The 56,869-nt window shown below is 67.7% G+C and carries 54 protein-coding genes and 1 pseudogene (2 of these 55 cut by a window edge); 25 read left to right on the top strand and 30 right to left on the bottom strand.

Going from position 1 to position 56,869, the window contains the following annotated elements; translation table 11 throughout:
• The 5 genes from urtB to ABQE44_RS18590 all read right to left on the bottom strand — a co-directional run.
• Window positions 1-481, bottom strand: partial view of an urea ABC transporter permease subunit UrtB gene (urtB, locus tag ABQE44_RS18610; protein ID WP_448393969.1) — the 5' portion only. 404 nt of this gene lie to the left of the window's left edge; 481 of the gene's 885 nt are visible here — the first part of the coding sequence; the start codon lies at window positions 479-481; its stop codon lies off the left edge, out of view.
• Window positions 482-488: 7 nt separating this feature from the next.
• Entirely contained in the window at window positions 489-1,739 is a 1,251-nt protein-coding gene (gene urtA / locus ABQE44_RS18605; RefSeq protein ID WP_448431245.1) for an urea ABC transporter substrate-binding protein, read from the bottom strand.
• A 186-nt stretch (window positions 1,740-1,925) separates the two neighbouring features.
• Window positions 1,926-3,299, bottom strand: coding sequence for a type II NADH:quinone oxidoreductase Ndh (locus ABQE44_RS18600; RefSeq protein WP_448393967.1), 1,374 nt, complete (start codon window positions 3,297-3,299; stop codon window positions 1,926-1,928).
• Window positions 3,300-3,411: 112 nt separating this feature from the next.
• Entirely contained in the window at window positions 3,412-4,341 is a 930-nt protein-coding gene (locus ABQE44_RS18595; protein ID WP_448431243.1) for an LLM class F420-dependent oxidoreductase, read from the bottom strand.
• Window positions 4,342-4,370: 29 nt separating this feature from the next.
• Window positions 4,371-5,042 (bottom strand): SDR family oxidoreductase, encoded by a 672-nt coding sequence (locus ABQE44_RS18590; RefSeq protein WP_448394082.1) that lies wholly within the window; start codon window positions 5,040-5,042, stop codon window positions 4,371-4,373.
• A 168-nt stretch (window positions 5,043-5,210) separates the two neighbouring features.
• Between ABQE44_RS18590 and ABQE44_RS18585 the strand changes: the two genes are divergently transcribed.
• The 3 genes from ABQE44_RS18585 (at window position 5,211) to ABQE44_RS18575 (ending at window position 8,389) form a co-directional block, all read left to right on the top strand.
• Window positions 5,211-6,005, top strand: a complete 795-nt coding sequence (locus ABQE44_RS18585) for an ABC transporter permease (RefSeq protein WP_448393965.1) — start codon at window positions 5,211-5,213, stop codon at window positions 6,003-6,005.
• Window positions 6,006-6,011: 6 nt separating this feature from the next.
• The gene (locus tag ABQE44_RS18580; protein ID WP_448393964.1) at window positions 6,012-7,064 is read left to right on the top strand and encodes a sulfate/molybdate ABC transporter ATP-binding protein; all 1,053 of its coding nucleotides are present in this window, start codon (window positions 6,012-6,014) and stop codon (window positions 7,062-7,064) included.
• A 188-nt stretch (window positions 7,065-7,252) separates the two neighbouring features.
• A complete protein-coding gene (locus ABQE44_RS18575) occupies window positions 7,253-8,389 on the top strand; it encodes an alanine and proline-rich secreted protein Apa (RefSeq protein WP_448393963.1) in 1,137 nt (378 codons plus the stop codon).
• Between the two features lie 28 nt (window positions 8,390-8,417).
• On the opposite strand, the gene ABQE44_RS18570 is transcribed toward ABQE44_RS18575, so the two are convergent.
• Window positions 8,418-8,663 (bottom strand): CDGP domain-containing protein, encoded by a 246-nt coding sequence (locus tag ABQE44_RS18570; protein WP_448393962.1) that lies wholly within the window; start codon window positions 8,661-8,663, stop codon window positions 8,418-8,420.
• A 135-nt stretch (window positions 8,664-8,798) separates the two neighbouring features.
• On the opposite strand from ABQE44_RS18570, the gene ABQE44_RS18565 reads away from it, so the two are divergent.
• Window positions 8,799-9,818 carry a zinc-binding alcohol dehydrogenase family protein gene (locus tag ABQE44_RS18565; protein ID WP_448393961.1) on the top strand — a complete coding sequence of 340 codons (1,020 nt, stop codon included), beginning with the start codon at window positions 8,799-8,801 and terminating at the stop codon, window positions 9,816-9,818.
• On the opposite strand, the gene ABQE44_RS18560 is transcribed toward ABQE44_RS18565, so the two are convergent.
• Window positions 9,815-10,282 (bottom strand): hypothetical protein, encoded by a 468-nt coding sequence (locus ABQE44_RS18560; protein WP_448393960.1) that lies wholly within the window; start codon window positions 10,280-10,282, stop codon window positions 9,815-9,817. The genes ABQE44_RS18565 and ABQE44_RS18560 overlap by 4 nt on opposite strands.
• A 110-nt stretch (window positions 10,283-10,392) precedes the next feature.
• On the opposite strand from ABQE44_RS18560, the gene ABQE44_RS18555 reads away from it, so the two are divergent.
• Window positions 10,393-11,025, top strand: a complete 633-nt coding sequence (locus ABQE44_RS18555) for a CGNR zinc finger domain-containing protein (RefSeq protein WP_448393959.1) — start codon at window positions 10,393-10,395, stop codon at window positions 11,023-11,025.
• Here ABQE44_RS18555 and ABQE44_RS18550 read toward each other — a convergent pair.
• Both ABQE44_RS18550 and ABQE44_RS18545 read right to left on the bottom strand, forming a co-directional pair.
• On the bottom strand, window positions 10,969-11,724 hold the full coding sequence (locus ABQE44_RS18550; RefSeq protein WP_448393958.1) for a CPBP family intramembrane glutamic endopeptidase: 756 nt from the start codon (window positions 11,722-11,724) through the stop codon (window positions 10,969-10,971). The genes ABQE44_RS18555 and ABQE44_RS18550 overlap by 57 nt on opposite strands.
• 11 nt (window positions 11,725-11,735) lie before the next feature.
• The gene (locus ABQE44_RS18545) at window positions 11,736-14,153 is read right to left on the bottom strand and encodes a phosphoketolase family protein (RefSeq protein WP_448431241.1); all 2,418 of its coding nucleotides are present in this window, start codon (window positions 14,151-14,153) and stop codon (window positions 11,736-11,738) included.
• Window positions 14,154-14,222: 69 nt separating this feature from the next.
• On the opposite strand from ABQE44_RS18545, the gene ABQE44_RS18540 reads away from it, so the two are divergent.
• Together ABQE44_RS18540 and ABQE44_RS18535 are read left to right on the top strand one after the other, a co-directional pair.
• The gene (locus tag ABQE44_RS18540; protein WP_448431253.1) at window positions 14,223-16,544 is read left to right on the top strand and encodes a CaiB/BaiF CoA-transferase family protein; all 2,322 of its coding nucleotides are present in this window, start codon (window positions 14,223-14,225) and stop codon (window positions 16,542-16,544) included.
• Window positions 16,544-18,013, top strand: coding sequence for an acetyl-CoA acetyltransferase (locus tag ABQE44_RS18535; protein WP_448393956.1), 1,470 nt, complete (start codon window positions 16,544-16,546; stop codon window positions 18,011-18,013). The genes ABQE44_RS18540 and ABQE44_RS18535 overlap by 1 nt, the downstream gene beginning before the upstream one ends.
• Window positions 18,014-18,016: 3 nt before the next feature.
• On the opposite strand, the gene ABQE44_RS18530 is transcribed toward ABQE44_RS18535, so the two are convergent.
• From ABQE44_RS18530 to ABQE44_RS18485, 10 genes and pseudogenes are all read right to left on the bottom strand, one after another.
• Window positions 18,017-18,634 carry a hypothetical protein gene (locus tag ABQE44_RS18530; protein WP_448431239.1) on the bottom strand — a complete coding sequence of 206 codons (618 nt, stop codon included), beginning with the start codon at window positions 18,632-18,634 and terminating at the stop codon, window positions 18,017-18,019.
• 4 nt (window positions 18,635-18,638) lie between these two features.
• Complete coding sequence (locus tag ABQE44_RS18525) at window positions 18,639-19,844, bottom strand: NAD(P)/FAD-dependent oxidoreductase (protein ID WP_448393954.1); 1,206 nt, start codon at window positions 19,842-19,844, stop codon at window positions 18,639-18,641.
• Window positions 19,845-19,855: 11 nt separating this feature from the next.
• On the bottom strand, window positions 19,856-20,626 hold the full coding sequence (locus tag ABQE44_RS18520; protein WP_448431237.1) for a DUF72 domain-containing protein: 771 nt from the start codon (window positions 20,624-20,626) through the stop codon (window positions 19,856-19,858).
• Window positions 20,623-21,270 carry an endonuclease gene (locus ABQE44_RS18515; protein ID WP_448431235.1) on the bottom strand — a complete coding sequence of 216 codons (648 nt, stop codon included), beginning with the start codon at window positions 21,268-21,270 and terminating at the stop codon, window positions 20,623-20,625. Before ABQE44_RS18515 ends, ABQE44_RS18520 begins: the two co-directional genes overlap by 4 nt.
• 56 nt (window positions 21,271-21,326) lie before the next feature.
• Window positions 21,327-23,675, bottom strand: coding sequence for an endopeptidase La (gene lon / locus ABQE44_RS18510; protein ID WP_448431233.1), 2,349 nt, complete (start codon window positions 23,673-23,675; stop codon window positions 21,327-21,329).
• Between the two features lie 208 nt (window positions 23,676-23,883).
• A complete protein-coding gene (locus ABQE44_RS18505; protein ID WP_448393950.1) occupies window positions 23,884-24,888 on the bottom strand; it encodes an esterase family protein in 1,005 nt (334 codons plus the stop codon).
• 192 nt (window positions 24,889-25,080) lie between these two features.
• Window positions 25,081-26,331, bottom strand: coding sequence for an alpha-hydroxy acid oxidase (locus ABQE44_RS18500; RefSeq protein ID WP_448431231.1), 1,251 nt, complete (start codon window positions 26,329-26,331; stop codon window positions 25,081-25,083).
• Window positions 26,328-27,608, bottom strand: coding sequence for an alpha-amylase family protein (locus ABQE44_RS18495; RefSeq protein ID WP_448431229.1), 1,281 nt, complete (start codon window positions 27,606-27,608; stop codon window positions 26,328-26,330). Before ABQE44_RS18495 ends, ABQE44_RS18500 begins: the two co-directional genes overlap by 4 nt.
• The gene (locus tag ABQE44_RS18490) at window positions 27,605-28,084 is read right to left on the bottom strand and encodes a nucleoside deaminase (protein ID WP_448393947.1); all 480 of its coding nucleotides are present in this window, start codon (window positions 28,082-28,084) and stop codon (window positions 27,605-27,607) included. Before ABQE44_RS18490 ends, ABQE44_RS18495 begins: the two co-directional genes overlap by 4 nt.
• 10 nt (window positions 28,085-28,094) lie before the next feature.
• Window positions 28,095-29,764: pseudogene (locus tag ABQE44_RS18485) on the bottom strand (tetratricopeptide repeat protein).
• Window positions 29,765-29,840: 76 nt separating this feature from the next.
• Here ABQE44_RS18485 and ABQE44_RS18480 point away from each other — a divergent pair.
• Window positions 29,841-30,470 carry a PaaI family thioesterase gene (locus ABQE44_RS18480; RefSeq protein ID WP_448393945.1) on the top strand — a complete coding sequence of 210 codons (630 nt, stop codon included), beginning with the start codon at window positions 29,841-29,843 and terminating at the stop codon, window positions 30,468-30,470.
• Here the strand turns inward: ABQE44_RS18480 and ABQE44_RS18475 are convergent.
• Complete coding sequence (locus tag ABQE44_RS18475; protein ID WP_448393944.1) at window positions 30,442-32,427, bottom strand: FUSC family protein; 1,986 nt, start codon at window positions 32,425-32,427, stop codon at window positions 30,442-30,444. The genes ABQE44_RS18480 and ABQE44_RS18475 overlap by 29 nt on opposite strands.
• A gap of 243 nt (window positions 32,428-32,670) precedes the next feature.
• Between ABQE44_RS18475 and ABQE44_RS18470 the strand changes: the two genes are divergently transcribed.
• The 6 genes from ABQE44_RS18470 to ABQE44_RS18445 are packed head-to-tail and all read left to right on the top strand — an operon-like array spanning window position 32,671 to window position 37,216.
• Window positions 32,671-33,510: an SH3-like domain-containing protein gene (locus ABQE44_RS18470; protein ID WP_448431227.1), complete on the top strand. Its 840-nt coding sequence runs from the start codon at window positions 32,671-32,673 to the stop codon at window positions 33,508-33,510.
• Between the two features lie 15 nt (window positions 33,511-33,525).
• Window positions 33,526-34,245 carry a thiocyanate hydrolase subunit gamma gene (gene scnC, locus ABQE44_RS18465; RefSeq protein WP_448431225.1) on the top strand — a complete coding sequence of 240 codons (720 nt, stop codon included), beginning with the start codon at window positions 33,526-33,528 and terminating at the stop codon, window positions 34,243-34,245.
• The gene (locus ABQE44_RS18460) at window positions 34,242-34,598 is read left to right on the top strand and encodes a thiocyanate hydrolase (RefSeq protein ID WP_448393941.1); all 357 of its coding nucleotides are present in this window, start codon (window positions 34,242-34,244) and stop codon (window positions 34,596-34,598) included. Before scnC ends, ABQE44_RS18460 begins: the two co-directional genes overlap by 4 nt.
• Before the next feature lie 45 nt (window positions 34,599-34,643).
• Window positions 34,644-35,372 (top strand): EthD domain-containing protein, encoded by a 729-nt coding sequence (locus ABQE44_RS18455; RefSeq protein WP_448393940.1) that lies wholly within the window; start codon window positions 34,644-34,646, stop codon window positions 35,370-35,372.
• Entirely contained in the window at window positions 35,369-36,148 is a 780-nt protein-coding gene (locus tag ABQE44_RS18450; RefSeq protein ID WP_448393939.1) for an enoyl-CoA hydratase/isomerase family protein, read from the top strand. Before ABQE44_RS18455 ends, ABQE44_RS18450 begins: the two co-directional genes overlap by 4 nt.
• A gap of 6 nt (window positions 36,149-36,154) precedes the next feature.
• Window positions 36,155-37,216, top strand: a complete 1,062-nt coding sequence (locus tag ABQE44_RS18445; protein WP_448393938.1) for a class I SAM-dependent methyltransferase — start codon at window positions 36,155-36,157, stop codon at window positions 37,214-37,216.
• 21 nt (window positions 37,217-37,237) lie between these two features.
• Here ABQE44_RS18445 and ABQE44_RS18440 read toward each other — a convergent pair whose 3' ends face one another.
• Window positions 37,238-37,432 (bottom strand): (2Fe-2S)-binding protein, encoded by a 195-nt coding sequence (locus ABQE44_RS18440; protein WP_448393937.1) that lies wholly within the window; start codon window positions 37,430-37,432, stop codon window positions 37,238-37,240.
• A gap of 8 nt (window positions 37,433-37,440) precedes the next feature.
• Complete coding sequence (locus tag ABQE44_RS18435) at window positions 37,441-38,076, bottom strand: fatty-acid--CoA ligase (protein WP_448393936.1); 636 nt, start codon at window positions 38,074-38,076, stop codon at window positions 37,441-37,443.
• A gap of 242 nt (window positions 38,077-38,318) precedes the next feature.
• On the opposite strand from ABQE44_RS18435, the gene bfr reads away from it, so the two are divergent.
• The 4 genes from bfr (at window position 38,319) to ABQE44_RS18415 (ending at window position 42,913) form a co-directional block, all read left to right on the top strand.
• Window positions 38,319-38,804 (top strand): bacterioferritin, encoded by a 486-nt coding sequence (gene bfr, locus ABQE44_RS18430; RefSeq protein WP_448393935.1) that lies wholly within the window; start codon window positions 38,319-38,321, stop codon window positions 38,802-38,804.
• Window positions 38,805-38,914: 110 nt separating this feature from the next.
• Window positions 38,915-40,966, top strand: a complete 2,052-nt coding sequence (locus ABQE44_RS18425) for an MDR family MFS transporter (protein WP_448393934.1) — start codon at window positions 38,915-38,917, stop codon at window positions 40,964-40,966.
• A 67-nt stretch (window positions 40,967-41,033) separates the two neighbouring features.
• The gene (locus ABQE44_RS18420; protein ID WP_448431223.1) at window positions 41,034-41,516 is read left to right on the top strand and encodes a carboxymuconolactone decarboxylase family protein; all 483 of its coding nucleotides are present in this window, start codon (window positions 41,034-41,036) and stop codon (window positions 41,514-41,516) included.
• Window positions 41,517-41,545: 29 nt separating this feature from the next.
• The gene (locus ABQE44_RS18415) at window positions 41,546-42,913 is read left to right on the top strand and encodes a type I glutamate--ammonia ligase (protein WP_448431221.1); all 1,368 of its coding nucleotides are present in this window, start codon (window positions 41,546-41,548) and stop codon (window positions 42,911-42,913) included.
• Between the two features lie 2 nt (window positions 42,914-42,915).
• Here the strand turns inward: ABQE44_RS18415 and ABQE44_RS18410 are convergent, their stop codons facing one another.
• The 3 genes from ABQE44_RS18410 to ABQE44_RS18400 all read right to left on the bottom strand — a co-directional run bounded on the left by ABQE44_RS18410 (window position 42,916) and on the right by ABQE44_RS18400 (window position 46,417).
• On the bottom strand, window positions 42,916-44,115 hold the full coding sequence (locus ABQE44_RS18410) for an FUSC family protein (protein WP_448393932.1): 1,200 nt from the start codon (window positions 44,113-44,115) through the stop codon (window positions 42,916-42,918).
• Between the two features lie 78 nt (window positions 44,116-44,193).
• Window positions 44,194-44,610 (bottom strand): nuclear transport factor 2 family protein, encoded by a 417-nt coding sequence (locus ABQE44_RS18405; RefSeq protein WP_448393931.1) that lies wholly within the window; start codon window positions 44,608-44,610, stop codon window positions 44,194-44,196.
• 16 nt (window positions 44,611-44,626) lie between these two features.
• Window positions 44,627-46,417, bottom strand: coding sequence for an N-acyl-D-amino-acid deacylase family protein (locus tag ABQE44_RS18400; RefSeq protein WP_448431219.1), 1,791 nt, complete (start codon window positions 46,415-46,417; stop codon window positions 44,627-44,629).
• Between the two features lie 118 nt (window positions 46,418-46,535).
• Between ABQE44_RS18400 and ABQE44_RS18395 the strand changes: the two genes are divergently transcribed.
• From ABQE44_RS18395 to ABQE44_RS18375, 5 genes are all read left to right on the top strand, one after another.
• Window positions 46,536-47,441 (top strand): dienelactone hydrolase family protein, encoded by a 906-nt coding sequence (locus ABQE44_RS18395; RefSeq protein WP_448393929.1) that lies wholly within the window; start codon window positions 46,536-46,538, stop codon window positions 47,439-47,441.
• 97 nt (window positions 47,442-47,538) lie between these two features.
• Window positions 47,539-47,937 (top strand): hypothetical protein, encoded by a 399-nt coding sequence (locus ABQE44_RS18390; protein WP_448393928.1) that lies wholly within the window; start codon window positions 47,539-47,541, stop codon window positions 47,935-47,937.
• Between the two features lie 57 nt (window positions 47,938-47,994).
• Window positions 47,995-48,378, top strand: a complete 384-nt coding sequence (locus ABQE44_RS18385) for a cupredoxin domain-containing protein (RefSeq protein WP_448431217.1) — start codon at window positions 47,995-47,997, stop codon at window positions 48,376-48,378.
• Between the two features lie 112 nt (window positions 48,379-48,490).
• Window positions 48,491-48,859 carry a hypothetical protein gene (locus tag ABQE44_RS18380; RefSeq protein WP_448393926.1) on the top strand — a complete coding sequence of 123 codons (369 nt, stop codon included), beginning with the start codon at window positions 48,491-48,493 and terminating at the stop codon, window positions 48,857-48,859.
• A complete protein-coding gene (locus ABQE44_RS18375) occupies window positions 48,849-49,547 on the top strand; it encodes an HAD family hydrolase (RefSeq protein ID WP_448393925.1) in 699 nt (232 codons plus the stop codon). The genes ABQE44_RS18380 and ABQE44_RS18375 overlap by 11 nt, the downstream gene beginning before the upstream one ends.
• Window position 49,548: 1 nt before the next feature.
• On the opposite strand, the gene ABQE44_RS18370 is transcribed toward ABQE44_RS18375, so the two are convergent.
• Together ABQE44_RS18370 and ABQE44_RS18365 are read right to left on the bottom strand one after the other, a co-directional pair.
• Window positions 49,549-50,646 (bottom strand): Rv2629 family ribosome hibernation factor, encoded by a 1,098-nt coding sequence (locus ABQE44_RS18370; RefSeq protein WP_448431215.1) that lies wholly within the window; start codon window positions 50,644-50,646, stop codon window positions 49,549-49,551.
• A gap of 52 nt (window positions 50,647-50,698) precedes the next feature.
• Window positions 50,699-51,982 (bottom strand): cytochrome P450, encoded by a 1,284-nt coding sequence (locus tag ABQE44_RS18365; protein WP_448393923.1) that lies wholly within the window; start codon window positions 51,980-51,982, stop codon window positions 50,699-50,701.
• Window positions 51,983-52,080: 98 nt separating this feature from the next.
• Here ABQE44_RS18365 and ABQE44_RS18360 point away from each other — a divergent pair, with 98 nt between their 5' ends.
• Complete coding sequence (locus ABQE44_RS18360) at window positions 52,081-54,006, top strand: flavin-containing monooxygenase (RefSeq protein WP_448431213.1); 1,926 nt, start codon at window positions 52,081-52,083, stop codon at window positions 54,004-54,006.
• Window positions 54,007-54,019: 13 nt separating this feature from the next.
• Here the strand turns inward: ABQE44_RS18360 and ABQE44_RS18355 are convergent, their stop codons facing one another.
• The 3 genes from ABQE44_RS18355 to ABQE44_RS18345 form a co-directional block, all read right to left on the bottom strand.
• Entirely contained in the window at window positions 54,020-55,480 is a 1,461-nt protein-coding gene (locus tag ABQE44_RS18355; RefSeq protein WP_448431211.1) for an ArnT family glycosyltransferase, read from the bottom strand.
• A 135-nt stretch (window positions 55,481-55,615) separates the two neighbouring features.
• On the bottom strand, window positions 55,616-56,080 hold the full coding sequence (locus tag ABQE44_RS18350) for an SRPBCC family protein (protein ID WP_448431209.1): 465 nt from the start codon (window positions 56,078-56,080) through the stop codon (window positions 55,616-55,618).
• Window positions 56,081-56,104: 24 nt separating this feature from the next.
• Window positions 56,105-56,596, bottom strand: a complete 492-nt coding sequence (locus ABQE44_RS18345; protein ID WP_448431207.1) for a hypothetical protein — start codon at window positions 56,594-56,596, stop codon at window positions 56,105-56,107.
• 234 nt (window positions 56,597-56,830) lie between these two features.
• Here ABQE44_RS18345 and ABQE44_RS18340 point away from each other — a divergent pair, with 234 nt between their 5' ends.
• Window positions 56,831-56,869 carry the 5' end (the start) of a cyclopropane mycolic acid synthase family methyltransferase gene (locus tag ABQE44_RS18340; RefSeq protein ID WP_448393918.1) on the top strand. The gene runs 846 nt beyond the window's last position, so only the first 39 of its 885 coding nucleotides appear in the window; its start codon is at window positions 56,831-56,833; its stop codon lies beyond the right edge, outside the window.

Below are 56,869 nucleotides of genomic sequence, written 5' to 3'. Positions count from 1 at the left end.
CGGCCGCCAGCGCCGCGACACACGCGACGGCCAGCACCAGGATGAAGATCCGGGTCTTGGGCACCACCGCGCCGAACATCTCCACCCCGCCGGACAACCAAGCCGGCGCGACCACGTTGACGGCGGGCGCGCCGAAGATGTCGCGCGCGACCTGTTGTAGCACGAGCCCGACGCCGAACGTCACCAGCAGCGTGTCGAGGGGGCGGTGGTACATCCGCCGGATCAGCGTGGTCTCCAGTAGTGCACCGAGCGCACCGCCGATGAGGAAACCGACCAGCAGTGAGATCAGCAGCGACGCACCGGCGTTGGAGACGATCTGCTGCACGACGTAGGCGGTGTAGCAGCCGGCCATGATGAACTCGCCGTGCGCCATGTTGATGACGCCCATCTGGCCGAACGTCAGCGACAAGCCCAGCGCGGCCAGCAACAGGATCGAGCCGAGGCTCAATCCCGTTGCCAGCTGCCCGATCAGGACATCCATAAGGTGCTCAGCTGGACAGGCCGGCCGCCCACGGGTAGCCCTCGAGGTAGGGGTCCGGCTCGATCGGGCCGGGCGACTCCCAGATCGTGTAGATCAGCCCGTCGGGGCGGATCTCTCCGATGCGGGCGGTCTTGGTGATGTGGTTGTTGTCACCGTCGATCTGCACCAGGCCCTCCGGGGCGTCGAACTGGACCCCGCCGGCAGCTTGCTGCACGTCAGGAACCGCGAACGAGTTCGCCTTCTCGACCGTGTTCTTCCACAGGTAGACCGAGACGTAGGCCGCCTCCATCGGGTCCGATGTCGGCTTGTCGGCGCCGTACTTGTCCTTGTAGGCCTTGACGAACGCATTGTTGACCGGGCTGTCGATGGTCTGGTAATAGTCCCAGGCGGTCAGCTGACCGGTGATGTTCTGCACGCCGATACCGCCGATCTCTTCCTCGGCGATCGATACCGACACGACGGGCATGTCCTGCGGCGTCAGGCCGACGTTTCGGTACTCGCGGAAGAACGCCACGTTGGAGTCACCGTTGAGGGTGTTGAACACCGCGTCGGCGTCGGCGGTGCGAACCTTGTTGACGATCGTGGAGAAGTCCGTCGAGCCCAGCGGCGTGTAGTCCTCGCCCTTGATCTCGATGCCGTTGGCTACGGCGTACGCCTTGATGATCCGGTTGGCGGTCTGCGGGAAGACGTAGTCGCTGCCGACCAGGTACAAGGAGGTGACGCCCTGCTCCTTGAGATAGTCCAGCGCGGGCACGATCTGCTGGTTGGTGGTGGCCCCGGTGTAGAAGATGTTGTCGGAGGCCTCCAGGCCCTCGTACTGCACCGGGTAGTAGAGCAGCGCGTTTGCGCTTTCGAACACCGGCAGCATCGCCTTGCGCGACGAGGACGTCCAGCCGCCGAAGACCGCTGCAACACAGTCGCTGCTGATCAGCTTCTCCGCCTTCTCGGCGAACACCGTCGGTTCGGAGGCCCCGTCCTCACCGACCAGCTCGATCTGCTTGCCCATGACGCCGCCGGCGGCGTTGATCTGCTCGACCGCCAGATCGATGGCGTTTCGCACGGTCACCTCTGAGATGGCCATGGTGCCCGAAAGTGAGTTCAGCGCTCCGACTTTGACACTGGGCCCCGAGGTGTCGACACAAGACTCGGCGCTGGCCGAACCTGATTCACCTGCCTTGCTTCCGCAGCCTGCCAGTACCAGGCCCGTTGCGGCGGCGAGGCTTCCGGCCACCAGCACTGAGCGTCGTAGAAGTCGCATGAACAGCCTTTCCCTATATGTCCCGCAGACAACGTGCGGTTGTTCGCTTGGGGACGTTAGAGCGGCTGTGTTTCTGCCAAATGTCTGTATGTGACGAACAAATTAACCTGTGGTGTGTGCAGGCAGATTCAACGCGAACACCCGCGCACGCGAGTACCTTGACGGCACAAGGTCATTGAACGGTGGTCAGACCGCGGCTTTCTGCGTGTCCTGCACCGATGCCGCGATCTCCTCGAGCTCTTCGATCCTGGTGCGGGCGTAGGCCTGCTGCTCGGTGATCGTGAGGTTGCCGCGCTGGGTGGACAGGAAGGTCACGGTCCAGGACACCAGCGTGGTGAGCTTGCGGCGGAAGCCGACCAGGTAGACCAGGTGCAGCACCAGCCAGGCCAGCCAGGCAATGAACCCGCCGAACTCCAGCGGCCCGATCTTGGCGACCGCGGAGAAGCGGGACACCGTGGCCATCGAGCCCTTGTCGAAGTACTGGAACGGCTCGCGCTGCGCCGGGTCGGCGCCCTTGATATGGCCCTTGATGGCGTCGGCGGCGTACCTGCCGCCCTGGATGGCGCCCTGCGCCTGCCCTGGCACCCCTTCGACGTAGGCCATATCGCCGACCACGAAGACGTTGGGGTGTCCGGGGATGGACAGGTCCGGTAACACCACGACGCGGCCGGCCTTGTCGATCTCCACGCCGGACTGCTCGGCGAGGTCGCGGCCCAGCGGACTGGCCGACACTCCGGCCGACCACACCTTGGTCGCCGATTCGATACGCCGGATGGTGCCGTCGGCGTCTTTGACGGTGATGCCGTTGCGGTCGACGTCGGTGACCATCGCGCTGAGCTGGATGTCGACGCCCATCTTCTCCAGCCGCGCCTTGGCCTTGTTGCCGAGCTTCTCACCCATCGGCGGCAGCACGGCAGGTGCGGCGTCGAGCAGGATCACCCGCGCGGTGGTCGAATCAATGTGGCGGAACGCACCTTTGAGGGTGTGATCGGCCAATTCAGCGATCTGCCCGGCCATTTCGACGCCGGTCGGTCCCGCGCCGACGACGGTGAACGTGAGCAGCTTCTCCCGGCGGGCGGGGTCGCTGGACCGTTCGGCCTGTTCGAACGCGGTCAGGATGCGGCCCCGCAACTCGAGCGCGTCGTCGATCGACTTCATCCCGGGCGCCCATTCGGCGAAGTGGTCGTTGCCGAAATAAGACTGCCCGGCGCCGGCGGCGACGATCAGCGAATCGAACGGCGTGACGTAGGTGTGGCCGAGCAACTCCGAGGTGACGGTCTGCTTGGTGAGGTCGATGTTGGTGACATCGCCGAGCAGCACCTGACAGTTCTTGTGCTTGCGCAGGATCATCCGGGTCGGCGGGGCGATCTCGCCCGACGGGATGATGCCGGTCGCGACCTGGTACAGCAGGGGCTGGAACAGGTGGTGGCTGGTCTTGGCGATTAGTTTGACGTCGACGTCGGCACGCTTGAGCCGCTTGGCAGCGGTCAACCCGCCGAACCCTGATCCGATGATGACGACTTTGTGCCGATCAGATGCAGTGGCTCCGGGATGGCTCATGATTGGGCTCCTCGAAGGTGCTTCACGTGCAGTTCTACCCACCACGGTAGTGGCCTGAACCTCGGATCGACGATTCCGTCAGCTGTGGCATATCCCACGTCAGGCGTTCAGGTTAGCCTTCCAGAATCGGCTTGAGAAGCTCGCCGACCGCGGTGACCCCACCGGGTTGATATCCGTTGAGGTTCGTCACCGGGCTCAAGATCACGCCGTCGACGCCCGCGTCGAACACTCTGGTCTTCAGCTGCTCGACCACCTGCTCGGGGCTGCCGTAGACGGCCTGCTGTTTGTAGTCGTCGGGAATCACGTCGCCCGTGACGTTTTCGTCGATGATCGCGACGACGAGCATGCTGGTCTCCAGTGTGGCTGGGTCGCGGCCGATCTCGGCGCAGCGGTCCTTGACCACCTGCAGCTTGCGGGGCAGTTCGTCGAAACCGGCGATGATGTTGAGGTGGTCGAAGTGCCGGGCAGCCAGCGGAATGGTCTTCTTCTCGCCGCTGCCGCCGATCATCAGCGGGATGTGGTCGCGCAGCCGCGGCTCGGCCATCGCCTCCTCGGTGCGGTAGTACTTGCCCGAAACGGTGGGCCGCTCACCGGCGATCATCGGCAGGATGATCTGCAGCGCCTCGTCGAGCTTGTTGAACCGGTCGGTGAAGGTGCCGAACTCGTAGCCGAGGCTGTTGTGTTCGAGCTCGTACCAGCCGGTGCCGATACCCAGCACCGCGCGGCCCTGGCTGATCACGTCGAGCGTCGTGATGGCCTTGGCCAGCAGGGTCGGGTTGCGGTAGGTGTTGCCGGTTACCAGCGTGCCCAGCTGCACGCGTTCGGTGGCGGTGGCCAGCCCGCCCAGCGCGGTGTACGCCTCGAGCATCGGCGCATCCGGGGTGCCGAGCCCGGGTAGTTGGTAGAAGTGGTCCATCACGAAGACCGAGTCGAAGCCGGCCGCCTCTGCTTCCTGCGCCTGCTCGATCACAGTGGGGAAGATCTGCGCGACGCCGGTGCCGTAGGAGAAGTTGGGTATCTGAAGTCCGAGTCGAATGCTCACGCAGTAGTTCTACCGCGCCGCGGCCGGATTCATTCCCAGCTGGCCGCGGCGCCCTGGCTGACGTGCAGCGTCTGCCCGGTGATGTGGCGGGCGGCCGGGGTGGTGAGGAATAGCGCCAGCCGGGTGATCTCCTCGGCGACCGTCGGCGTCGTGCGGGACAGGCCGTCGTAGCCCGGTTCGGCGCTGCGGCCTGCGGCTATCGCGTTGACGGTGATACCACGGGTGCCGAAATGGCCGGTCTGGCCGGACGTCCAGTCCGCCACCGCGGCCTTGATGGCCGCCTCGGCGCTGCCGTCACTCGGAGGTGCGGGGATGACGGTCACGATCGACCCGCCGGAGCGCAGATGGTCGCCCAGGACCTGCACGGTCAGCACCGCCGAAAGCACAGTGGCGTCCAGCGCATGCCGCCAGGCCATTGCGTGCTCGGCCAGCGAATAGGCGCGCGGATCGCCCGCGTCCCAGCGCGCGGCGGGCACGTTGACGATGGTGTCCAGATGGTGGGGGAACTGTCCGCGGGCCTCTTCGAGGCTGGCGGGATCGGTGTTGTCGAATACGAGCGCGTCGACATCGAGTTCTTTGGCGGCCACCTCCAGGTCGGCACGCCGAGCGCCGGCGATCACGACCCGGTGTCCGGCGTCGCGGAAACCGCCCGCGATCGTGCGGCCCAGATCGGTGTCCCCGCCGGTGACCAGGACCTCCATCGCACGGACCTCCTTTGTGACCATCGCTGAACCTCAGCAATTGCGGCCAATGTTACTGGACAGTAGCTAGGGGACGAAACAGGCGCGCGGTGAGTCGGCGTCGCGGTAGCCGAACTCCGCCGGGGACGTGTCTTAAGGTTTGGCTGTGATGCGGGAAGCGGCGCCGGTTTGAGCGTGTCAGCGGCCCTGCCCCGATGGCTGTATCTGCCGGCCGCGGTCGGCGCGCTGTTCGTCGCGGTGCCGCTGGCTGCGGTGGCGGCCAAGGTCGACTGGCCCAATTTCCTCTCGCTGATCAGCAGCGAGTCGTCGGTGACAGCGCTGCTGCTCAGCCTGCGCACGGCGGTCGCGAGCACCGCGCTGTGTCTGCTGTTCGGGGTGCCGATGGCGCTGGTGCTGGCTCGCAGTACTAGCCGGTGGATCCGCGTGGTGCGCCCGTTGGTGCTGTTGCCGCTGGTGCTGCCGCCGGTCGTCGGGGGCATCGCGCTGCTGTACGCGTTCGGCCGGCTCGGTCTGCTCGGCCAGTACCTGAGCGCCGCGGGAGTCGATATCGCGTTCACGACGACGGCGGTCGTGCTGGCACAGACGTTCGTGTCGCTGCCGTTTCTGGTCCTGGCGCTGGAGGGCGCCGCGCGTACGTTCGGCGCCGACTACGAGGTGGTGGCCGCGACGCTGGGCGCGGGACCGACGAGTGTGTGGTGGCGGGTGACGTTGCCGCTGTTGGCGCCGGGCCTGGTGTCGGGGGCGGTGCTGGCGTTCGCGCGCGCGCTCGGCGAGTTCGGCGCCACCCTGACCTTCGCCGGTTCAAGGCAGGGGGTCACCCGCACGCTGCCGCTGGAGATCTACCTACAGCGCGAGAGCGATCCCGAGGCGGCGGTGGCGCTGTCGCTGCTGTTGGTCGCCGTGGCCGCCGTCGTGGTGGTCGGGCTCGGCAGCCGACGGCTGCGGGGTGCGAGTGCCTGGTAGTCGGCCGTGACCGAGGTCAGCGTGCGCGCCGTCGTCGAAAGCCGCGGTGTGGACGTCGAATTCACCGTCGAATCGGGCGAGGTGCTTGCGGTGCTCGGCCCCAACGGCGCGGGCAAGTCGACGGCGCTGCATGTGATCGCCGGGTTGGTGCGGCCCGACGAAGGTGTGGTGGCCGTGGGGAAGCGGGTGCTCACCGACGTCCGGGCCGGCGTGCATGTCGCGACCCATGACCGGCGCGTCGGGTTGTTGATGCAGGATCCGCTGCTGTTTCCGCATCTGAGCGTCGCGGCCAACGTGGCGTTTCCGCCGCGCAGCCGCCAGCCCGCCCGCTGGCTGACGGAGGTGGATGCGGCGGAGTTGGCCGACCGGATGCCGCGTCAGCTCTCCGGTGGTCAAGCGCAGCGGGTGGCGCTGGCGCGCGCGTTGGCCGCCGAGCCCGACGTGCTGTTGCTCGACGAGCCGCTGGCGGGGCTGGACGTGGTCGCGGCCACCGCCGTGCGCAAGGTACTGCGAAAGGTGCTCGCCAAGAACGGAGGCTCAGCGGTGATGGTCACCCACGACATCCTCGACGTGCTGACGCTGGCCGATCGGGTGATCGTGATGGAGTCCGGTCGGATCGCCGAAACCGGTTCTGCTGCAGCGGTATTAGCGACACCGCGCAGCGGGTTCGGGGCGCGGTTCGCCGGGGTGAACCTGGTCAACGGTGTGGTGGACGACGACGGCGCGGTGCGGACGACGACGGGGCGCACCTGGCACGGCAACCCGGCGGCCGAACTGGTGGCCGGTGACCCCGCGGTCGCGCTGTTCTACCCGGCCGCTGTCGCGGTGTACCGGGACAGACCCCACGGCAGCCCGCGCAACACCGTCGAGGTGATCGTCGCCGAACTCGACAGTCGCGGACCGGCCATCCGGGTGCGGGCCGAAGACCAGCCCGACGGGGCGCCGGGGCTGGCCGCCGACGTCACTGCCGAGTCGGCAGCCGAGTTGCGGTTGGTGCCGGGCGACCGGATCTACTTCGCGGTGAAGGCGCAGGAAGTGGCGCTCCACCCCAGCGCGTAACACCGCTGACCCGTCGGCGCGAAGAACCAGTTGAAGTACCCCGTGCGACGCGCGGGGGCCTTTTGGCGCCAGCAAACGGTCGGCTTCGGCATCTTCTGGCACTTCTGCGGCCTCAGCAAGTAAAAATCTAAGCACAATAAGAGCAACTCACACTTGCGTCACGGCGGTAACACGGTAGTTTCTTCCACATGGATCAGCCGGACGCGTTAGTTCACCACCGTAAGGGCCGCACGAGGACGCTGGCGACCGCCGTGTTGACCGGTGCCACCGCGGTGGCGCTCGCGCTGCCGACGGTGGCGCAGGCGCAACCCGAGCCCACACCGCCACCGCCGCCGCCGCCGAGCGGTAACACCTTCCTGGAGGGACCGCCACCGCCGGCTCCGCCGGCCGCGCCGGCACCTCCCGCAGACCCCAACGCGCCGCCGCCCCCTGGCGTCGCGCCCGCACCGCCTCCGCCGCCCGCGGATCCGAACGCGCCGCCGCCGCCACCCGGCGTCCCGCCGCCACCGCCGCCTCCGGGCGTCGCGCCGCAACCTGCCGACCCGAACGCACCGCCGCCACCGGCCGACCCCAACGCACCGCCGCCGGCCGACGCCGGCCGCGTCGACAACGCCGCGGGTGGCTTGAGCTTCGTCGTACCGGCCGGATGGCAGGTGTCGGACGCTACCCAGCTGTCCTACGGTCAGGCGCTGCTGACGAAGGTCACCCCGGAAGGCGCCGAACCGCCGAACGACACCAGCATCCTGCTCGGACGGCTCGATCTGAAGCTGTTCGCCGGCGCGGAAACCGACAACACGAAGGCGGCCCAGCGGCTGGCTTCGGACATGGGCGAGTTCTTCATGCCGTTCCCGGGCACGCGCGTCAACCAGGAGACCATCGAACTGGATGCCGACGGGATGCCCGGCGTCGCCTCCTACTACGAGGTGAAGTTCACCGACACGAACAAGCCCAACGGCCAGATCTGGGCCGGGGTGGTCGGTGAGGCCACCGAACCCGGCACACCGCGCGGCCAGCGCACCCCGGATCGCTGGTTCGTCGTGTGGCTGGGCACCGCGAACAACCCGGTGCCCAAGGAGGAGGCCGTTACGTTGGCCAACTCGATCCGGCCCTTCACCGCACCGGCGCCCGCGGTTCCCGCGGACCCGAATGCACCCCAGAATGCGCCATTGCCGCCGCCGGATCCCAACGCGCCCCCGCCGCCACCGGCCGATCCGAACGCACCACCCCCGCCGCCCGGTGACCCGAACGCGGCACCACGACCGGCCGTCGGTCAGCCCGTTCCGGTGGCGCCGGAGAGCGCACCGGAGATGATGCCGCCGGCGTGATTTCGTCAGCCGCTGTGGACCGCTCCGTTTACGGACCGACCCACGGCGGCTGGGCCTGGGCGACGTTCACGATGAAGCAGTTCGTGCCCCCGAAGCCCAACGCCCCTGCTGTCTGGCAGCGTTCGAAGTTGCCGTCCGGAGCGATCGGCCCGTCGCAGATCGTGCCGCCGCCCCATGGTGTCCAACCGCCCTGACAGCCGGCGTTGGCCGGGGCCGCAAACGCGATGCTGCCCGCCGCGAGCGCGCCGATACCCAGTGCTGCAAGTGCTTTCATCGGTCCCCTTCCTTTCGCATCAGCCCCGACCGTTATGTCCAGGTTACTTCTTCGTTATGACATGGGTGCGGGTGCGATAGGCCACTCAACGGCTGACCGCTGGTGTGCCACAACACATCGCGCGACAATGGGGGGATGAGCGCCTCGACCATGACCGCATGGCGGGTCACGAGACCGGGCCCGATCGACAACGGCCCGATGGAACGCGTTGCCGCGCAGGTGCCCCGGCCCGGCACAGGCGAGCTACTGGTCGCCGTGCGCGCCTGCGGTGTCTGTCGCACCGACCTCCACGTCGCCGAGGGCGACCTGCCCGTGCACCGGCCCGGGGTGATACCCGGGCACGAAGTGGTCGGGGAGGTCGTCGAGATCGGGCCGGACACCGCCGAACAGTTCGCCGTCGGCGACCGGGTCGGCGTCGCATGGCTGCGGCACACCTGCGGTCGGTGCCCGTACTGCACCCGCGGCGACGAGAACCTCTGTCCGGACTCGCGCTACACCGGATGGGACGCCGACGGTGGCTACGCCGAATTCACCACGGTGCCGGCGGCTTACGCCCATCATCTGCCGCCGGGATACACCGACGCCGAGTTGGCCCCGCTGCTGTGCGCAGGCATCATCGGCTACCGCGCACTGCTGCGCGCCGACGTGCCCGCGGGCGGACGGCTGGGCCTCTACGGGTTCGGCGGCAGCGCCCACCTCACCGCACAAGTCGCCATCGCCGAAGGCCTCGAGGTGCACGTCATGACCCGCGGGCAGCAGGCCCGAGACCTCGCGCTCGCGCTGGGCGCGGCGTCGGCGCAGGGTGTCGCCGAAAGACCGCCGGTAGCCCTGGACTCGGCGATTTTGTTCGCTCCGGTCGGCGACCTCGTGCACCCCGCGCTCGAGGCACTGGACCGCGGCGGCACGCTGGCCATCGCCGGCATCCACCTGTCCGACATCCCCCCGCTCAACTACCAGCGCCACCTGTTCCAGGAACGCCAAATGCGGTCGGTGACCTCCAACACGCGCGCCGACGCCCGTGACTTCCTCGCGTTCGCGGGCAGGCATCGCATCGAGGTCACGACGCCGCGCTATCCGCTCGGGCGGGCCGACGACGCGCTCAGTGATCTCGCCGCCGGCCGGGTGTCGGGGGCGGCGGTGCTGACGGTCTACTAGAGCTCGGCGAGGGCCGCGCCGAGCCGGCCGGTCAGGTCGCCGCGGCCGAACCGGTACAGCGGTCCCGACCCGTCGGCCAACAGTTCGCGCAGCCGCGCCATCCCGCGGGCACCGACCGGCTGCGGGGACTCCAGCCGGCGCACGACCCTGTCGATCATCTCTTCGGCGGCGCTGATGTTGGGCACATGCATCGGCAGCCGCGACGACATCAGCAGCCCGCCGGAACGCGCATCCCGAACGGCTTTGCGCAGCGAGCGTGCGACGCTGGCGCGTTCGGCCGCCGACGTGAGCCGTACGTAGTGCACCGCGAGCGGGCTGCCCTGCGGTGCCGTCACGCCGACCGCGATCAGCCGGTCGAACTTGGCGGCCCGCAGCCGTGCCGTCAACCGCGCCGCCAACGACGCGGAGCTTTGTACCGAGGGGCGACTGGCCGCCGGCGACGACGTCGCGTTGTCAATCGTCATAAGCCCTGCTCCGATCCGCTATCCCTGGGTAAATGACTATCAAAAAGGCTATACCGGTCATCCATGACTAGTCAACGTGATTTGGCGGTCACTATCCGTAGACTGGTGGTATGACTTCAGCCCGCACGTGGCTCGGTGATTCCGAGACCAAACCGGCACCCGCACCCCTGAGCCGGGTTCAGTCGCTGGTCAACACCTTCGAGCTGGCCGCAGGCCCGGACCGCCTCGCCGACCCCGCCGATGCGCGACCGTGGTTGATCGACAACGGTCTGCTGGGGGCCGACGCCGAGCTGAGCGCCGCCGACCTGGAGTTGCTTCGCGGCGTACGAGAAGGGCTTCGCGCCCAGCTGGTGCACAACGCCGGGGGCCCGGCCCCAAGTGACGCCGCGTTGGCGCCGCTGCGCGCCGTCGCGGCGGGCGGAACGGTCTCTGCCCACGTCGGTGACGTTGGCGACGTTCGGCTCGCGGTGGACGGTGACTCGTCGTCGGAGCGGCTGGTCGAGCTGCTGTTGATCGTGCGCGACGCGCAGCAGGACGGCACATGGTCATTGCTCAAGGCGTGCGCCAACGACGAGTGCCGGTGGGCGTTCTACGACAAGTCCCGCAACCACGCCGGAACCTGGTGCAGCATGGCGACCTGCGGTAACAAGCTGAAGAACCGCCAGTTCCGGGCACGCAGACGCGGCTCAGGTGGACAGGTGCCAGACCATCGCGGCGGCCAGCGCGCCGAGCCCGTTCAATGACCAGTGCAGCGCGATCGGGGCGATCAGGCTGCCGCTGCGGCGACGTAGCCAGGTGAAGACGAATCCGGCGACCGCGGTCGCCGCCACCGCCAGGGCGACGCCCGCGACCGTGCCCAGCCAGCCGCCGCCGAACAGCCGGGTGAAGCCGACGTTGCTGGCGGTCAGCCCCAGCGACGTGGCGATGTGCCAGAGCCCGAACAGCAACGACCCCGCCGCGGCCACCCCGCGAAAGCCCCAGGCTCGGTCCAGCGCGCCCTGCAGCACACCGCGGAACGCCAGCTCCTCGGGGATCACCGTCTGCAGCGGGATGATGATCATCGAGGCGATCAGCGCACCCGAGATCGTCGCGTAGTTGTTGTTCATGAACAGCGGCCTGGTCCACGGCAGCATCGCGCCGATCGCGATGACCGACACCACCACCGCGACCGCGGCCAGCGCGTAGCCGACCCCGGAGCGCCACTGCGCGCGGCCCAGCCCGAGCTCGGTCCAGCCCAGGCCGTGGGAGCGCACCAAAACGAGCAGCCCGACGGCGGCGGCGGGCACGACGGCGATGCTGGCCCACGGGGTGGTGAAGTGTGCGATCAGGTTCGTCAGCGCCAGCACCACGACGACGATGCCGATATCGACGTAGGTGCGGAAGCGATGCAGGACCGACAGCTGCTCGATCAGCGGATGCGGTTGCTCGGCGGCGACGGACACGACGATAAATCCTACCGGGCGGTTGCGCCGCGGGCGTCCTGGGACAGCGACGGTCCCGCGAAGTCGGGATCCCATGTCCAGTCGGCGATCGCCGGGTCGTCCTCGCCGTGCTCGCGGGTGTAGCGGTTGGCGGCCAGCCTGGCGTCGACCATCTGCTGGCGCAGCACCGCGGCCCGCCCGGCCAGCCCGTCGACCCGGTCGATGACGTCCATGACGAGGTGGAAGCGGTCCAGGTCGTTGAGCATCACCATGTCGAACGGGGTCGTCGTGGTGCCGCGCTCCTTGTAGCCGCGCACGTGCAGGTGCGCGTGGTTGGTCCTACGGTAGGTCAGCCGGTGAATCAGCCACGGATAGCCGTGGTAGGCGAAGATCACCGGCTTGTCGGTGGTGAACAGCGCGTCGAACTCGTGATCCGAAAGCCCGTGCGGGTGTTCGGTTTCGGGCTGCAGCCGCATGATGTCGACGACGTTGATCACCCGCACCGCCAGCTCCGGCAGTTCGCGGCGCAGGATGTCGGCGGCGGCCAGGGTCTCCAGCGTCGGGATATCACCGGCGCAGGCCAGCACGACGTCGGGCTCACCGGTGGTGCTGCTGGCCCACTCCCAGATCCCGAGCCCACGGGCGCAGTGCGCGATTGCCTCGTCCATCGTCAGGTAGGTCAGCCCCGGCTGCTTGCCTGCCACGATCACGTTGACGTAGTGGCGGCTGCGCAGGCAGTGGTCGGCCACCGAAAGCAGCGTGTTGGCGTCCGGCGGCAGATACACGCGCACCACCTCGGGGCGCTTGTTGGCCACGTGGTCGATGAAGCCGGGATCCTGGTGCGAGGCACCGTTGTGGTCCTGACGCCAAACATGAGATGTCAGAAGGTAATTCAACGAGGCGATTGGGCGCCGCCAGGTCAGGTCCCTGCTGCTGGACAGCCATTTGGCGTGCTGGTTGAGCATCGAGTCGACGATGTGGACGAACGCCTCGTAGCAGTTGAACAGCCCGTGTCTGCCGGTCAGCAGATAGCCTTCGAGCCAGCCCTGGCACAGGTGCTCGGAGAGCACTTCCATCACCCGGCCGTCGGGGGCGAGGTCTTCGTCGTCGGGGCTGGTCTCGGCCATCCACGCCTTGTCGGTCGCCTCGTAGACCGCCGACAGCCGGTTGGACGCGGTTTCGTCGGGGCCCATCACCCGGAACCTATCCGGGTTGCGCGCGATCACGTCCCGCAGGAACGTGCCGAGCACCCGGGTTGCCTCGGCGGTTTGGCTCGCCGGCTCGTCGACGTCCACGGCGTAGTCGGCGAACGCGGGCAGGTCCAGATCGCGCAGCAGCAGACCGCCGTTGGCGTGCGGGTTGGCGCCCATCCGGCGCTGCCCGCTCGGCACGAACGCCCGCAGTTCGGGCCGCAACGCCCCGTGCTCGTCGAACAGTTCGTCGGGTCGATAGCTGCGCAGCCACGACTCCAGTTGCGCCCTGTGCTCGGTGTCGGTGCGCGTCTGTGCCAGCGGAACCTGATGCGAGCGCCAGGTGCCTTCGACCTTCTTACCGTCGACCACTTTGGGGCCGGTCCAGCCCTTCGGGGTGCGCAGCACCACCATCGGCCACAGCGGACGGCCCGGCTCACCGTCGAGCCGGGCGGCCCGCTGGATCGCCGCGATCTGGTCGAACGCCTCATCGAAGGCAGTGGCCAGCTGCTGGTGCACGTTTTCCGGGTCGTCGCCGGCGACCGTGATGGGCCGGTACCCGTAGCCGGACAACAGCGATTCGAGCTCGTCGGCCGGAATCCGCGCCAGCACCGTCGGGTTGGCGATCTTGTAGGAGTTCAGGTGCAGGATCGGCAGCACGGCTCCGTCGGTGGCCGGGTCGAGGAACTTGTTGGAATGCCAGCTCGCCGCCAACGGACCGGTCTCCGCCTCGCCGTCGCCGATCACGCACGCCACCACCAGGTCCGGGTTGTCGAACGCCGCGCCGTAGGCGTGCACCAGCGCGTATCCGAGTTCACCGCCCTCGTGGATCGAGCCGGGCGTCTCGGCAGCGACGTGGCTGGGCACCCCGCCGGGGAACGAGAACTGGCGGAACAGCTTTCGCATCCCGTCGACGTCCTCGGAGATCTGCGCATAGACCTCGCTGTAGGTGCCCTCGAGGTAGACGTTGGCCAGCAACCCCGGCCCACCGTGGCCGGGCCCGGTGATGTAGATCACCGAGAGATCGCGGTCACAGATGATGCGGTTGAGATGCGTGTAGACGAGGTTGAGTCCGGGGGTGGTGCCCCAGTGGCCGAGCAGGCGCGGCTTGATGTGTTCGGCGGCCAGTGGCTCCCGCAGCAGCGGGTTGTCCAGCAGGTAGATCTGGCCCACCGACAGGTAGTTGGCTGCGCGCCAATAGGCGTCGATCAACCCCAGCTCATCGTCGGAGAGGGTGGGGGAGAGCGGCTCAGCGGTCATGTTCCGGCACAGGGTACCCAACACGGGTGGGAAATAACCCGATCGTGGCCAACTACGCTCACGGTCGTGGTGGGCGAACGGGTGCGACCGCTGGCGCCGTTGCGGGTGCTGGACCTGGGTGGCGCTGACTCCGATGCCGTGGGCCGGTTGTTCGCCGACCTCGGCGCCGACGTGTTGAAGATCGAACCTCCCGGCGGTGCCGAAGCGCGCCGCGAAGCGCCGAGCGTGGCCGGCGCCAGCGTGCGGTTCGCACTGCACAACGCCAACAAGCGCAGCGCGGTGCTCGACGCCACCCGTGCCGCGGACCGCGACCGCCTGATCGAGCTGGCCGCTTCCGCCGACATCGTGATCGACAGCGGCAACCCGGGGACGGCGGCCGCGTTCGGCACGTCGTGCGCCGCGCTGTCGCAGCGGTTCGCGTACCTGGTCACGCTATCGGTCACCGACTTCGGCACCGCAGGCCCGCACGCGACGTGGCAGGCCACCGACGCGGTGCTGTACGCATTGTCGACGGCGTTGTCGCGGACCGGCCCGACGACGGGCACCCCGGTGCTGCCGCCCACCGGTGTGGCGTCGACGACGGCCGCGGTGCAGGCCGCGTGGGCCGCGCTGGCCGCCTACTTTCGCCGGTTACGCGACGGCAGAGGCGATTACATCGACTTCTCCCGACTGGAGGGTGTGCTTCAGTCACTGGATCCGCCGTACGGCTCGGAGGGGCAGGCCGCCGTCGGCCGCAAGCCGACCAGCGAGTTGTGGCGGGGGCGGCCGCGGAACCAACAGATCTACCCGATCTTCGCCTGCCGCGACGGCTATGTGCGCATCTGCCTGCTCTCGCCGCGCCAGTGGCGCGGCATGTTCGGCTGGCTCGGTGAACCTGCACAGTTCGCCGGCCCGGAGTTCGAAACGATCGCGGCGCGCTACGCGGTATCACGGGAGCTCAACGCCGTCATCGCCGACCTGGTCAGAAACCAGACAATGGAAGACTTGGTAGCCGATGGTCAAGCCCGCGGCGTACCGATCGCCGCGGTCCACACCCCGGCGCAGACGTTGTCCTCCAACCACTTCCGTGATGTCGGCGCGCTGACCAGCACCGAACTGGCGCCCGGCGTCGACGCTGTCGTGCCCGCCGGGCCGTTCGTCGTCGACGGCACCCGCGCCGGGCTGACCCGGCCGGCACCGGCGCCCGGCGCCGACGACGCCGCCTGGGCCGCCGACACCACCGCACGCCCGGAAAGCGGTGGCGCACCTGTGCGCCGGCCGTTCGACGGGATGCGCATCCTCGATCTCGGTGTCATCGTCGCAGGCGGTGAGCTGGGCCGGTTGTTCGCCGATCTGGGCGCCGAGGTCATCAAGATCGAAAGTGCGGCGTATCCCGACGGCCTGCGCCAGGCCCCGCCGGGCATGACGATGAGTAGGTCGTGGGCGCTGACGCACCGCAACGAGTACGGCCTCGGCCTGGATTTGCGCCATCGCGACGGCGCGGCCGTGTTCGCACGTCTGATCGCCGAGTCCGACGCGGTGTTCGCCAACTTCAAACCCGGAACGCTTGCCTCACTTGGGTTCTCCTATGAAAGGCTGCGAGAGCTCAACCCGGGCATCGTCCTTGCCGAAAGCAGCGCGTTCGGAGCGACCGGGCCGTGGAGCGCCCGAATGGGCTACGGCCCGCTGGTACGCGCCTCCACCGGCGTCACATCGCTGTGGACATCTCCGGACGCCGGGCCCGGCGAGTTCTACGACGCCACCACCATCTTCCCCGACCACGTTTCGGCGAGGATTACCGCGATAGCGGCCCTGGCCGCGCTGATTCAGCGTCGCAACACCGGAACCGGTGCGCACGTGCACATCTCGCAGGCCGAAGCCGCGGTCAACCAGTTGGCGACGGTGTACGCCACGGCGGCCGCCCGCACCGCAGGCCTGCCGGTCGACGACGATACCGCCGTCCACGGCGTGTATCCGTGCGCGGGCGACGACGAATGGTGCGTGGTGTCCGTACGTACCGACGCCGATCGCACCGCCCTGGCCGCCGTCGTCGGCGACGACGACGTGGCGGCGTGGACCCGGACCCGCGAAAAGACCGACGTCGCGAACATCATGCAGCAGAACGGGATACCGGCGGCCCCGATGAACAGGGCGATCGACGTCCTCGCCGATCCGCAGGTGCAGTTCCGCCGCCCGTACACCGACCTGGAACATCCGTTGTTCGAAGCGCCGATGCCGACCGAGACCGGTCCCGCGCCGTACACCAACATCGCGCCCGCGCCGCTGCGTCCCGCCCCGATGCCGGGAGAGCACACCCGCGAGATATGCCAGAAGGTGCTCGGTTTGACGTCCGAGGACCTCGACCGGCTCATCACGCATGGCGCACTTTTCGCACATCAAGAAAGGCCATGATGGACCCAAGGACGCCCGTGCTGATCGGCTACGGCCAGGTCAACCAGCGTGAGAACGACCCGACTGTGGAGCCGGTCGACCTGATGGCGGCCGCCGCCCGCGCGGCAGGCGACCCCCGGCTGCTCGAGGCCGTCGACTCGGTGCGGGTGGTCAACCTGCTGTCGTGGCGGTATCGCGACCCGGGACTTCTTGTCGCCCAGCGTATTCGGGCCGACAATGCCCGCACCCGATACACCGGCATCGGCGGGAATGTGCCGCAGTCGTTGGTCAACCAGGCGTGTCTGGACATCCAGGGCGGCCGTGCCGACGTGGTGCTGATCACCGGCGCCGAGACCTGGCGCACACGCTCACGGCTGCGCGCCAAGGGCACCAAACCGGACTGGACACGGCAGGACGAGTCGGTGCCGGCCGCCGAGGGCGGCGACGAAAGCGTGCCGATGGCCGCACCCGCGGATATGCGGATTCACTTGGACCGGCCGGCCTACGTCTACCCGATGTTCGAACAGGCGCTGCGCATCGCCGCCGGCGATGCGCCGGATGTGCACCGGCGCCGCATCGGTGAGCTGTGGGCGGGGTTCTCCGCGGTGGCGGCGAACAACCCGCACGCCTGGAGCCAGCAGGCACGCTCGGCCGACGCGATCTGGCAACCCTCTGCCGAGAACCGGATGGTCAGCTGGCCCTACACCAAGTTGATGAACTCCAACAACATGGTGGACCAGGGTGCGGGGCTCATCCTGGCCTCCGCCGAAAAGGCAAGGCATCTACAGGTTCCGACCGAACGCTGGGTGTTTCCGTATGCGGGGACCGACGCCCACGACACCTATGCCATCGGTGAACGCGCGGAGTTCTGTGCCTCACCGGCGATTCGGATCGCCGGACGGCGCGCGCTGGCGTTGGCCGATATCGGCGTCGACGACGTCGACGCGGTCGACGTGTACTCGTGCTTCCCGTCGGCAGTGCAGGTCGCGGCCAACGAGTTGGGGCTGCCGCTCGGCGACCCCGACCGTCCACTCACGGTGACCGGCGGGCTGACGTTCGCCGGCGGCCCGTGGAACAACTACGTCACCCATTCCATCGCCAGCATGGCCGAACACCTGGCCGCCCACCCCGGGCAGCGCGGTCTGATCACCGCCAACGGCGGCTACCTCACCAAGCACAGCTTCGGTGTGTACGGCACCGAACCGCCGCCACACGAATTCCGCTGGGAGGATGCGCAATCGGCGGTCGACCGGCAACCGACCCGGACGTCGATCGTCGAGTGGGAAGGGGTGGGCACCGTCGAATCGTGGACCACGCCCTACAGCCGCGACGGGGAACCCGAGAAGGCGTTCCTCGCGGTACGCACACCCGATGACGCACGTGTGCTCGCGGTCATCGCCGATGCCTCCGAAGCCGCCGAGACGGTGCGCGGCGACATCGCAGGCGCCAAGGTGGCCGTCAACTCCGACGGAACAGCGACGCTGCGGTAGGCGTCATGGCGACGTGGGCGGAACCTCGGTGTAGTGCGGCGCGAACCCCTCGGCGGAGAACGTGAACCCGTTGCCGCTGGCCTCGCTCATACACGACACCCCGGACTCCTGCACGTTGCAGCGAAAGCCGGCTGCGTTGAGGATTTTGTTGAAGTCCAACACTTCTGCCGTATCGGAGTCGGTGGTCGCCAGGGCGAAGCCTGGCTCGTCGAGCGCGACGAACCGGGCCTCGCCCTCCCGTTCGACCAGGACAGCGTTGGGTGTCGCATCCTCGCCTGACACATCGGGTACCGATGTGGGTGCGCCGGAGATGCCGAGCGCCGAACCCCAGCCCGTCGCCGACTGACAGCCGGCCTTGACCCGTGGCACGATCGCGCAGGCCCACCGCCCGCTGGGGGTGGTGAAGAAGTAGACGGCCGCGCCGTCCGGATGCGCGACATAGTCGAATGCGTCCACCAGATGCCGACTGTTCGGCGCGGCGGGCGGTGGGGTCGTTGTGCTGGCCTGCGCGGTGGGCGGGGGTTCGCCGGTGTTGACGATCCGTTCTCCCGAGCAGCCCGCGCCGGCGACGGTGAGCGCTGCTGCCAACAAGGCCCACCGCACGGTGTTCTTCGTCCCCATGCGTTCAGCTGGCGCCGATCCGCTCCGGGCTGATCGGCTCACGCGATTGGATCAACGCCTTGAGGTCGTCGAGCCCCTCCCAGATGTTGACGTTCATCCCGGCGATAACCCGGCTGTCCGCGTCGAACCAGAACGCGGTGAACTCGCGTCCGGCTACGTCGCCGCGGAACGCCACCCTGTCGTATTCGCGAGCGTGGCCGACGTATTCCATTCCGAGGTCGTACTGGTCGGTGAAGAAGTAGGGCAGGTCGGCGTACTCGGCGGGTCTGCCGATCATCGCGTCGGCGGCGACGGCCGGTTGCTTGAGCGCGTTCGCCCAGTGTTCGGTGCGGATGCGCACGCCCAGCAGCGGATGTTCAGCGGCCGCGATGTCGCCGACGGCGTAGATGTCCGGGTCGCTGGTGCGCAGCGACGGATCCACCTGCACACCACCGTCGGCGATCGCCAACCCGGCGGCCTCGGCGAGCTCGATGTTGGGCGCCGCGCCGACGGCGATCAACACCTGGTCGGCGGCCACGGTGGCGCCGTCGCTGAGTTTCAGCCCGGTCGCGGCACCGTCGGCGACGGTGATCTCCTCCACGGTCGTCGACAACCGCAGATCCACGTCGTGCTCACGATGCAGGTGGGCGAACACTTCGCCGAGTTCGCGCCCGAGCGCGGCCTGCAGCGGCGCGCTTGCGGTTTCGACAACGGTGACGGCCGCCCCGTGCTCACGTGCGACCGCAGCCACCTCGAGGCCGATCCACCCCGCGCCGACGATGGCCAGCGAAACACCGTCGCCCAGCGCCGATTTGAGCGCGTCCGCGTCGTCGATGGTGCGCAGGTAGTGCACACCGGCCGAATCGGCGCCGGGAATGGGTGGTTTGCGGGGGCGTGAACCGGTGGCCAGCAGCAGCTTGTCGTAGCGCACCGGATCGCCGTCGGGCAGGGACACGGTGTGCGCGGCGGTGTCGATACCGGTCACTTCGGTGCCCAGTTGCAGTTCGATGTGGTGATCGCGGTACCAGGGCGCGGGCGCGACCGTGAAGTCATTGAGCGATTTCTTGCCCGCCAGGTAATCCTTGGACAGCGGAGGCCGCTCGTACGGTAGCTGCTCTTCGGCCGTGAACAATACGATATGACCGTCAAAGTCTTTGTCCCGCAGCGCTTCTGCAGCTTTGGCTGCCGCGAGGCCACCGCCGACAATGACGATCGTAGACGACGTTGTCATGCCACACGAGCTTACTCCCGGTGCATGATGGCCGGGGAGTCGGCGTCGGCGTCACCGGTTCGAGCCGTCAGCTCTTTGAGCAGCCGCGCGTTTCGAATGGCGTGCCCGCCGAGGTCGTTGTTGAAGTAGACGACCACCCGCTTGCCCTTGGCGTCCCATTCCAGGACGCGGTCGGCCCAGCGCCGCAGCTCATCGTCGGGGTAGGAGCCGGCATACATCGAGTTCTGGTCGGGGCCGTGCATCCGGACGTAGACCAGCTCGGCCGTCGCACGCGGCACGCACCGCAGACCCGCGCCGCTCATCACCACATACGCCGCGTTGCGGCGTTCCAGCAGGGCATACACCGCAGGATCGTCCCACGAGGGATGACGTAACTCCATCGCCACGGGGATCCGGTCGGGCATCAGGCGCAAAAACGTGTCCAGAAGTGCGTCGTCGCGTTCCAGCTGCGGATGGGGCTGTACCAGCAGCGCTTCGGAGCGGTCGCCGAGTGCGATCCAACAGCGCTCGAAGCGCTCGATCCAGGGCTCCGGCGCCCGCAGCCGGCGGTAGTGGGTCAGGCCGCGCTGGGCCTTCACCGACATCGTGAAGCCCTCGGGCAGCCGCTCACGCCACCCGGCGAACGCGCTGTCTTTGGGCCAGCGGTAGAAGCTGGCGTTGAGCTCGACGGTGTCGAACTCCTCGACGTAGCGAGCCAGTCTTTTGGCCACCGGCAAACCCGGCGGGTAGAGCACATCGGCCCAGTGCGCATAGGACCACCCCGACGTACCAATGCGGATCATCGCGACGACGAAACCTTTTCGCGCAGATCGTCATCCAACGATACCCGGACCAGCGCGGCAGCCAGTTTCGCCGTCGACCGTGGCGCCAGCTCGGCAAGCTCGTCGGCCCTGCCCGACAGCCCCAGCTTGTGCGCGCCGTCCATGGCGCGGTTGTCGAAGTAGGGCCGCGCCCACGTCCAGATGTCCTGCGCCTCGCGCAGGAAGATGTCGGCTCCGGTGTCGCCGATACCCTTGAACTGCTTGAGAAGTGCAGCCGCGGTGCCCGCATCGCCGTCGGCCTCGGCCGCCAACCGGCGGAGGTCACCGTGGTATTCGTCGCGGACCGTCCCGGCGATGTCGATGAGCCTGTCAGCCGAGCTCTCGTCATAGCGGACATAGTGGGCACGGCCGAACGCGCGGATCATCTGCTGACGATCCGCCTCGAGCACCGCGTCGGGTTTGCGCAGCCCATCCGCGAAGAGTTCGCGGGCCGCGCTCACCGCGATCGCGGCGTCGATCGGCTTGCTGGCCAGCATGCACAGCACCAGCAGTTCGAACAGCGGCATCGGCTGGTCCTTGAGCCGGATGCCCGCCTCGTCGGCGTAGGTGGTGCCGGCGTGCTCCAGCAGGCTCTGGACCAGTTGCTTGCGGTCAGAGGTACCCATTTGCGCTGACGTACCCGGGCCCGACTGGTAACAAACCACCGCGAGCTGGGCCCAGGTCAGGCCGCGGCCGTCGCGCCGGAGTCCTCGGCGGGCACCAGGGCCTGCGCGATGATGTCCGCGACGTCGGTCATCGGCTTGACCTCCAGCGCGTCGAGCACGTCGGCCGGGACGTCGTCCAGGTCGGCCTCGTTGCGCTGCGGGATGAAAACCGTTGACAGCCCGGCCCGTTGCGCGGCCAGCAGCTTCTGCTTGACGCCGCCGATCGGCAGCACCCGGCCGTTCAACGTCACCTCACCGGTCATGCCGACGTCCGAGCGCACCTGGCGCCCGGTGACCATCGACACCAGCGCGGTCACCATCGTGACACCGGCCGACGGACCGTCCTTGGGCACCGCGCCCGCGGGCACGTGCAGGTGGATCCGCCGTTCCAGCGTCGTCGGGTCGACGCCCAGCGCCTCGGCGTGCGAGCGCACGTAGGACAGCGCGATCTGCGCCGACTCCTTCATCACGTCGCCCAACTGACCGGTCAGGGTCAAAGTCGCTTCGCCGGCTTCACCCTTTCCGACGGCATTGGCCTCGATGTAGAGCACATCGCCGCCCATACCCGTTACCGCGAGCCCGGTTGCGACGCCCGGCACCGCCGTGCGCTCGGCCGACTCCGGCAGGAACCGCGGACGGCCAAGGTAGTCAACGAGATCGGCCTCGTCGACGACGACCGCACCCGGTTCGGTGGCCAGTTTGGTCGCGACCTTGCGCATCATCTTGGCCAGCAGCCGTTCAAACTGCCGCACACCCGGCTCGCGGGTGTAGTCGGCGGCGATCTTGCGCAGCGCGACTTCGGTGACCTCGACTTCATCCATGGTCAGCGCCGCACGTTCGCGCTGCCGGGGCAGCAGGAAGTCCTGCGCGATGGCGAGCTTGTCGTCGGCGGTGTAGCCGTCGATCTCCACCAGTTCCATGCGGTCCAGCAGCGCCGACGGGATGTTCTCGATCACGTTGGCGGTAGCCAGGAACACCACATCGGACAGGTCCAGATCCAGGTCCAGGTAGTGGTCGCGGAACGTGTGGTTCTGCGCCGGGTCCAAGACCTCCAGCAGCGCCGCCGCCGGATCCCCGCGGAAGTCCGAGCCGATCTTGTCGATCTCGTCGAGCAGCACGACGGGGTTCATCGAACCCGCCTCGCCGATCGCGCGCACGATACGGCCGGGCAGGGCGCCGACGTATGTGCGTCGGTGACCGCGGATCTCGGCCTCGTCGCGCACGCCGCCCAGGGCGACGCGGACGAACTTGCGGCCGAGCGCACGGGCCACGCTCTCGCCCAGCGACGTCTTACCGACGCCGGGCGGGCCGGCCAGCACCATCACCGCACCCGAGCCACGGCCGCCGACGATCTCCAGCCCGCGCTGAGCGCGACGCGCCCGCACGGCCAGGTATTCGACGATGCGGTCCTTGACGTCGTCCAACCCGTGGTGGTCGGCATCGAGAATCTCGCGCGCCCCCTTCAGGTCGGAGCTGTCCTCGGTCGTGAGGCTCCACGGCAGGTCCAGCACGGTGTCCAGCCAGGTACGGATCCAACCGCTCTCCGGGCTCTGGTCGCCGGCGCGCTCCAGCTTGCCCACCTCACGCAACGCCGCCTCGCGGACGTTGTCGGGCAGGTCGGCGGCCTCCACGCGGCTGCGGTAGTCATCAGATCCGTCGGGCTCACCCTCGCCGAGCTCCTTGCGGATCGCGGCGAGTTGCTGGCGCAGCAGGAATTCCTTCTGCTGCTTTTCCATGCCCTCGCGGACGTCCTCGGCGATCTTGTCGGTCACCTCGACCTCGGCGAGGTGCTCGCCGGTCCAGTCGATCAGCAGTCTGAGCCGCTCGGCGACATCGGGTGTCTCCAGCAGCTGACGCTTCTGCACCTGCGTCAGGTACGAGGCGTAACCCGCCGTATCCGCCAGCGCCGACGGATCGCTCAGCTGGTTGACGAAATCGATGATCTGCCAGGCTTCCCGGCGCTGCAGCATGGCCAGCAGCAGCTTCTTGTACTCGCCGGCCAGCGCCTTGACGTGCTCCGGTGCGGGATCCTCGATGACCTCGGTCACCTCGACCCACAGCGCGGTGCCCGGGCCGCTGGCGCCGGCGCCGATGTGTGCACGGCTCTCGCCGCGCACCACCGCTGCGGTGCCGTTGCCCCCGGCGATGCGGCCAATCTGCACGATCGAGGCCAGCACCCCATAGGTGGGGTAGCGGTCCTCCAACCGCGGCGCGATCAGCAGTTCGCCCGAACCATCTGACGCGGCGGCCCTAGCTGCTTCAATGGCCGCGCGTGCGGCATCGTCGAGTTCGATCGGCACCACCATCGACGGCAGCACGATCGGAGTGCTCACGAACAGCACGGGCACTGTTTTGGCTTCAGCCATCACACCTCCAAAGTTCAGTCAGATGGACTCAACCTTGGGCGTGGCGGGTTTGTTCCCGCGAAGCCGCCACTGTGTTCGCGAGACGTACACCAGGGCTGCGATCGTGGCCGCTCGAACGACCCTGGTGTAGCACTCGCGAACAAAGCCACCCAAACGGGCAGGGAGCCTGCCGTTCGGGGGTTACGGCAGGCTCCCTGTGTGGGGTGGTTTAGACGGCGCCGGAGGCTCCGAGCACCCGCTGGATGTCGGGCTTCATCTGCTCGAGCTGCTGGCCCCAGTAGCCCCAGCTGTGCGTGCCCTGTTCGGGGAAGTTGAACACACCGTTGGTGCCACCCGCGGCGACGTAGTTGTCGCGGAAGGTGATGTTGGTGCGCAACGTGAACCCTTCGAGGAACTGCGCGGCCATCAAGTTCTGACCGGCGGCACCGGAGTCCAGATCCGACGGGGTGCCGGTACCGCAGTAGATCCAGAGGCGGGTGTTGTTGGCGACCAGCTGACCGATGTTGACCATCGGGTCGTTGCGCTTCCACGCCGGGTCCGTCGAGGGGCCCCACATGCTCTCTGCGTTGAAGCCGCCCGCATCCTGCATCGCCAGCCCGATCAGCATCGGCCACCAACCCTCGGAGGGATTGAGGAAGCCCGACAGTGAAGCGGCGTAGATGAACTTCTGCGGGTGGTAGATCGCATACGTCAGCGCGCTGCTGCCGGCCATCGAGATGCCGACCACCGCGTTGCCGTTCTGCGACACGCCCCGGTTGGCCTCCAGCCAGGCCGGGAGTTCCTGGGTCAGGAACGTCTCCCACTTGTAGGTGTAGTCCTGGCCGTTACCCCGTGACGGCTGGTACCAGTCGGTGTAGAAGCTGGACTGACCGCCGACCGGCATGACGACCGACAGCCCGGACTGGTAGTACCACTCGAACGCCGGGGTTTCGATGTCCCAGCCGTTGTAGTCATCGCGGGCGCGTAGACCGTCGAGCAGGTACACCGCGTGCGGCCCACCGCCCTGAAACTGCACCCGGATGTCGCGGTTCATCGCCGCGGAGAACACATCCAGGTACTCGACGGGCAGACCCGGCCGGGAGAACGCGTTAGCGGTCGCCGACCCCCCGAAGATGCCGGCCAGACCGGGCAGGGTCGCCGCAGCTACGGCGGTCACCGCCAACCGGCGCAACAGTTTGGTTCTGGTACCTCGGTACCTCTTTGAGAACTTCATAACGGCAACCAACCCACCTTTCATCGCTTGTTACAAAGCAATTGCCGTCGCTTTCCTGCGTTATGAAACACGCACTCCGGCCCGGTCGACGCGCGCAACACTCGGTTGCCACGTCGCGGTTGGCTAACGATTACGACTCGCCGCGGACTCAAGGCCCGCCGATGTGCCGTGTGACCAGTGAGAAAGCAGTGACTAGTGTGACGACGGCGCTCGGGCCGAATCGCCACGCGATAACCGGTGCAGCTGGGTCACGTGGTGCGGGCCGAGTTCGTCCAGCGACGTCACACCGAGCAGCTTCATCGTGCGGCTGACCTGCGACGACAGCATCTCGATGGCACGTCTCACTCCGGCCTCACCGCCGGCCATCAGCCCGTAGAGGTAGGCCCGGCCCACCAGCGTGAAGCGTGCGCCCAGCGCTATCGCGGCGACGATGTCGGCTCCCGACATGATTCCGGTGTCCAGCAAAACCTCGGTGTCGCCGCCGAACTCGCGTGCGGCATGGGGCAGCAGGTGAAACGGCACCGGGGCGCGGTCGAGTTGGCGGCCGCCGTGGTTGGACAGCACGATCCCGTCGACGCCGAGGTCGACGACCGCTCTGGCATCGTCGAGCGTCTGAATTCCCTTGACCACCAGGCGGTTCGGCCACTGCTTCTTGATCCAGGCCAGATCCTCGAACGTGACGGTGGGATCGAACATCGTGTCCAGGTATTCGGCGACCGTACCGGGCCAGCGGTCCAGCGACGCGAACGCCAGCGGTTCGGTGCTCAGCAGATCGAACCACCAACGGGCGCGCGGTACCGCGTCCAGCACGGTGCTCAGGGTCAGCGTCGGCGGAATCGACATGCCGTTGCGGGTGTCCCGAAGCCGCGCACCGGCGACCGGAACGTCGACGGTGACCAGCAGCGTGTCGTAGCCGGCTGCGGCGGCGCGTTCCACCAGCGCCATCGACCGGTCCCGGTCCTTCCACATGTACAACTGAAACCAGTTGCGGCCGTGTGGGTTAGCCGCCTTCACGTCCTCGATGGACGCGGTGCCCAACGTCGACAGCGCGAAGGGGATACCCGCATCGGCTGCGGCACGGGCACCGGCAATCTCTCCTTCGGTGTGCATGAGCCGGGTGAACCCGGTCGGGGCGATGCCGAACGGCTGGGCCACCGCGGCGCCCAGCACGGTGCGGCTGGTGTCGACCGTCGCGACGTTGCGCAGGATGGCCGGATGAAATTCGATGTCGCGGAACGCTTGTCGGGCTCGAGCCAGGGACAGCTCGTCCTCGGCGGCGCCGTCGGTGTAGTCGAACGCCGCTCTGGGGGTGCGGCGCCGCGCCAGCAGCCGCAGGTCATCGATGGTCAGCGCGTCGGCCAGCCGGCTCTGCACGCCGAACCGTGGGGCGCGAAAACCCAGCAGCGGAACCAACTCCGCGGGCCGCGGTACCCGTCGCTTCACGACGGGTCCGGCGCGATGATCAGCCAGCCATGCGGTGCGACGTCGACCTCGTTGACCTCGTCCGGTGGCGGTGCACCGGATCCAGCGACGATGCGGCCCGGACCGAACCCGAGGTCGGTCATCACGACCCCAGCCGGCGCGTCGTCCATGTTGAGCGCGACCACCAACGTGTCGGTGCCGTTGCGGGTTTCGTACACGTACTGACGGTTGCTCAGGTGCAGCGCCGACGTGCGCGCATTGTGCAGCCAGGGATGTCGTCTGCGCAGCCCGATCAAGTGCTGATGCAGCCGGAACACATCGTGGCCGTACTCGTCGGCGGTCGGTGCGGGACCGAACTCCGGTCGCACCGCGTCGTCGCCGCCGAACCGCTCCTCTTTGACGCCGGTGTAGGCGAATTCGTCGCCGGCGTACACGCTCGGGGTACCGCCGGTCGTGAACAGCAGCACCAGCGCGTGTTCGAGATGGCCGGTGTGTTCGAGCCGGCTGGCGATCCTGGTCACGTCGTGGTTGCCGACGAACGTCAACGGGACGAAGGTGTCCAGGAATTCGTTGTGGCGCAGCAGCGCCCAGTCCAGTTCGTAGAAGTTGCCGTCGACAAGAGCGCTCCAGATCGCCTTCCACAGCTCGTACTGGGTCACCGAATCGAAGCGCGCCTGCGCGACCATCTCTGCGTAGTCGCCGTGGATCACCTCTGCGAGGAACCAGGCGTCGGGATAGGCCGCGCGCACGCGCGGCAGCACCGCGGCCCAGAACCGGTCGGGCACTGCGTAGGCCGCGTCCAGGCGCCATCCGTCGGCGCCGCGGCCCAGCCAGTGCGTCAGCACGTCGATGGTGTAGGAGATGACCTCGGGATTGTCGTGATCCAGGGCGATCAGGTCGCCGTGACCTTCGAATGTGTCAAAGCCGTTGGGGCCCTTTCGGAACCATTCGGTGCGGGCGAAATCAGCTGCGACGTGGTTGAATACGCCGTCGAGCAGGATCCGCAGCCCGCGGCTCTTGGCCTCGTTGACCAGCGCGTCGAAGTCGTCGTCGTCACCGAGCCGGGGGTCGATGCGGTAGTGGTCGACGGTGTCGTAGCCGTGGCTGCGCGAGGCGAACACCGGCCCCAGCGCGATCCCGGAGGCCCCGAGTTCGATGGCGTGGTCGAGCCACCCGATCACCCGGCGCAGCCGGTGTTCGGCAGGGCCCGGCGGCGGATCGGCCGGATACGCGCCGACGAAGCCCAATGGATAGATCTGCCACCAGATCACGTGCTGGACCCAGGCGGGCTCAGTCATGCCCGGTACTTCGCTTCGTAGAGCGCCTTCATCGGTTCGGCGAATTCGGCGACAGGACCGTCGGCCCTCACCCCGGGAGCGACAATGGTGATCGGCAGCGGCGCCACCGGCGACGGCGGTGCGCCCCACTCCTTCAGCCAGCCGCTCAGCTGCGCCGAGGAGGTCGCGTAGACGATGCGATCCAGGCCTACCCAGGCGTGCGCGGCCGAGCACATCGGGCAGTGCTCACCGGAGGTGTAGACGGTGGACCTGGCACGTTCGGCGGGGGTGAGGAAGGCGGCGGCCCAGCGCGCGATCGCGAACTCCGGGTGGCGGGTGTGGTCGCCGTCCTTGACCCGGTTGCGGTCCTCGAACCGGGTCTGGCCGTCGGCGTCGACCAGGATCGAGCCGAACGGCTCGTCACCGTTGTCGAGCGCCTCACGCGCCAACTCCACGCAGCGGCTCAGGCGGGCGAGGTCGTCGTCGCTGAGTGCCATCGACCGCAGTCTACGGGGCGCTGACCTCCAGACGACACGCACATGAGGCCGCGATCGGGACATCGGCACGCGCCATGGCCAGCGCCAACTGCTGACCGATGATCGTGGCTTCGTCGATGCGGCCCAGCCGCTGCAGGCATTCGTGGTAGCCGTGCAGGCTCCACACGTTGTTGGGGTGCTGGCAGGGCCGCGGCAGGGTGCGATCGAGCCCGAGGTCGGCGGCGTACACGCTGGCCGCCCGCTCGACGTAGCCTTGCTCGAGCAGTAGCGCGCCGTAGGCGTGCCGGGTGGGCTGCATCCAGCCCCACGGCTCGTCGTAGGGCAGCGCGTCGTCGAGCGCGATCGCCGTCTCCAGTCGCGCGAACGCTTTGTCGAATTCGCCGTCGCGGTAGGCGATCTCACCGGCGAGCATCTGCGAGGCGATCGCCAATATGTCGAGCACGGTGTTGTTGAACAGATACCGGGTGTCGGGGATGCGGCCGTAGACTTCAAAAACGCGTCGCGCTCGGCGTGGGCCGCGACGAGGTTTCCCTTCACCGCGTGGGCCACGCCGCGGCCGTAGTGGATGGTGGCCGCTGTGGAGCAGTACAGGTCCAGATCCTGCGGCAGCCGCTGGGCGATCAACTCGTCCCAGCGGCCGAACCGCACCAGCGCGTGGATGCCCAACGGCACGAACGCCTCGAGCCAGTCGGCCATCGGCGGGCTCTCGATCCGCAGCAGGTCCGGCGTCAGCTGATCGACGAGTTCGTCGGCGGCGGCGAACGCGGCGCGCGAATTGCCTTCCAACATTGCCGAATACACGATGAAGTGCAGGTTGTGGGCGCGGTAGAGCGAGTAGAAGTTCAGCGGCCCTTCCCGGTCGACGAACCGCCGGTCGACCCGCGCCGCGGTCGAGTTCGCGACCACAGAATCCCGATAGTTGCCGCACAGCACGTCGATGTGGCTGGGCATGTGCAGCAGATGTCCGGCGTCGGGTACCAGATCGCGCAGCAGGTCCGCGGCGGGCAGCGCATCCTGTGGGTTCGGCGACATCTCCATGGTGTGCAGGTACAGGTGCAGGATGCCGGGATGTTCACGTCCGGCGGTGCCGGCCAGCGCGCGGTCGAGGATCTGTTTGGCTGCCAGCACTCGCGAGCCGACAGCCGGTTCGCCGGTCCTGGTGTCCCACAGCGCCCACGCCGTCACGTTGACCAGCGCGTCGGCGGCTAGGGCCTGCACATCGACGTCGTCGGGATACGTGTCGCCGAGTGTCTGCATCGCATCGGCGTAGGCCGCGCCTCCGGCGCTCAATGCCTCGGCGTCATCGGGATCGGCGGTGGGAAACCGTTGCCGCAGTGCCTCGATCAGCGCCCGTTCGACGGGCGAAGCGCGGCCGTCGGCGGCCAACCCGAGTTCCGTTCTGGCCCTGGCCAATGACGTGGCGGCGTCGATGGGGTCGAACGCGTCCCATCCCTTGTTGTAGTTGGGCCCGACCGAGTATGCGATTCCCCATCGCGCGATGGCCAGGTCGGGGTCGAGATCCAGCGCGCGCTCGAAGCACCTGATCGCCTCGTCGTGGTTGAACGCGTACGCCCACACCATGCCGCGGTCGAACCACGTTTGGGCCTCCGGCACGGTGGTGTCGGTGGGCCGGTGATAGCCGCCCAAGTCGTAGTAGGGCTCGGCATGGGCAACGGTCATAAGGCACGGTAGTTCAGCCGCGCGGCGGCGGCGCGCTGATTCGACAAGCTGCTCTAGAACGTGTTCTAGTGCTCCAATGGTGGAGTTCACCCATATCGGCGACGTCTCCTCAGCCGAGATCGCGCAGCTGCGCGAGGTCTATGCCCCGCTCGCCGAGTCCGTCAGGGAACTGGTCGACGCGACCATCCGCACCGAGGTCGACGCGCAGACGGTGGCGGCGGTCCGGGCGCAGATCGACGCGGCCACCGCGCAGCTGCGTTCGCAGCAGTGCGACGGACCGTTCGGGGTGCGCTTCACCACCGACGGGGACCGCATGGCGTGGGGCAACCCGGTGATCGGCATCCGGAATCCGTTCGCGCCGCCGCTGGTGGTGCACCGCGACGCCGACGGGCGCGTGCACACCGACTTCGACATGGGTGCGGCCTACGAGGGGCCGCCGGGTCACGTGCACGGCGGCATCGCCGCGCTGGTGCTCGACCACCTGCTCGGTGAAGCGGCAGCCGACGGGCTGAACCCGCGCTTCACCGGCACCATCACGCTGCGCTACCTGCGCACCACCCGGCTCGGCCGGTTACACGCCGAGGCGAAAATCACCCACAGCGAGGGCGTCAAGACCTATGCCACAGGTTATTTGGCCGATGCCGAGGGTGTGACCGTGGAAGCCGAAGGGGTGTTCATCACGCCGAAGTGGGCTCGCGAACAGTAGCGATGCTCGACAGGCTGCGGGTGATCGTCGCGATCTCGGCGACGAGCACGCGGGCCGCGCCGTTATCGGCGGCCAGGTCAGCGGCCCGATCGCGCACCTGCTGGTTGGCCGCGGTGAGCGCGGCCAAATCGACCGTCCACGGTGCGGCCGGGCTCGGCGGCGCGCCGCGCAGCGCATCCACATAGTCGTCTATCGCCGCGACGAATTCGGCCGGCACGTTGGCGAGCGGCTGCGGCGGCAGGCTGGCCTCCAGCGCGGTACACGCGGCGGTGACAGCGTTGAGCGCCGCCCGGTACGAACGCAGCCAGCGGCGCAGCCCGGGGGAGTCCAGCCGTGCCGCGCCGGATGCCGCTTCGAACGAGGCGCGGGCCCGGAAGGCCTTCTGCCACGCCGCCGACACCGCCTCGGCGGGACGGTCGAGTTCGTGCACGAAGGCTTTGATAATCGTTGCGGCGTAGTCGATCTCGGTCTTCAGCAGCTCACCGGAGCGTTGCCGCAGCCGGATCAGCGAGTGGTCGGGAAACGATACGTGCGCCACCACGGCCAGTCCGCCGCCGATGACCAGGGAGAACAACCGGTCTTCGGCCGTCGCGCCCGACGTCGCCGAGCCGATGTCGAGCAGGAACACGACGGCCCCGGCCAGTGCGGCGCTGACCGCGAGGTAGCCGAACCGGCTGACCCAGTAGGTAATCGCGATGAACAGCGTCGCCAACACCGCCGCGACATATCCCGTCGGCTCCACCAACAGCGTGATCGCCGACGTCAGCACGACGCCCGCCGCGATGCCCGCGATGCGCCCGATACACCGGGTGTAGGTGTGCGCGGTCTCCGGGCGCAGCACCATCAGCACCGTCAGCGCCGCCCAGTACCCATGGTTGACGGGGGCGAAGCGGTCGGCGGCGATGCCCGCCGTGACGGCCGCCGACAACCGCACGGCGTGGCGCAACACCGGTGACGTCCACGTCAGATGGTCGCGCATCAAGCCCACCGCCCTGCGGACCGGGCTGATCAGGTCGGGTCGGTACAGGTCGGGGAACCGCAGTTCTGCAGCCTCGTGTAACTGCTGTGAAAGCCGTTGCGCGGTCGTGGCTTCCGGTCCGGTGATCATCGACACCGCGGTGTCGACGCGGACGAGCGCGTGCTCGGCGTCGCGGCGCGCAGTGTGTTTGTGATCGGCGATCGCGTCGAGCACGGCCGCCGCCGAGCCCAGCATCTGTGACACCTCGTCGCGCTCGCCGTCGGAGGAGCCGCGGAACGCGTGCAATGTCGTCATGATCCGCTCGGGCAGCCGATGTCCGCCGAGGTAGGCCTTCGGTCGCCGGCTGGCCTGGGTGTCCATGAACGCGTCGCGCAACGACGGCGACAGTGCCGCGTCCAGCGGCGCCGCCCGGTCGGCGGCGACCTGGCGGGCATCGTCGGCCAACGACCGGTAGGCGTTCGACAACGCCTCCCGCTGGGTTCGCCACCGCTGCGGTGGCCACACGGCGATCAGTGCCGCCTGCAGACATCCCGCCGCGATCGTCAGAACCGTCGGCACCAGCACCGAGGACACCGTGGGCGCCACCGGTGGTGTGACCACCAGCAGCGCGCTGGCGGCCGCGCCCACCAGACCGGCGTTGCCGCCCAGCGCCCATTGCAGTCCAGCGGCGAAACACCACAGCGCCACCGCCACGACGAACAGCACGTTGTAGGCGCCGGTCAGGGCGCCGAGCAGGACAGCGCCGCCCATCTGCAACGAGACCGTGACGACCAACGGCACCCGGCCGCCGGGGCTGTCCTGCAGCGCGATCGCACCGGCGATCGCAGCGGCCCCCGCAGCCCACAACGCGGCCGCGCCCGAGTGCCACAGCAGCGCGACGGCCGCCATCGCGATGACCCCGAGCAGGCTGCGCACAACCGCCCCGATGTCCGGCGACGTCGGCCGCAGGGCTTCGAAAACCTTGGGCCCGGTGGTCACCTCCCCATTCTGACGCCTATGCGGCCGGTACCGGTGCACTACACGCCGTCACCGTATCCGGTCTGAACGCGAAGAAAATGCGTCCACCGCCATCCGTAGAGCGAATCCGATTGCCGCGCTGAGTATTCGAAAACTGCCGCCACCGTCAGTGGACCGTTGCGCCGCAGCGAGTTCGCAATTCGGGTGATAGCGGCGGTATCGCGGAGATAAAGTCAGCGCACTGCTAACGGAAGGGGAGCTGTGATGAGCACAGCGGCCGAACGTGCAGCGCAACTTGATCTGGTCGCGCGGCTCAAGTCGGCGTATCCGGAGCTTCCCGACGCCCCGACGCCGGATCTGCTCGACCACGGCCGCATCACCGCGTACCTCAAACCCGTCCACGACGTGGGTGGTGAACCAGACGCGCCGATGAAGTACGAGAACAAGCAGTACGAGCTATGGGAGCACATGACGTACGTCATCTGCGAAGTGCTGGCGTGGCGCGGGATATGGCTCTCGGAGGAGCGCCGGCGCATCGGCAACGTCGACGTCGGGCGCGCCCAGTACCTGGGGCTGCCCTATTACGGCCGCTGGCTGTTGGCTGTCGCACGGGTGCTGGTGGAAAAGCACCACATCGCGCTCGGCGAGTTGAGCGAGCGGATGGCCGAGGTCGCCGCGCGCTACGAGGGCGGACTGGCCGGCAAGGCGCTGGAGGCCCAACCGAAGTGCGAAGGGGACGGGTCGGCCGTCAAACGCAACGCCCACCACAAACACGCGGTGGGCAAGGGTGACCCGCAGGTTTACGCCGGGCAGGCCGGCGAGCCGAAGTTCAACGTCGGCGACGCCGTGGTGGTGCGCGAACTGCCGGTCGTGTTCTACACCCGCACACCCGAATATGTGCGGGGCGCGACGGGTGAGATCGCGACCGTCGCCTACGAAAGCCCCGCCGCCGAGGACGAGACCTGGGATCGCCCGGACGCACAGCCGGAGTGGTTCTACGTGGTCCGGTTCAACATGTCCGAGTTGTGGGACGGCTACACCGGCACCGCCGATGACGTCATCCAGACCGAAATTCCCGAACGCTGGCTGGCATCAGCCACCTGAGTCACAGGGGCGCACATGACTGAGCACGACCACGACCACGACCACGACCACGACCACGAACGGACCATCGCCCCGATGGTCGACGAAATCACCGACTTCGAGGTGCTCGAGATCGCGCTGCGCGAACTGTGTATCGAGAAGGGCATCTTCACCGCCGAGGAGCATCGTCGTTTCACCGAGTTCGCCGAACAGATCGGTCCGACACCGGCTGCCCGACTGGTCGCGCGGGCGTGGTTGGATCCCGAGTTCCACCAACTCGCGTTGAGTGAACCGATGACGGCCAGCAAGGAAGTCGGCGTCGACTGGATGGAACCGACCGGGTTCGGCACGCCAAGCGATTTCACCGCGTTCGAGATCCTCGCGGACACCCCTACCGTGCACCACGTCATCGTGTGTGCGCTGTGCTCGTGTTATCCGCGCCCGATCCTCGGCAATTCCCCGGAGTGGTACCGCACGCCGAACTACCGACGCCGCCTGGTCCGCTGGCCGCGTCAGGTGCTCGCGGAGTTCGGCCTCTACCTGCCCGACGAAATCGCCGTCCGGGTGCAGGATTCCAACCAGAAGCACCGATTCATGGTGATGCCGATGCGCCCGCACGGCACCGACGGCTGGACCGAAGACGAGTTGGCGCAGATCGTCACGCGCGACTGCCTGATCGGTGTCGCCCTGCCGAAGCCGGGCGTGACCACCAACGTGATCACCGAAACCCGCCCCGCGATCCACCCGGTCACGTGAACGCCGCATCCGACCCGACGCCGGTCGCACCACTGCAGCAGGTCGTGCGGCGCAACCAGGTCTGGCCGCGGATGGCGGCCAAGTACGGCGTGGACAACCCGGTGCCGCCGTGGAAGACCAGCCTCGACGGTATGTGCGATGCGCTCGACCGCGCCGCGTGCGACACCGGAGCGCCGAACTTCAAGGAACGCCGCGACGAGGAGGACGCGTTGTCGGCGACGGTGTACGCGGACCTGCCCTATCCGGAGAACCAGTTGATGGCGCTGGCGCATTCGCTGCTCGCCCGCGGGATCGTCGACGCCACCGAACTCGAGCGGCGGATGGCCGCCGTGCGCGACCGGCTGCAGGCCTGACCGCAGCAGCGTCCGGTTCACCGCCGTCGCGGTAAGTTCGGCTTCGTGGAGAAAGTCATCATCACCCTGCGGGGCGCCGAGCCGGACGAAAAGTGGTGCGCGCGAATGCGCGCCCGGGTGGCGGCCGACCTGCTCGACATGGATCTTCCGGGCCTTGCCATCAACCTGCGCGACGAGGTGGTGCGAGACTCACTGATGACGCTGACGACGATGGATCCCGCGGTGGTCGGTTTCGTCACGCTGTGGACCCAACAGTCCTACGGCCAGCAGGTGCGGGCCGCGATCGAGCGGCTGCAGTCCGAAGCCGATGACGTCGCCGCCTATCTGGTCACCGAGTCCGTTCCACTGCCCCCGCCCGACACCGTGCCTGGTCAACGCAGCCGGGGCCTGGCCAACGTCGCACTGCTGCGCCGCCCCGCCGACATGGACGAGGCGACCTGGCTCGCGCGGTGGCACATCGACCACACCCCGGTGGCCATCGAGACCCAGGCGACGTTCGGCTATACGCAGAACGCCGTCGTGCGCGCGTTGACGCCGGACGCACCGATGCTCGCGGCGATCGTCGAAGAACTGTTCCCGCAAGAAGCCGTGGCGGACCTGCACGCGTTCTTCGGCGCCGCCGATGACGACGATTTGCGGATGCGGATGGAGCGGATGGTGGCCAGCACGGCGGCGTTCGGCGCCAACCGTGACGTCGACACCGTGCCGACGAGCCGCTACGTGTACCGCACGCCGTTCGCCGCCAACCCGACGCGCCGTACAGTCGACCGGTGACCGAAGTGCAACCAGCGCCCCTGCAGATCAGCGACGAGAACCGGGTCCGTACCCTGACGCTGAACCGGCCTGAGGCCCTGAATGCGTTCAACGAACAGCTGTATCACGCCACCGCGACCGCGCTGCGCGACGGCGCCGACGACCCCGAGGTGGCCGTCGTCCTGTTGACCGGATCGGGCCGGGCGTTCAGCGCGGGCAACGACCTCAAAGAAATGCAGCGCCGCATCACCGAACCGGCGTTCAACCAACAGGGCAGCCACTTCACCACGATGATCGACGCGCTCGCCGAGTTCCCCAAGCCGCTGATCTGTGCGGTCAACGGCGTCGGAGTCGGTATCGGCGCAACGATTCTCGGCTACGCCGATCTGGTGTTCATGTCCTCGACGGCGAAGTTGAAGACGCCGTTCACCAGCCTCGGAGTAGCACCCGAGGCCGCGTCGTCATATCTGCTGCCGCGGCTGCTGGGGCGGCAGAACGCCGCCTGGCTACTGATGTCATCGGAGTGGGTCGACGCCGACGAGGCGCAGCGAATGGGGTTGGCGTGGAAGGTGTGTGAACCCGACGACCTGTTGGTGCAGGCCCGCCACCACGCCAACATCCTTGCCGAAAAACCGATTCCGAGCCTGATGGCGGTGAAGCAGACCATCGTCGCCCCGACGCGTGCCCAGATCGCCGCCGCGACGGCCAGGGAGAACGAGCACTTCGCCACGTTGATGGGCACCGCCGCCAACGCCGAGGCGCTCGCCGACTTCACCGGCCGTCGCGCAGCCCGGTGATCGCCGATGGCCGGTGATCGCGCAGTCAGCGGCCGGATGGAGGGCCACGGCTTCTACACCGCACACTCCGCGGCTCAGCACGTCTTCGGTGAGCAGGCCCTGGACTGGCTCGAACAGGCCGCCGCCGAGGTGACGCCGCCCGCGGCCGGGCTGCCGTTCGTGATCGCCGACTTCGGTGCGGCCGGCGGCGGCAACTCGCTGGAGCCGATGCGACGCGCGCTGACCGCCCGCGTCGGGTCGGGTCCCGCGATGGTGGTGCACACCGACATCCCCGGCAACGACTTCTCGGCGTTGTTCGAGCTGCTGCAGTCCGCACCGCAGAGCTATCTGCACGCCGCGGACGTGTTCGCCTACGCGGCGGGCCGCTCGTTCTATGAACGGCTGTTTCCCGACGGGTACCTGTCGCTGGGCTGGTCCTCGATAGCGGTGCACTGGCTGAGTCGCCTCGACGTGACGATCCCCGATCACATCTACTCGACGTTCGCCACGGGCGACGTTCGGCTCGCGCTGCAGCAGCAGTCGGCGCGGGACTGGCGAACGTTCCTGCGGCACCGCGCGGCCGAGCTGCGCGCGTCGGGCCGGCTGATCGTGCTCGGTGGTGCGAACGAGGACGACGGCACCAGCGGCGCGGAGGGGTTGATGAACGCCGCCAACGACGGTCTGCGCGCGTTGGTCGAGGTCGGGGCAGTGCGGTCCGCCGAATACCGGCGCATGACGATCCCCACCTGGAATCGCACGCCGGGGGAGTTCGTCGCACCGTTCGACGACCCGCGGCTGCGGGAACGGCTGGATCTGCGGCGCACCGAACTGCGCTCGGCGCCGGATCCCTATCTCTTGGCCTACCAACGCGACGGCGATCTGGACGCCTACGTCGCCGCGGTCGTGGAAGCGTTTCGCGCGGCGTTCGAGGAGTCGTTGTGGGCGGCGCTGGATTCCGACCGCGACGCGACGGCACGTGACCGCATCCGCGCGGCGTTCGACGCCGAACTCGCCGGGCGGGTGGCCGCAGACCCCGAGGGGTGCGCTACCGCGTGGCGGGTGATGGTGCTGGACATCGCCGCGCGATGAGGCCCCAGACCCTCATACCGTCTAGTGGTTGACAGCCTTGGTGCAGCCGTCCGCCTCGTGATGGGCCGCGATGATCGCGCGCAGGGTGCGCCTGCACCGTCCGCAGTCACCGCCGGCGCCGCAGGCCTCGGCGATCTGCTTGGACGTCGTCGCGCCGTTGGCGACCACCTCGTCGACGTCGCTGCTCGTGATTCCCATGCATAGACAGACGAACACGGGCGCACCTAACCGCTCTGCTCGTCGATGCTCATGATGTGGGCGAACCTGCCCACGAACTGGCTGGGGTAGGCACCAAGGCCCGCCTGGCGCAGCCATTCGGCAGCGTGGTCGGGGTGGTCGATCCACTGCCGGGCGGCTTGCTCGTTCTCGATCTCCTGCAGGACCATCACTTCCTGCCCGTCATCGAGCGCCCGATACACCCAGATCTTGCGCACGCCCGCGCGCTTGAACCGGTCCAACCCGTCCTGCACCTTGGCCATCAGCAAACCGATATCTTGCACCGACGACATGACGCCGACAATGACGCGTCCCACGTGATCCGCGGGCGACGGCGGGTACAGGTCGATCTTCTCCACCACCTCGCCGCCGAAGATGGGCGGAATATCGTCGACACCGGAAATATCGAACAACTCGAATATCGCGGGGGATCGCAAAACCTCGCGGATCGAGCCGGCCTGCCGAATTCCTATTGTGGTCAATACCCGCTGGGGCTCCCAAATCGAGTTGTAGAGCACCACGTGGTGGGCGCCGATCGACGCCAGTCCGTCACGACGTTTCTTGAGCCAACCCCACATCCGTTCTACGTCATCGACACGGAAATCACAGGCGAGAATGAAGGAATGCAGGTCGCGCTCACCCATCCCTATTTCCCCCTGCCCGATACGCCGGTTTTTGGTTAGCGGAGTCTAACCTTAGTTAGCGTAGGCAGTCCAGCGTTGATCCATCCTCGACGGCCCACAGCCCGTCAATCACTCGCCAGAATGCCGAAAAGTCGCGTCGCACAAGCGTAGCGGCTGTGCTTTGATTACTGTCTGCACTAGATTGGATCGCACACAACCGCTAGCGACGCTTGACCAGCCCTCACGGTGCTAAGGAGCCCCCGATGCAAGGCGACCCGGACGTTCTGAAGTTGCTCAACGAGCAATTGACAAGCGAACTCACAGCCATCAACCAGTATTTCCTGCATTCGAAGATGCAGGCCAATTGGGGCTTCACTGAACTCGCCGAATACACCCGCAAAGAATCATTCGACGAAATGAATCATGCGGAGGCGATCACCAATCGAATTCTCATGCTCGACGGGCTGCCGAATTACCAGCGGCTATTCTCGCTGCGAATCGGCCAGAACCTGCGCGAACAATTCGAGGCCGACCTCGCGATCGAATACGAAGTGATGGAGCGGCTGAAGCCCGGCATCATCATGTGTCGCGAGAAGGAAGACGCCACGACCGCCACGCTGCTCGAGGGAATCCTCGCCAGCGAAGAGGAGCACATCGACTACCTCGAGACGCAGCTGCAGTTGATGGACAAGCTGGGCGACGAACTCTATGCGGCACAGTGCGTCTCCCGGCCGCCGACCAGCCTCTGACCCCCGCGTTTCCGCACACCTGCTCCCGGCAACCCTTCCGTCGGCCGGCGTAACTTCTCTAGCTTGTCTAACGATAGGCCGGGAGGGATACCGGCCGACGGAAGGCAGGGATGGAAAGTCCGGCGACACCCGCCGCCGCCGAGGATCGTGAACCCGGCGCGCTGATCAGCCCACAGCGCCGCAACTTCATTTTCGTTGCGGTGCTCCTCGGCATGCTGCTCGCCGCGCTGGACCAGACGATCGTCGCGACCACCCTGCCGACGGTGGTGGCCGACCTCGGCGGCGCCGGCCACCAGTCGTGGGTGGTGACGAGCTACCTGTTGGCCTCGACCATCGCCACCGCTGTGGTGGGCAAGCTCGGTGACCTGTTCGGGCGCAAGGCCGTGTTCGGGACGGCAGTGCTGGTCTTCCTGATCGGTTCGGTGCTGTGCGGCATCGCCGGGTCGATGACGGCGCTGGTCGCATCGCGCGCTGCGCAGGGTGTCGGTGGCGGCGCCATCATGGTGACGGCCACCGCGCTGATCGGCGAGGTGATCCCGCTGCGCGATCGCGGCCGTTACCAGGGCGCGTTGGGCGCCGTCTTCGGTGTGACGACGGTGGTCGGGCCGCTGCTGGGCGGCTACTTCACCGACCACCTCAGTTGGCGGTGGGCGTTCTGGATCAACATCCCGGTGGGCGTCGTGGTGTTCTTCGTGGCAGCGGCCGCCATCCCCGCGCTCAGCGGGCGCGAGCGGCCCGTCATCGACTACGCCGGCATCGTGTTCGTCGGCCTGGGCGCGACCGGGCTCACGCTGGCGACCAGCTGGGGCGGCAGCACCTACCCCTGGGCTTCGCCGACGATCATCGGGTTGTTCATCGGCTCGGCGGCCGCGCTTGCGATCTTCGTCCGGGTGGAAACCCGTGCGGTCGAACCGATTCTGCCGATCCGGCTGTTCAGCAGCCCGGTGTTCACGGTGTGCTGCGTGCTGTCGTTCATCGTCGGGTTCGCGATGCTGGGCGCGTTGACGTTCCTGCCGACATACATGCAGTTCGTCGACGGCGTCTCGGCCACCGAGTCTGGGCTGCGCACGCTGCCGATGGTGGTCGGCTTGCTCATCACCTCGATCGGCAGCGGCGCCATCGTCGGGCGCACCGGGCACTACAAGGTCTTTCCTGTCGTCGGCACCGCGGTGATGGTGGCGGGCTTCGTGCTGATGTCCCGGATGGACGCCGACACGTCGCTGCTGGCGCAGTCGGCATACCTGTTCATCCTTGGCACCGGCATCGGCATGTGCATGCAGGTACTCGTGCTGATCGTGCAGAGCACGGTCGGCTTCGCCGATCTGGGCGTCGCGACGTCGGGCGTGACGTTCTTCCGGGCGATTGGAAGCGCGTTCGGCGCGGCGATTTTTGGATCGCTGTTCGCCAACTTCCTCAACGCCCGCATCGGCGGAGCCCTGGCTGTCAACGGTGCGCCGCCGGCGGCCGCGCAGTCCCCGCAGGTGTTGCACGGGTTGCCATCCGACGTCGCCGCACCGATCGTCACTGCCTACGCCGACTCGCTCGGGTTGGTGTTCTTGTTCGCGGCGCCGGTCGCGTTCATCGGTTTCCTGGTCGCGCTGACGCTCAAGGAAGTGCCCCTGCACGAGATGGAAACGGCGGCGGTCGATCTCGGCGACGGCTTCGCGATGCCCGGCACCGAGAATTCGGAGCAGGTGCTGGAATCCGCGATCGGCCGCCTGCTACGCCATTCACCCGAGATCCGGCTGCGCAGCATCGCGGGCCGGCCAGGCTGCGAACTCGACGTCGCGCGGCTGTGGGCGTTGATCCAGATCTATCGGCACAACCAGGCCTTCGGCTCCGCGCGGCTCACCGAGATCGCCGATCGCCTCCGGGTGCCGTGCGAAGTCATCGAGCCCACCTTCGAGCAGTTGGTCGCCACCGGCTATGCGTTGCGCACCGGTGATCGGTTCTGGCTCACGCAAGCCGGCGCGCAGCAGGTCGACACCGCCTCCTCGGTGCTGGTCAACGCGATCACCGAGAAGCTCGCCAAATCGCAGACGTTCGAGGGCAGACCCGGCCATGCGCAGGTGGAGGCGGCGCTGGAGCGCATCGCGCATCGTGTGCTGGCCCAGCGGGAGTGGGACGACGAGCGCGGCGAGATCACGGCTACCAAGATGTGAGCGTCGCTACCGTCCCCGATTCTAGAACGTGTTCCACCGGCGCGGCGCCGCGCGTACGATCTCGGCCATGAGCCGTATAGGGGAGTTCGCCGATGACGACGCGGCCGCCTGGGTGGTCAAGTCGCCCGACATCGGCGTCGCGATGGCCGGTTTCACCAACGCGGTCTACACCAAGAACCGGCTTCCGATGCGGGTCCGTGAGCTGGCCAGGATGGTCATCGCGCTGGACAACGAGTGCGTGGTGTGCCAGAACACCCGCGACTCGGCAGGTATCGCGGCCGGCGTCGACGAGGAGCTTTACGATCATGCCGCGCAATGGCGGACGTGGCCGGGCTACAGCGGCCAGGAGCGCGTCGCCGCGGAGTTCGCCGAACGGTTCGCCTCCGACCACACCGCCCTGCGTGACGACGAGGACTTCTGGGCCCGCTGCCGTGAGCACTTCGACGACGAACTGCTCACCGACCTGGCCCTGTCGTGCGCGATGTGGTTGGGCATGGGCCGGATGCTGCGCACCCTCGACATCGGCCAAAGCTGCAAGATCACGCTGTAACGAACCCCGCGAGCCCGCACAATTACCGCATGACATCGCGGACCGCCGAACCGCTCGCCGCCGCGGCGATCGCCCAACTCGAGGCCGACGGCGTCACCACGCTGATCGGTACGGTCGTCAACCCCGCCGGGCTCACGCTCGCCAAGACCGTGCCGCTGCGCCGGATGGGCTCGTTCGCCGAGCCCGGCCTGGGCGCCAGCCCGGTCTGGCATGTGTTCGCCATCGATCAGACCGGCATCGTCTTCGGGGACGCGATCGGCGTGGTGGGCGATCAGCGGATACGCATCGATCTGGGCGCCCTTCGCATCCTCGGCGACGGGTTGGCCTGGGCTCCGAGTGCGTTCTTCAACCAGGACGGCTCACCGGATCCCTACTGCAGCCGCGGCACGCTGCGCAGGGTGGCCGATCGGCTGGCCGATGCGGGCATCGACGCGGCCGTCGGGCACGAGATGGAGTTCGTGCTCGTCGCACCGGACGGCGGCGCGCTACCGTCGCAGCTGTGGGCCCAATACGGGCTTGCCGGCGTACTGGAGTTCGAAGGCTTCGTCCGCGATGTCACCAACGCCGCTGCCGCCTCGGGTGTTTGGATCGAGCAGTTCCACCCCGAGTACGGGCGCAACCAGTTCGAGATATCGCTGTCTCCGGCGCCACCGGTGGCCGCTGCCGACCAACTGGTGCTGATGCGCATCATCATCGGCCGGGTCGCTCGCCAACACGGGATGCGGGTCAGCCTGTCACCGGTGCCGTTCGCCGACAGCGTGGGATCCGGTTCGCATCAACACCTTTCGCTGACCCGCGGGGAAATGCCCCTGTTTCCCGGGGATAACGGCGATGGTGCCGCGTCGATAACAGCCGATGGCCAAGCCGCGATAGCCGGGCTGATCGCCGGCCTGCCGGAGGCCCAGGGCGTGCTGTGCGGTTCGGTGCTGTCGACGATGCGGCTCAAGCCGGGGCTTTGGTCAGGTGCGTATCTTTGCTGGGGCACCGAGAACCGGGAGGCCGCAGTACGTTTCGTATCCGGCGGGCCGAGCAACCCGGGCGGCGCCAATGTCGAGGTGAAGGTGATCGACCCGTCGGCCAACCCGTATCTCGCGACGGCTGCCATCCTGGGCATGGCGCTCGACGGTATCGAGCGCAAGCTATCGCCGGGGGAGGAGATCACCGTCGGCCCGGCCACCATGACGGATGCGGCTCGCGCACAGGCCGGTATCGCGCTGTTGACGTCCGACCAGTCCGATGCGCTCGACCGGCTGGACAACTCGTCGCTGCTGCGCGGAATTCTCGGCGACGCGGCCGTGGACGCCACCGTGGCGGTACGGCGCTACGAGCAGTACACCTATGGCGACATGAAGCCCGATGAACTCGCCGAGAAGTTCCGGCTGGCCTGGAGCGTGTGAGTTCAGCGCGCGGTCCGCACGCGTCTGCGCACGGCGTCGGCCACCTCGTTGAGCCCGTCGCGCGCCCATCCCACCTCGTCACACAGCCGCTGCGCATCGGCGTACAGACCGCCGTACACCGACCACTGGGTCGGCTGATCGAGCGGTTTACCTTGTGCCTGCGATGCGAGTTTTTGCACTGCCGCCGTGCAGGTCTGGACCGCCTCGCCCACTGGTTCGCCGTTGGTGAGGTCGTCGACGGAGTGAATGCCACCCATCGCGGAGACGGCGTCGCGCACCGCGGACAGCACGGTCGCGTAGTGGCGCAGAAACGCGTCGTGGTGCGGTTGCTGTTCGTCGTCGTCGCGTTCGCCGATCCGGATCAACCCGGTGATCACCGACCGCACCTGAGCGGTGATGCGGTCCGCCGCCTGAATCGTCACGCGGTAACCGTCGAAGCTGCGGTGGTCGTGGACCAGCAGCCGGCGGGGGTTGAACCGCGAGGTCTGATCGGCATGGTCCACGGTGTGACGCGCCTGCGGGGTCAGGCGTGCGAGGCCGTCGGCGTGTTGTCGCCAATGGCGTGCGGCATCCGCGTCGGGCGTCCCGTCTTTCAGCCCATCGGCCATGTCGGTCAGCAAGTCTGACAACGAATCGTTGAACGATTGGACGGCATACCCGGCGCTGCGGTACCGCAACGGGGGTGCCACCAGCAGGTTCACGGCTAACGCGACCGAGGCGCCGAGCAGCACCATGCCCACGATCTCGGGGAGCTGAGACGGCGGCGACACCCCGGGTTCGGGCATGGCGAACGCGCCGTAGGCGAAGATCGCGGCGACCGTGACGTTGATGCCCTGGCTCCCGAGCCGTCGCCAGCGTCCGATGGTCAGCGCGATTGCCAGGATGACCGGGAACAGCCACGGCTGTGCGCCCCACGGCAGCACGATCGCCCCGGTGAGGCAGACGCCGACGATCACCGCGCCGGTGTAGTGCATCGCCATCTGCACCGAGTCGGCGATGGTGATCTGCATGAGCAGCACCGCCGAGAACGGCGCGAACGTGGCGTGGCTCGCGCCGAACACCTGCGAAGCCAGCAGCCAGGCCACCGTCGCCGCCAGCACTGACTTGCCGAGCATCAGCACGTTGTCGCGGTCGAAGCTGCGCCGCGCCAGCGCGCGTCTCACGCGTCCGACGAACGCGGACAGTGCCGCACGCGTATGCACGTCACGTCTCCTTCAGCCGAGCCTCGCCGATCTGAAGGGTTTACCGCCTGTCGCCGACCTCAAACCGGCGCCGCACCGTCACACCAGGCCGGTGGCGTCGAACACCCAACTCATGTCGGCGTTCGCGAAGTCCTCCATCCAGGTCGGCGGGGCGTTGTTGGCCAGCGCGCCCATGTCCCAGTAGTCCTTCCACAACGTGACCTTGCCATTCTGAACCTTGTGCACCGAAACGAACTTCAGCACCGCCGATTCGCCTGTTGGCCAGTGCCATTCCTCGCTGTGCTCGTACATCGCGTCGACGCCGTTGTCGACCAACAGCCCACTGAAGTTCTCGTAGGACGCCAACGGCTCCAAGCCGATCTTGAGCCGCTTGACGATGTCCTCGGGCCCACGGGCGGCCGCGGTCGGGCCGACGGGCACGTCGAGGTAGATGCAGTCGTCGGACAGGAACGTCTTGAGCTCCTCCCAGTTGCGCGCGGACAACGCCTTCCACATCCCCAAGACCGTATCTTCAACTGACACTGGCTAATTCGCCTTCCTGTGCGGAGATCGCGGGCGCCTTGTGCGCTGCGCGCAGAAACCGTCCGGTGCGCTGCCGGCCGACGACATCGGTCGGTTGGCCGCCGACGAAGACCGCTCTGCCGCCGACGTAGACGGCGGTCACGGTGTCGTCGTTGCGGTTGACCATGCGCGATAAACCCCCGTACTGCTCGACGACCTCCTCGGCGTAGGAGTCCAGCGAGTCGTCCAGGTGCTCGGGGTCGACGACCACCAGATCGGCCCGGTCGCCGATGCGTAGATGCCCGGCGTCCAGGCGGTACCAGTCGGCCAGTTCACCGGTCAGCCGGTGCACGGCCTGCTCGACGCTCAGAAACGGCTTACCTGCGCGCTCGGCGTCGCGCACATGGCGCAAAAACCGCAGGCCCATGTTGTAGAAGGCCATGTTGCGCAGGTGCGCACCGGCGTCGGAGAAGCCCATCTGGATACCGGTGTCGCGCGCCAACTTCTTGAGCACGTCGGGCCGGTGGTTGGAGATCGTGGTGCGCCAGCGCAGCGCCCGACCGTGTTCGAGCACCAGGTCCAGGAACGCGTCGACGGGGTGCAGTCCGCCGCGCTCCTTGCCGACCTGACCGAACGACTTGCCGACGATCGACGTGTCCGGACATGCCACGATCTCGGCATCGAAGAAGTCGCGCTGCCAGACCCGGATACCGAGTTTGCTCTCGTACTCCTTGCGGAACCGGCGGCGGTAGGCCTCGTCGCGCATCAGTTCGTTGCGCTCGACCTCGTCGCGCAGGTGCAGCGCGGCGGCACCGGCGCCGAACTCCTCGAAGACCACCAGGTCGATGCCGTCGGCGTAGACCTCGAACGGCACCGGCAGATGCTGCCAGCGGAAGTTTCCGCCGAGCTTGTTGACCAACCGGGCGCCCGGGCCCAGGGCATGGATGCTGTACGGATTGGACTTCACGTCGGCCGCCGAAAGCAGGCTGGTCTTGAGCGGGTTGCGAACCAAGCCCAGCGACTGCGCCAGCTGGGAAAGTAGGTTCAGCGGGTTCTGAATGTCAGGGCCCGACTGCAGCACTCGGCCGGTGCGCCGCAGCAACGCCTTGAGCCTGCGCAGCTCGCGGGGCTTGGCGTAGGTGGACGGCAGCGTGCGCGACCGGCACACGTCACCGTCGAGCTTGTCGAAAAGCAGTTGCTGCGAAGACATTCCGACAAAGCCGGCCTTCAGCGCCGCCGAGAGCCACCGCTCCAGCTGGGCCTGCTCGCTGCGGGTGGGACGCGCGTCCTTGCGAGTCGCGCGGTCCAGGCCCATGGTGGCCGCCCGCATATCGGAGTGCCCGATGAAGGCAGCGACGTTGGGGCCCAGCGGCCGGGCCTCCAACGCTGCGATGTACTGCTCGCAGTCGGTCCACGTCTTGTTGCGGTCCACGGCGTCGATGACGTGATCGCGCGGGATCGCCTCGACCCGACCGAAGATGTCGCCGGCGTCGGTACCGTCGACATGCACCGTGGACAGCGAGCAGGAGCCGAGCATCACCGTGGTTACCCCGTGGCGCAACGATTCGGCCAGCGCCGGGCCGTCGAGCACCTCGACGTCGTAGTGGGTGTGGATATCGAGCATGCCGGGCAGCACCCATTTACCCGATGCGTCGATGACGTCGGGGCAGCCGGTCGGGTCGAGGTCCGCTGCGCTGATCGCGGCGATGTGGCCGTCTCGGATGCCGATGTTTCTCACCGCGGACGGTGCGCCGGTGCCGTCGAACCAGCGGCCGTTTTCGATGATCGTGTCGTAGCTCACCCCGTCATAGAACAGCCCGCCGATAACGGTGTCAATGAAATGGGTGAACAGATTTGCATATCTGTCTATTTTAGGCGATGACCTGGCACTACCGGTCGTCCGGGGCATACTGACGAAGATGACGCCGCTGCAGCGCTACATCGCCGAGGAAATCGCCATCGACCATGTCGACGGGCTGTTGTCCAGACGTGAGGCGCTGCGCAGGCTCGCGCTGCTCGGCGTCGGCGCGGCCGCGGCGACGGCCTTGATCACCGGCTGCAGCGATAACCGCCAGCCCGAGGGGCAGGCCCCGGTCACCTCGAGCGAGCCCGCGACGGCGGGCGCACCGCCGGGTTCGCAGACCGCGGTCGACACTACGGCGATCACCTGGCCCGGGCCCCGCGGTGAGCTGCAGGGGGCATGGGCGCAGGCGCCCGACGCCCGCGGCGCCGTGCTGGTCATCCACGAGAACAAGGGGCTCACCGACCACATCCGGTCGGTGGCGGGCCGGTTCGCGGGCATCGGCTACTCCGCGCTGGCGATCGACCTGCTCTCGGCGCGGGGCGGCACGGGCACCTTCGCCGATCCCGCGCGGGCCACCGCGGCCCTCGGCGAAATTCCGCCCGAGGACGCGGTCGCCGACCTGCGCTCCGGGGTCGACGAGCTGGTGCGCCGCGTTCCGGATCGAAAGATCGCGGCGGTCGGGTTCTGCATGGGCGGGGCGATGGTGTGGCGGCTGTTGGACGCCGGCGCACCGCGGCTGGCGGCGGCCGTGCCGTTCTACGGCCCGACACCGGAGGACCCCGACTTCTCCGGGTCCAAAGACGTTGCGGTGCTCGGGATCTACGCAGCCCAGGATCAGCGCGTCAACGCCACCGAACCGGTCGCGCGCGCGGCGCTGGAGCAGGCGGGCCTGGTGTTCGAGCTCGTCACCGAACCCGACGCCAACCACGCGTTCTTCAACGACACCGGCCAGCGCTACAACGCCGCCGCGGCGACCGACGCCTGGCAGCGGGTGCAGGACTGGTTTGCCCGCTACCTCTAGCCCATGGACCGCGAGCAGACACAGAAGGGGGCGAAAACCCCGTCCAAGACCACCTTTTATGTCTGCTCACTCGACGAAGGTGATCTACGATCCACACATGCTCAGGCCGTTGACGGTCGGCGTCGCCTCCGCCACCCTCCTCCTCGCGACCGGCGGGGGTGTCGCCGGTGCGGAACCGCAGACGTCGCCGTGCGACTACACGCTCTCGGCGCCCCACGTCGTCGACGTGTCCGGAACCCCCATGGTGACCGCAACGCTGAAGCCGGCCGCGTGCGACCGCGCACAAGTGTTCTCCACGGTCGCGTGTGTGCAGTTGGAGGGCGCGTCGGGGCCCCGTCAGTGCGCGAGCAACAACGGACCGCTGGTCGCGCAGGTCTACTACGCCCCGTATCAGCCCGGTGCGACGTACATATCGACAGGGCGGGGGTGCGCCAACGTCGGGAACCCGCCACAACCGGCGTGCCAACCGACGGGTCCGTTCACCGCGACGCTGTAGCGAACCCGACCGGTCCGCTGCTCGTGTCCCGGGTGGAACACAACGTAAGGGGACACGATGAGAAAGGTCTTGTTGTTCTGCACCGCCCTGTGTGCGATCACCGCGCTCGCCGTGGGCTGCACCCAGTCGGCCACCACCGAACAAGATGCCACCGGGACGGCCACCGCGACCGCCCCGCCCGCCACCAGCGCTCCCGCGTCGGGCCCGACGATCACCATCGCCGACATGAGCTTCGGGGATCCGGTCACCGTCGCTCCCGGTGAACAGATCACCGTGATCAACGAGGACTCCGCCGAGCACTCGGTGACCTCGGAGACGTTCGATGTGCACGTCGACGGTGGTCAGCAGGTCACATTGACGGCACCGACGGACCCCGGCGAGTACGACATCTACTGCGTGTACCACCCGTCGATGACGGGCACGCTGATCGTCCAGCAGTAGGGCGCTGACCTCCCACTTCGCGTGCACCCGGTTTAGCCCTCGCCGGCACGGGCACCCCGTCTTATTAGCGGGTCCGTCAGTCGCTGCGGCCCGACCGAACGAAGGAGCCGAGATGGACAACACCGTCGTATGGGTCATCGTGGCCGTGGTGGCGATCATCGCGATCGCAATTCTGGCCTACGTTGCAGTGCAGGGGCGCAACCGTAAGCGCCATGTTGAAGCCGAGCGCATCCGCGAAGAGGTGGACCACGATTCACACCGGGTGCAAAAGCGGGAGGCACTGGCCCAAGAAACCGAGGCCAAAGCCCGCGCCGCCCAGGCCGACGCCGAGGCGAAGGCCGCTGAGGCCGCCAGGCTGGCCGACACCGCGGCGACGCGCCGTGATGCGGCGTCCACGTCGCGTCACGATCTCGACGCCCGTCGCGAACACGCCGACAAGCTCGATCCGAGGTCGAAGACCTCCGATCGTCGTGAGCAGTAGCCCCAACACCCCGCCTGCCGTGTTGTTCGACATCGACGGCACGCTCGTCGATTCGAACTATCTGCATGTCCACGCGTGGTACCGGGCGTTCGATGAGGTCGGCCGCCCCGTCGAAGCGTGGCGCATCCACCGCTCGATCGGGATGGACGGCACCACGTTGGTCCGCACGCTGACAGACGGCGCCGACGAGGACAGCGTCGAACGCGTCAAGGACCTGCATTCGCGCTACTACAAGGAGATGACGCCGGAGCTACGGCCGCTGCCGGGCGCCCGTGAACTGCTGGAAGCGGTCGTCAAGCTGGACCTGCAGGTCGTGCTGGCGACCTCGGCACCCGAGGACGAACTGTCCATCCTGCGTGAGGTGCTCGACAGCGACCACCTGGTGTCGGCGGTGACGTCGTCGGCCGACGTGGAGACGGCCAAACCCCAGCCCGATCTGATCGAGGTGGCGCTGGACCGGGCCGGGGTGCCCGCCGCGCACGCCGTCTTCGTCGGCGACGCGGTGTGGGACGTCGTGGCCTGCCAACGTGCCGGCGTGCAGACCGTTGCGCTGCTCAGCGGGGGAGTGTCGCAAGCCGAGCTGGAAAGCGCCGGTGCAGCACGGGTTTTCGACAACGCGTTGAATCTCTGCCAGCATCTCGACGACACCCCTATCGCCGCGCTCGCCAACATCGTCGGCGCGCGGTAGGTCAGGGCAGCGCGTAGCGCAGCACCGCGGCGATACCGTCGGCCGGCTCGATGCGCTCGTCGGTGCGGATCAGCTTGGCGCCCGTGGCGACGGCGGCCATGGGCAGGGCCTCGTCGGCGCGCAAGGTCTGCGTCGGCGCTGTCCCCAACTCCGAGAGCACGTTCGGATTCGGCGCGACGGTGGCGAGGTCGTCCCCGGCGACCACGGTCGCGTCGCCGACGTCACCGATGATCAGCGTCTCGACCGCACCGGCGCGCAGCGCGGCGGTCACCCCGTCAAGCCCTTCGGTGGCCAGCCCGGAGTCGTTGCCGATGGCGGCCTGAAACTGCTGTGCGGCATGGTCGATCGCGGCGAGCCGGCGGCGTTGATACTCCTCGTCGATGGCGTTGTGCAACTCGGCGTCCTCGAATCCGCTGTTCCTGGCGCCGACGGACAGCTCCACGACACGCGACGCGACCCGCTCGGGCAGGTCGGCGACCAGGTCAGCCCGTGAGCTGACCTCGCCGACGACGAACACGATCTCGGGTGCGGCGTCGTCGACGATTTCGACGAGGCGGTTGGCCACGGTGCGTACATTCTGGTCGCGGGCCGCGTCGGCGGCACGTTGGGCGTCGGCGTAGCCGGGGGTATCGGCTCCCGACGCCTGGTGCACGGGGTATCCGGCGCCGTCGACGGTCTCAGCGTCGGCGGTGTGGGCCCGATACAGCGTGATATCGCCGCCCTGGTGGTCGACGATCGCGACCACATACCTCGACCGGTCCACGCCGTGTGCGACGACGGGCACGATGTAGGGCAGCGCCGACACCCGCACCTCGGGGCCGGCCGGCCGAATGAGCGGTTCGTTGACCAGTACGCCGTCGGCGGTGGCGACCACCGCTCGACCGCTGCGCCCAACCGGGGGAGCGGCCTCGCGGATGGCCCGTTCGATGTGTTCGGTGAGCGCGGGTTCGGCGCCCTGCTCCTCGAGCTGTCCGCGCAGCGCACGCCATTTCAGGTCGGTCTGTGCCGCGGCGTCCTCGGTGTTGTGGGAGTCCTCGAAGTACACCGATCCAAAGGGACCCTTCGAGTCCAGCAGCGAGCGAAAGTGTTCCGATTGCATGTTGTGTGGGTTACCCGCAGCGCGGACGACGACACAGGTTCTCACGCACTCGTCAGCGCGGGGGAGTCCAGGACACCGGTAGCCGTTTGATGCCGTGGATGAACGCCGAGTGCAGCCGGTCGGGTTCCTCGGTGGCGGTGATGTCGGGTAGCCGGGCGTGCAGTTCCTCGAAGGCGACCGTGATCTCGCGGCGGGCGAGGTTGGCCCCGAGGCAGAAGTGGGCACCGCCGCCGCCGAAGCCGACGTGCGGGTTGGGATGTCGCTGCACGTCGAAGCGCCACGGGTCGGCGAACTTCGTCTCGTCGCGGTTGGCCGACCCGTACCAGAGGGTGACCTTGTCGCCTGCGGCGATCTGCACACCGCGCACCTCGGTGTCGCACGTGGCGGTGCGGCGCATGTACGCCACTGGCGACGCCCACCGCACGATCTCCTCGACGGCCGTCGGCGCCACCTCGTGGTAGTTGCGCCACCACAGGTCGCGCTGGTCGGGGTAACGGCTCAGCGCAAGCACCCCGTGGCTGATGGCGTTGCGGGTGGTCTCATTGCCCGCGACGACCAGCAGGATGAAAAACGACGCGATCTCAGCGGAGGTCAGCCCCTCGCCGTCGAGTTCGGCCTGCACCAGGCTGGTGGTGAGGTCCTCGCCGGGCCGGGCCCGCCGGTCGTCGGCCAGCGCTTTCGCGTACGCGCCGATATCCATCGCGACGCGGGCGAACTCGTCGAAGTCGGTGGCGATATCGGGGTCGCCGAACCCAAGGATGACGTTGGTCCAGTGGAAGATCTGCTGGTGGTCCTGCTCGGGGATGCCCATCATGTCGCAAATGATCTGCAGCGGCAGGGGTCCGGCCAGTTCGGCGACCAGCTCGCCCTTGCCGTCGGGGTGGGCGGACACCATATCCTCGACCAGCCGTCGCGCCCGCTCGCGCACTGAGTCCTCGACCATCGCCAGCACGCGCGGCGTGAACGCGCTGCGCACGATGTTGCGCAGCCTGGTGTGCCGCGGATCGTCCATCGCGATCATCGAGCCGAAATATTCGTTGAGCTCCGGGTTCTGGTCACCGATCGTGATGCCCAGCGCCGAGCTGAAGATCTCGGGGTGGCGGCTCGCGTAGAACACGTCGTCGTAGCGGGTGAGGGCCCAGTGACCGGCGACTTCGTTCTCAGCGTCCTCGATGTAGGCCGAGTGGAAGGACACCGGCGCCTCGCGGCGCAGCGTGGTGAACGCCCCGTCGCGGATATCGTCGTCGCGGCCCCAGAACTCCCAGGTGCCCAGGTCGATGTCAGCCAGCGGTATGTCGGGCGGAGCGGTACCGTTCACCCGGGTCACGATTCCCACCTTCCCGAGCCTAACCTCCGTTTGGCGAGCAAACGCAGAAGCGTGCGAAAGCGCGGCATTCGACACGTTTCTGCATCTGCTCACGCTAGAAAGGGGAGGTGCGAAACCCACATGCCGGACAACCGTTTACGACGACGGACGAGGAGATCGCCGAGGCGCTGCTCGACGTCAGCATTCCGACGCTGCTGCTGTCGTGCGTGCATATGTCCGGTGACCCGAGCCTGATCCGCGGCGAGCTCAAACCCGCCGGCCTGTTCCTCAACGAGGTGCAGGGCTACATGTCCGAGGAGGACAAGGCAGCGGCGCGCAAGATCGCGCTGGAGGTCATCGCCGACTACCGCGACCGCGGCTGCCCGGAACCCGAGCCGATCAGCGCAGACCTGCTCCACGAGATGATGCAGTGGCTGGTCTGTGAGCCGGTGCCCGACGAGTACGTGCCGATGCTGCTCGAGGAGATGGAGCTCGACGGCAGAGATAGCCGGGCCGCCCGCTCCGCCGTTAAGGGCGACGCCGCCGACTTCCCGGTCGTGGTCATCGGCTGCGGCGAATCAGGCCTGCTGGCGGGGATCCGGCTCAAACAGGCGGGCATCCCGTTCACCATCGTCGAGAAGAACGCCGGCGTCGGCGGCACGTGGTATCAGAACACCTACCCGGGCGCGCGCGTGGACGTGCCCAACCACTTCTACTGCTACAGCTTCGAGCCGACCGATCAATGGACCCATTTCTTCGCCGAACAGCCCGAGCTGCAAGCCTATTTCGAACGCGTGATGGACAAGCACGACATCCGTCGCCACGTGCTGTGGGAGACCGAGGTCACCGAGGCAGCCTGGGACGACGACACCGCCACGTGGACGGTTCGCGCCCGCGACCGCAGCGGACGGCCAACCGAACTGTCGGCGCGCGCGGTGATCACCGCGGTGGGGCAGCTCGACCGGCCACACATTCCGACGATCGACGGAGCGCAGGAGTTCGCCGGCCCGAGTTTCCACTCCAGCGCGTGGGACCACACCGTTGACCTTCGCGGCAAGCGGGTCACGATGATCGGCGCGGGGGCCAGCGGCTTTCAGATTGCGCCGACGATCGCACCGGATGTCGGTCACCTCACCGTCTTTCAACGCACGGCGCAGTGGATGTTCCCGAATATGGGTTACCACGACAAGGTCGGCCCCGGCGTGCAATGGGCGCTGCGACACCTTCCCTTCTACGGCCGGTGGTATCGCTTCCTGCTGTTCTGGCCGTGGTGCGACAAGGGGTTCGACGTGGCGCGCGTCGACCCGAATTACCCGGACCAGCAGAAGGCGGTCAACGAGGTCAGCGAGGGCGCCCGCATCATGTTCACCGAGTGGATCAGGAGCCAGGTCGGCGATGACGCCGAGTTGCTGGCCAAGGTGCTGCCCGACTATCCGGCGACCGGCAAGCGCACGTTGCAGGACAACGGCAGCTGGCTGAAGACCCTGACGCGCGAGAACGTCGACCTCGTCCGAACCGGGATCGACCACATCGAACCAGACGCCGTCGTCACCGAGGACGGCGCCCGGTATCCGACCGACGTCATCATCTACGCCACCGGATTCGCACACACCAAGCTGTTGTGGCCCATGGCTATTCGGGGCCGTGGCGGTGAAGTGCTCAGCGAGCGCTGGGGTGAGCGGCCGTCGGCTTATCTGGGCATCACCATTCCCGGCTACCCGAACTTCTTCTGCATGAACGGCCCCGGCACCTGGTTGGCCAGCGGCGGCAGCCTCATTTTCCAGTCGGAATGCCAGATGCGCTACATCACACAGTGTTTGGAACTGCTGATTGCCGACGGTCATAGGACGATGGAGCCGACGCAGGAAAAGACGACGGACTGGCACCAACGCAGTCAGGCCGAGATGCGCGGGATGGTCTGGTCACAGCCCACGATCAAGCATTCGTATTTCAAGAACAGCTACGGCGAGGTGCACACGCTGTCGCCGTGGCGGCTGGTGGACTACTGGACCTGGACCCGCGAACCGGATCCGGCCGACTTCGTAATCCGTTAGACCGGACGCTACTTCAGTCGACGGTCAACGATCGCATCTGCGGCCAGATCTGCTCCCACGACTGCCGTTGTCCAGTGAGCAGGTAGGCCTGCATGTCATCGCCGACCTCGGCGATCGGGCGGCTCTGCGCGAAATGCGAAGCGATGTCTTCGTCGTCGCTGCCGACGTAGAGCACGGTGTCGTACTCGGCGGGCGGGGGAGGGAAGTACCCGTAGCTGCGGTTGGCGCTGTGGGCCTGCGGTAGGTCATAGCGCGTCGAGTAGCCGTCGATGTAGGCGGCGACGATATAGGACTGTCCCATCACCACGGTGCGCTGACGCTGCTGCTCGGGTAACGCGTGGTAACTCTCAGCGGTCACTCGGGCGATCTCCTCACCGGTGTCCGAGCGAACGATCGTGATCGACAGCACCAGCACCGCCGCGGCGAGCGCTGCGCTGGCCAGACAGGCCGACCCGACAAGCCACCGGCGCGCACGACGTCCTGCCTCCCGACGCCGCTGCAACCCCAGGGCCCCCAGCGCCGCCAGCGGGGCGTACATCCCGGCCAGGTAGTAGGGCCGGCCCGGCGCGGCGACGAACAGCACCAACAGCACCAGGAACGCAACGCCGAGAAAGCGGTAGGGGCCCAGTGTTGGATCGTGCCGCAGCCGCCAGAGTCCGTAGAGCATCAGCGCTGTTCCGATGAGCCCCGCGAAGAAGATCATCTGCAGTGCGACCCCGATGCGCCCGCCGTACAACGCATCGGCCTCACCGACTACCACCGACGTCATCTTCAGCTGCGGCCAGCCGTTGGCGTGCTGCCACAGCAGCGTCGGGGCTGCGAGCAGACCAGCGATAGCGGCGCCGGCCCAGAGCGACGGCCGGCGCAACAGTTCGCGGGGTCCCACCGCTGCCACCGCGACGATGAGCACCGCGCACAACGCGAAGACTTGGAACTTCGTCAGCGCGGCAGCGCCGGTGACCACGCCGAGCACCAGCAGCAGGCGGTCATCGCGCACCCGTATCCACCGGACCAGTAGCCAGATCATCAACAGCCACTGCGCCGGTTCGAGCATGTAGGGAGTCAACCAGTGCCCGCCCAGGGTGACCCATATTCCGGTCGCCTGCGCGAACGCGGTGAATCCCTGTGCGCGACGATCACATCCGAGTTCGCGGGCGATGAGCCCGGCGAGCACCACGGCGCCCGCCGTTGCCAACGCCACCGGTATCCGTAGTGCGATCACCGAGCCGGGGGCGATCGCATCCATGAGCGCCGCAATCGCGGGCGTCAACGGTGGCTGGTCGGCCGAGCCCCAGTCGAGGTGATGGCGGCCGATGGCCAGCATGTACACCTCGTCGAACCAGTAATTCTGTGCTAATGCTGCTGCAACACACTGCAATACGGCGACCAGGCCGGCGATCGGGAGAACCACCGTCGCGGCGAAGGGAAACGTGGTGTGTTGATCTTGGGGGGGATCCAATTGCGTCGCGGCCATATGGCGCCAGGTTAGTGGTTGATGTATGGCACTCAGGATGGACGCCAAGGTGCTGGCCGCCGACGCGCCGGGCGGTCAGCGACCGAGTGCGTCGCTTCTGCAGCCCTCTGGCGTAAGGGGTTGCACGGCAGCGGTTTACCCGCTTCCGGGCGCCTCGACCACAGCCTTGATGCGTTCCAGCGTCTTGCGCATATCGCGGATGTTGCGTCGACGTCGCAGCTGGCCGCCGAAGACCGAGAACAATTTCGTCGGCAAGGATTCGCTGAGTCGGAACGACTCGGTGACGTCGGTGCCGCTGTCGGCTGGGGTGAGCCGGTAGTGCCAGTTGTTGACCGGTTTATCGCCGAGCAGCACCGCGAAGCCGAACTCGCGGCCCGGCTCGCAGGCGGTGACCTCGCACGTCGTCCAGTACACCGGCCCGATTTCGTTGCGTTTGACGTGCCCGCGGAACCGCGCTCCCAGCGCCGGTCCGGTGGCACCGTCGAGCCATTCGGCCTCTATCACCTCAGGTGAGAACTTGCCGGTGTTGCGCACGTCCGCGATCAGGTCCCAGATACGCTCCGCCGGCGCCGCCATCGATACCGTCACCGAACCGTCCATATGTGGATCTCCTCACCGTCGTTGCTACCCACCTTGCCCGGTTTCCGACGGATCGTCAGCGCCTTCGGCCTGATCGGGCTGGTGCTGCTGGGACTGCAACATTTCCGGGTCGGCATCGGGGTCCTGGTCCGGGTCGTATTCTCCGCCGTCCGGCTTCGGTCCGCGGTCAGTGGTCATGGGCACGCTCGTACCCTTGGCCCGCGCGGCCAAACTTCGGCTAGCGCAACTGCGCGATGTCGCCGTACAGATCCGGCCAGGGGGCCGACGCACCATCGTCACCCCGGCGAACACCGCCGATACCAGGCCGACCAGGATGCCCATCAGCGCGATGCGGGTGGTGTCGACTGCGGGTTTCCACCGCACGCGGCCGTCCTTGATGACGAAGACACCGACCGGCTTGGTCACGGGGATCACCGTTGCTCCGTCTCTCGTTTCGTAGGGCTGTCCGTAGCGACCCGTGGCGTCCGGATCGGCCTCGAGTCGCCGCAGCATCTCGCCGGCATCCTGGGTGTTCATGCCCTCATCCTTACCTGTGGCCCGGGTACCGGAGTGGGACACCCGCGAACAATGCCGTCCGCGCACGTCACCGGCCTTCGCTGGCCGTCTCGCCGCCGGCGTCGCACAGCCGCGTCCCAAGCGTGTTCGGTATACCCGGACACTGCGCGTAGACTGCGCTGATGACGGGGCGGCGCTCGCCTGCAGATGCGAAGCCTTACGGATCAAACAAGCTGATGTGCAGAGGGTTGAGTTTTGCCAGAAACCACGAATAACGCGGGGGGCCTAAAGCCC

It is taken from the genome of Mycolicibacterium sp. XJ2546 (assembly GCF_053483195.1).
This window is presented reverse-complemented; position numbering and strand designations above follow the sequence as displayed.

Bases quoted from the DNA above. Each gene is read 5' to 3' on its own strand.
- urtA (WP_448431245.1), bottom strand. From the start codon at position 1,739: ATGCGACTTCTACGACGCTCAGTGCTGGTGGCCGGAAGCCTCGCCGCC.
- ABQE44_RS18600 (WP_448393967.1), bottom strand. From the start codon at position 3,299: ATGAGCCATCCCGGAGCCACTGCATCTGATCGGCACAAAGTCGTCATC.
- ABQE44_RS18590 (WP_448394082.1), bottom strand. From the start codon at position 5,042: ATGGAGGTCCTGGTCACCGGCGGGGACACCGATCTGGGCCGCACGATC.
- ABQE44_RS18575 (WP_448393963.1), top strand. From the start codon at position 7,253: ATGGATCAGCCGGACGCGTTAGTTCACCACCGTAAGGGCCGCACGAGG.
- ABQE44_RS18570 (WP_448393962.1), bottom strand. From the start codon at position 8,663: ATGAAAGCACTTGCAGCACTGGGTATCGGCGCGCTCGCGGCGGGCAGC.
- ABQE44_RS18565 (WP_448393961.1), top strand. From the start codon at position 8,799: ATGAGCGCCTCGACCATGACCGCATGGCGGGTCACGAGACCGGGCCCG.
- ABQE44_RS18560 (WP_448393960.1), bottom strand. From the start codon at position 10,282: ATGACGATTGACAACGCGACGTCGTCGCCGGCGGCCAGTCGCCCCTCG.
- ABQE44_RS18555 (WP_448393959.1), top strand. From the start codon at position 10,393: ATGACTTCAGCCCGCACGTGGCTCGGTGATTCCGAGACCAAACCGGCA.
- ABQE44_RS18545 (WP_448431241.1), bottom strand. From the start codon at position 14,153: ATGACCGCTGAGCCGCTCTCCCCCACCCTCTCCGACGATGAGCTGGGG.
- ABQE44_RS18535 (WP_448393956.1), top strand. From the start codon at position 16,544: ATGGACCCAAGGACGCCCGTGCTGATCGGCTACGGCCAGGTCAACCAG.
- ABQE44_RS18530 (WP_448431239.1), bottom strand. From the start codon at position 18,634: ATGGGGACGAAGAACACCGTGCGGTGGGCCTTGTTGGCAGCAGCGCTC.
- ABQE44_RS18525 (WP_448393954.1), bottom strand. From the start codon at position 19,844: ATGACAACGTCGTCTACGATCGTCATTGTCGGCGGTGGCCTCGCGGCA.
- ABQE44_RS18520 (WP_448431237.1), bottom strand. From the start codon at position 20,626: ATGATCCGCATTGGTACGTCGGGGTGGTCCTATGCGCACTGGGCCGAT.
- ABQE44_RS18515 (WP_448431235.1), bottom strand. From the start codon at position 21,270: ATGGGTACCTCTGACCGCAAGCAACTGGTCCAGAGCCTGCTGGAGCAC.
- lon (WP_448431233.1), bottom strand. From the start codon at position 23,675: ATGGCTGAAGCCAAAACAGTGCCCGTGCTGTTCGTGAGCACTCCGATC.
- ABQE44_RS18505 (WP_448393950.1), bottom strand. From the start codon at position 24,888: ATGAAGTTCTCAAAGAGGTACCGAGGTACCAGAACCAAACTGTTGCGC.
- ABQE44_RS18495 (WP_448431229.1), bottom strand. From the start codon at position 27,608: ATGACTGAGCCCGCCTGGGTCCAGCACGTGATCTGGTGGCAGATCTAT.
- ABQE44_RS18490 (WP_448393947.1), bottom strand. From the start codon at position 28,084: ATGGCACTCAGCGACGACGACCTCGCCCGCCTGAGCCGCTGCGTGGAG.
- ABQE44_RS18480 (WP_448393945.1), top strand. From the start codon at position 29,841: ATGGTGGAGTTCACCCATATCGGCGACGTCTCCTCAGCCGAGATCGCG.
- ABQE44_RS18470 (WP_448431227.1), top strand. From the start codon at position 32,671: ATGAGCACAGCGGCCGAACGTGCAGCGCAACTTGATCTGGTCGCGCGG.
- scnC (WP_448431225.1), top strand. From the start codon at position 33,526: ATGACTGAGCACGACCACGACCACGACCACGACCACGACCACGAACGG.
- ABQE44_RS18445 (WP_448393938.1), top strand. From the start codon at position 36,155: ATGGCCGGTGATCGCGCAGTCAGCGGCCGGATGGAGGGCCACGGCTTC.
- ABQE44_RS18435 (WP_448393936.1), bottom strand. From the start codon at position 38,076: ATGGGTGAGCGCGACCTGCATTCCTTCATTCTCGCCTGTGATTTCCGT.
- bfr (WP_448393935.1), top strand. From the start codon at position 38,319: ATGCAAGGCGACCCGGACGTTCTGAAGTTGCTCAACGAGCAATTGACA.
- ABQE44_RS18425 (WP_448393934.1), top strand. From the start codon at position 38,915: ATGGAAAGTCCGGCGACACCCGCCGCCGCCGAGGATCGTGAACCCGGC.
- ABQE44_RS18420 (WP_448431223.1), top strand. From the start codon at position 41,034: ATGAGCCGTATAGGGGAGTTCGCCGATGACGACGCGGCCGCCTGGGTG.
- ABQE44_RS18415 (WP_448431221.1), top strand. From the start codon at position 41,546: ATGACATCGCGGACCGCCGAACCGCTCGCCGCCGCGGCGATCGCCCAA.
- ABQE44_RS18405 (WP_448393931.1), bottom strand. From the start codon at position 44,610: ATGTGGAAGGCGTTGTCCGCGCGCAACTGGGAGGAGCTCAAGACGTTC.
- ABQE44_RS18395 (WP_448393929.1), top strand. From the start codon at position 46,536: ATGACGCCGCTGCAGCGCTACATCGCCGAGGAAATCGCCATCGACCAT.
- ABQE44_RS18390 (WP_448393928.1), top strand. From the start codon at position 47,539: ATGCTCAGGCCGTTGACGGTCGGCGTCGCCTCCGCCACCCTCCTCCTC.
- ABQE44_RS18385 (WP_448431217.1), top strand. From the start codon at position 47,995: ATGAGAAAGGTCTTGTTGTTCTGCACCGCCCTGTGTGCGATCACCGCG.
- ABQE44_RS18380 (WP_448393926.1), top strand. From the start codon at position 48,491: ATGGACAACACCGTCGTATGGGTCATCGTGGCCGTGGTGGCGATCATC.
- ABQE44_RS18370 (WP_448431215.1), bottom strand. From the start codon at position 50,646: ATGCAATCGGAACACTTTCGCTCGCTGCTGGACTCGAAGGGTCCCTTT.
- ABQE44_RS18355 (WP_448431211.1), bottom strand. From the start codon at position 55,480: ATGGCCGCGACGCAATTGGATCCCCCCCAAGATCAACACACCACGTTT.
- ABQE44_RS18350 (WP_448431209.1), bottom strand. From the start codon at position 56,080: ATGGACGGTTCGGTGACGGTATCGATGGCGGCGCCGGCGGAGCGTATC.
- ABQE44_RS18345 (WP_448431207.1), bottom strand. From the start codon at position 56,596: ATGAACACCCAGGATGCCGGCGAGATGCTGCGGCGACTCGAGGCCGAT.